General features: G+C 73.5%; 47 protein-coding genes and 1 tRNA gene (2 of these 48 cut by a window edge). 20 read left to right on the top strand and 28 right to left on the bottom strand.

Annotation, left to right across the window (positions count from 1 at the left end):
* Positions 1 to 26: the 5' portion of an SDR family NAD(P)-dependent oxidoreductase gene (locus WMF44_RS01960; protein WP_437297424.1), read on the bottom strand. The gene continues 814 nt to the left of window position 1, outside the view; only the first 26 of its 840 coding nucleotides appear in the window; it begins with the start codon at positions 24 to 26; its stop codon lies beyond the left edge, outside the window.
* A gap of 507 nt (positions 27 to 533) precedes the next feature.
* Here WMF44_RS01960 and WMF44_RS01955 point away from each other — a divergent pair.
* The 3 genes from WMF44_RS01955 (at position 534) to WMF44_RS01945 (ending at position 8998) form a co-directional block, all read left to right on the top strand.
* On the top strand, positions 534 to 1652 hold the full coding sequence (locus WMF44_RS01955; RefSeq protein ID WP_437297423.1) for a cytochrome-c peroxidase: 1119 nt from the start codon (positions 534 to 536) through the stop codon (positions 1650 to 1652).
* A gap of 81 nt (positions 1653 to 1733) precedes the next feature.
* A complete protein-coding gene (locus tag WMF44_RS01950; protein WP_437297422.1) occupies positions 1734 to 5318 on the top strand; it encodes an AAA family ATPase in 3585 nt (1194 codons plus the stop codon).
* Positions 5319 to 5344: 26 nt separating this feature from the next.
* Positions 5345 to 8998: an AAA family ATPase gene (locus tag WMF44_RS01945; RefSeq protein ID WP_437297421.1), complete on the top strand. Its 3654-nt coding sequence runs from the start codon at positions 5345 to 5347 to the stop codon at positions 8996 to 8998.
* 54 nt (positions 8999 to 9052) lie between these two features.
* Here WMF44_RS01945 and WMF44_RS01940 read toward each other — a convergent pair whose 3' ends face one another.
* Together WMF44_RS01940 and WMF44_RS01935 are read right to left on the bottom strand one after the other, a co-directional pair.
* A complete protein-coding gene (locus WMF44_RS01940) occupies positions 9053 to 9520 on the bottom strand; it encodes a hypothetical protein (RefSeq protein ID WP_437297420.1) in 468 nt (155 codons plus the stop codon).
* Positions 9517 to 9879, bottom strand: a complete 363-nt coding sequence (locus tag WMF44_RS01935; protein WP_437297419.1) for a c-type cytochrome — start codon at positions 9877 to 9879, stop codon at positions 9517 to 9519. Before WMF44_RS01935 ends, WMF44_RS01940 begins: the two co-directional genes overlap by 4 nt.
* A gap of 442 nt (positions 9880 to 10321) precedes the next feature.
* Between WMF44_RS01935 and WMF44_RS01930 the strand changes: the two genes are divergently transcribed.
* Complete coding sequence (locus WMF44_RS01930; RefSeq protein ID WP_437297418.1) at positions 10322 to 10732, top strand: SET domain-containing protein; 411 nt, start codon at positions 10322 to 10324, stop codon at positions 10730 to 10732.
* Positions 10733 to 10904: 172 nt separating this feature from the next.
* Here the strand turns inward: WMF44_RS01930 and WMF44_RS01925 are convergent.
* From WMF44_RS01925 to acpS, 11 genes are all read right to left on the bottom strand, one after another.
* Positions 10905 to 10976, bottom strand: a tRNA-Cys gene (locus WMF44_RS01925).
* Positions 10977 to 11265: 289 nt separating this feature from the next.
* Positions 11266 to 12066, bottom strand: a complete 801-nt coding sequence (locus tag WMF44_RS01920) for a hypothetical protein (RefSeq protein WP_437297417.1) — start codon at positions 12064 to 12066, stop codon at positions 11266 to 11268.
* A gap of 265 nt (positions 12067 to 12331) precedes the next feature.
* Complete coding sequence (gene cysW, locus WMF44_RS01915) at positions 12332 to 13237, bottom strand: sulfate ABC transporter permease subunit CysW (RefSeq protein ID WP_437297416.1); 906 nt, start codon at positions 13235 to 13237, stop codon at positions 12332 to 12334.
* Positions 13237 to 14139: a sulfate ABC transporter permease subunit CysT gene (gene cysT, locus WMF44_RS01910; protein WP_437297415.1), complete on the bottom strand. Its 903-nt coding sequence runs from the start codon at positions 14137 to 14139 to the stop codon at positions 13237 to 13239. Before cysT ends, cysW begins: the two co-directional genes overlap by 1 nt.
* A 9-nt stretch (positions 14140 to 14148) precedes the next feature.
* The gene (locus tag WMF44_RS01905) at positions 14149 to 15183 is read right to left on the bottom strand and encodes a sulfate ABC transporter substrate-binding protein (protein WP_437297414.1); all 1035 of its coding nucleotides are present in this window, start codon (positions 15181 to 15183) and stop codon (positions 14149 to 14151) included.
* Between the two features lie 17 nt (positions 15184 to 15200).
* Positions 15201 to 15524: a DUF2325 domain-containing protein gene (locus tag WMF44_RS01900; protein WP_437297413.1), complete on the bottom strand. Its 324-nt coding sequence runs from the start codon at positions 15522 to 15524 to the stop codon at positions 15201 to 15203.
* A 159-nt stretch (positions 15525 to 15683) separates the two neighbouring features.
* Entirely contained in the window at positions 15684 to 16358 is a 675-nt protein-coding gene (locus WMF44_RS01895) for a helix-turn-helix domain-containing protein (RefSeq protein WP_437297412.1), read from the bottom strand.
* 59 nt (positions 16359 to 16417) lie between these two features.
* Positions 16418 to 17761, bottom strand: coding sequence for an NAD(P)/FAD-dependent oxidoreductase (locus WMF44_RS01890; protein ID WP_437297411.1), 1344 nt, complete (start codon positions 17759 to 17761; stop codon positions 16418 to 16420).
* A 104-nt stretch (positions 17762 to 17865) separates the two neighbouring features.
* Complete coding sequence (locus WMF44_RS01885; protein WP_437297410.1) at positions 17866 to 18549, bottom strand: RNA polymerase sigma factor; 684 nt, start codon at positions 18547 to 18549, stop codon at positions 17866 to 17868.
* 258 nt (positions 18550 to 18807) lie between these two features.
* A complete protein-coding gene (locus WMF44_RS01880; RefSeq protein WP_437297409.1) occupies positions 18808 to 20604 on the bottom strand; it encodes an NAD(P)H-hydrate dehydratase in 1797 nt (598 codons plus the stop codon).
* Complete coding sequence (gene acpS, locus WMF44_RS01875) at positions 20601 to 21089, bottom strand: holo-ACP synthase (protein ID WP_437297408.1); 489 nt, start codon at positions 21087 to 21089, stop codon at positions 20601 to 20603. The genes WMF44_RS01880 and acpS overlap by 4 nt, the downstream gene beginning before the upstream one ends.
* 384 nt (positions 21090 to 21473) lie before the next feature.
* Here acpS and WMF44_RS01870 point away from each other — a divergent pair, with 384 nt between their 5' ends.
* The 8 genes from WMF44_RS01870 to WMF44_RS01835 all read left to right on the top strand — a co-directional run bounded on the left by WMF44_RS01870 (position 21474) and on the right by WMF44_RS01835 (position 34228).
* On the top strand, positions 21474 to 23213 hold the full coding sequence (locus WMF44_RS01870) for an Eco57I restriction-modification methylase domain-containing protein (RefSeq protein ID WP_437297407.1): 1740 nt from the start codon (positions 21474 to 21476) through the stop codon (positions 23211 to 23213).
* Positions 23214 to 23287: 74 nt separating this feature from the next.
* On the top strand, positions 23288 to 25528 hold the full coding sequence (locus tag WMF44_RS01865) for a DUF4139 domain-containing protein (protein WP_437297406.1): 2241 nt from the start codon (positions 23288 to 23290) through the stop codon (positions 25526 to 25528).
* A 19-nt stretch (positions 25529 to 25547) separates the two neighbouring features.
* Entirely contained in the window at positions 25548 to 27257 is a 1710-nt protein-coding gene (locus WMF44_RS01860) for a DUF4139 domain-containing protein (protein ID WP_437297405.1), read from the top strand.
* A 175-nt stretch (positions 27258 to 27432) separates the two neighbouring features.
* The gene (locus WMF44_RS01855; RefSeq protein ID WP_012232951.1) at positions 27433 to 27789 is read left to right on the top strand and encodes a cupin domain-containing protein; all 357 of its coding nucleotides are present in this window, start codon (positions 27433 to 27435) and stop codon (positions 27787 to 27789) included.
* A gap of 16 nt (positions 27790 to 27805) precedes the next feature.
* Complete coding sequence (locus tag WMF44_RS01850) at positions 27806 to 28834, top strand: phosphatase PAP2 family protein (protein ID WP_437297404.1); 1029 nt, start codon at positions 27806 to 27808, stop codon at positions 28832 to 28834.
* 2 nt (positions 28835 to 28836) lie between these two features.
* Positions 28837 to 29730, top strand: coding sequence for a hypothetical protein (locus tag WMF44_RS01845; protein WP_437297403.1), 894 nt, complete (start codon positions 28837 to 28839; stop codon positions 29728 to 29730).
* A gap of 38 nt (positions 29731 to 29768) precedes the next feature.
* The gene (locus WMF44_RS01840; RefSeq protein WP_437297402.1) at positions 29769 to 30467 is read left to right on the top strand and encodes a thioredoxin family protein; all 699 of its coding nucleotides are present in this window, start codon (positions 29769 to 29771) and stop codon (positions 30465 to 30467) included.
* A gap of 440 nt (positions 30468 to 30907) precedes the next feature.
* Positions 30908 to 34228, top strand: a complete 3321-nt coding sequence (locus WMF44_RS01835; protein WP_437297401.1) for a protein kinase domain-containing protein — start codon at positions 30908 to 30910, stop codon at positions 34226 to 34228.
* A gap of 21 nt (positions 34229 to 34249) precedes the next feature.
* On the opposite strand, the gene WMF44_RS01830 is transcribed toward WMF44_RS01835, so the two are convergent.
* The 3 genes from WMF44_RS01830 to WMF44_RS01820 are packed head-to-tail and all read right to left on the bottom strand — an operon-like array spanning position 34250 to position 37199.
* Positions 34250 to 34771 (bottom strand): J domain-containing protein, encoded by a 522-nt coding sequence (locus WMF44_RS01830; RefSeq protein ID WP_437297400.1) that lies wholly within the window; start codon positions 34769 to 34771, stop codon positions 34250 to 34252.
* Positions 34772 to 34784: 13 nt separating this feature from the next.
* A complete protein-coding gene (locus tag WMF44_RS01825; protein ID WP_437297399.1) occupies positions 34785 to 36005 on the bottom strand; it encodes a GNAT family N-acetyltransferase in 1221 nt (406 codons plus the stop codon).
* 42 nt (positions 36006 to 36047) lie between these two features.
* Positions 36048 to 37199 carry an alpha/beta fold hydrolase gene (locus WMF44_RS01820; protein ID WP_437297398.1) on the bottom strand — a complete coding sequence of 384 codons (1152 nt, stop codon included), beginning with the start codon at positions 37197 to 37199 and terminating at the stop codon, positions 36048 to 36050.
* Positions 37200 to 37520: 321 nt separating this feature from the next.
* Here WMF44_RS01820 and WMF44_RS01815 point away from each other — a divergent pair, with 321 nt between their 5' ends.
* Together WMF44_RS01815 and WMF44_RS01810 are read left to right on the top strand one after the other, a co-directional pair.
* Positions 37521 to 38450: a hypothetical protein gene (locus WMF44_RS01815; protein WP_437297397.1), complete on the top strand. Its 930-nt coding sequence runs from the start codon at positions 37521 to 37523 to the stop codon at positions 38448 to 38450.
* A 12-nt stretch (positions 38451 to 38462) separates the two neighbouring features.
* Positions 38463 to 43202, top strand: coding sequence for a sigma 54-interacting transcriptional regulator (locus WMF44_RS01810; RefSeq protein WP_437297396.1), 4740 nt, complete (start codon positions 38463 to 38465; stop codon positions 43200 to 43202).
* Positions 43203 to 43582: 380 nt separating this feature from the next.
* On the opposite strand, the gene WMF44_RS01805 is transcribed toward WMF44_RS01810, so the two are convergent.
* A complete protein-coding gene (locus WMF44_RS01805; protein ID WP_437297395.1) occupies positions 43583 to 43852 on the bottom strand; it encodes a hypothetical protein in 270 nt (89 codons plus the stop codon).
* Positions 43853 to 44055: 203 nt separating this feature from the next.
* On the opposite strand from WMF44_RS01805, the gene WMF44_RS01800 reads away from it, so the two are divergent.
* Positions 44056 to 44484 carry a hypothetical protein gene (locus tag WMF44_RS01800; RefSeq protein WP_437297394.1) on the top strand — a complete coding sequence of 143 codons (429 nt, stop codon included), beginning with the start codon at positions 44056 to 44058 and terminating at the stop codon, positions 44482 to 44484.
* A 32-nt stretch (positions 44485 to 44516) separates the two neighbouring features.
* Here WMF44_RS01800 and WMF44_RS01795 read toward each other — a convergent pair whose 3' ends face one another.
* Together WMF44_RS01795 and WMF44_RS01790 are read right to left on the bottom strand one after the other, a co-directional pair.
* Entirely contained in the window at positions 44517 to 44786 is a 270-nt protein-coding gene (locus tag WMF44_RS01795; protein WP_437297393.1) for a hypothetical protein, read from the bottom strand.
* Between the two features lie 77 nt (positions 44787 to 44863).
* Positions 44864 to 45454, bottom strand: coding sequence for a Uma2 family endonuclease (locus WMF44_RS01790; protein ID WP_437297392.1), 591 nt, complete (start codon positions 45452 to 45454; stop codon positions 44864 to 44866).
* Positions 45455 to 45612: 158 nt separating this feature from the next.
* Here WMF44_RS01790 and WMF44_RS01785 point away from each other — a divergent pair, with 158 nt between their 5' ends.
* On the top strand, positions 45613 to 46023 hold the full coding sequence (locus WMF44_RS01785) for a tyrosine-type recombinase/integrase (protein WP_437301520.1): 411 nt from the start codon (positions 45613 to 45615) through the stop codon (positions 46021 to 46023).
* A 191-nt stretch (positions 46024 to 46214) separates the two neighbouring features.
* On the opposite strand, the gene WMF44_RS01780 is transcribed toward WMF44_RS01785, so the two are convergent.
* Positions 46215 to 46805 (bottom strand): Uma2 family endonuclease, encoded by a 591-nt coding sequence (locus WMF44_RS01780; RefSeq protein ID WP_437297391.1) that lies wholly within the window; start codon positions 46803 to 46805, stop codon positions 46215 to 46217.
* 120 nt (positions 46806 to 46925) lie between these two features.
* Here WMF44_RS01780 and WMF44_RS01775 point away from each other — a divergent pair, with 120 nt between their 5' ends.
* Entirely contained in the window at positions 46926 to 47336 is a 411-nt protein-coding gene (locus tag WMF44_RS01775) for a hypothetical protein (RefSeq protein ID WP_437297390.1), read from the top strand.
* Positions 47337 to 47408: 72 nt separating this feature from the next.
* Here WMF44_RS01775 and WMF44_RS01770 read toward each other — a convergent pair whose 3' ends face one another.
* The 7 genes from WMF44_RS01770 to WMF44_RS01740 all read right to left on the bottom strand — a co-directional run bounded on the left by WMF44_RS01770 (position 47409) and on the right by WMF44_RS01740 (position 55113).
* Complete coding sequence (locus tag WMF44_RS01770; protein ID WP_437301519.1) at positions 47409 to 48236, bottom strand: hypothetical protein; 828 nt, start codon at positions 48234 to 48236, stop codon at positions 47409 to 47411.
* A 227-nt stretch (positions 48237 to 48463) separates the two neighbouring features.
* Positions 48464 to 48916: a hypothetical protein gene (locus WMF44_RS01765; protein ID WP_437297389.1), complete on the bottom strand. Its 453-nt coding sequence runs from the start codon at positions 48914 to 48916 to the stop codon at positions 48464 to 48466.
* A gap of 400 nt (positions 48917 to 49316) precedes the next feature.
* Positions 49317 to 50558, bottom strand: a complete 1242-nt coding sequence (locus WMF44_RS01760; protein WP_437297388.1) for a matrixin family metalloprotease — start codon at positions 50556 to 50558, stop codon at positions 49317 to 49319.
* A 1-nt stretch (position 50559) separates the two neighbouring features.
* Positions 50560 to 51132, bottom strand: coding sequence for a hypothetical protein (locus WMF44_RS01755; RefSeq protein WP_437297387.1), 573 nt, complete (start codon positions 51130 to 51132; stop codon positions 50560 to 50562).
* A gap of 463 nt (positions 51133 to 51595) precedes the next feature.
* Positions 51596 to 53236, bottom strand: a complete 1641-nt coding sequence (locus tag WMF44_RS01750) for a tetratricopeptide repeat protein (RefSeq protein ID WP_437297386.1) — start codon at positions 53234 to 53236, stop codon at positions 51596 to 51598.
* A gap of 141 nt (positions 53237 to 53377) precedes the next feature.
* A complete protein-coding gene (locus WMF44_RS01745) occupies positions 53378 to 54709 on the bottom strand; it encodes a LysM peptidoglycan-binding domain-containing protein (protein WP_437297385.1) in 1332 nt (443 codons plus the stop codon).
* Positions 54706 to 55113, bottom strand: coding sequence for a hypothetical protein (locus WMF44_RS01740; protein WP_437297384.1), 408 nt, complete (start codon positions 55111 to 55113; stop codon positions 54706 to 54708). The genes WMF44_RS01745 and WMF44_RS01740 overlap by 4 nt, the downstream gene beginning before the upstream one ends.
* Before the next feature lie 219 nt (positions 55114 to 55332).
* Here WMF44_RS01740 and WMF44_RS01735 point away from each other — a divergent pair, with 219 nt between their 5' ends.
* The 3 genes from WMF44_RS01735 to WMF44_RS01725 form a co-directional block, all read left to right on the top strand.
* The gene (locus WMF44_RS01735) at positions 55333 to 55848 is read left to right on the top strand and encodes a hypothetical protein (protein WP_437297383.1); all 516 of its coding nucleotides are present in this window, start codon (positions 55333 to 55335) and stop codon (positions 55846 to 55848) included.
* Positions 55818 to 56471 (top strand): Holliday junction branch migration protein RuvA, encoded by a 654-nt coding sequence (gene ruvA, locus WMF44_RS01730; RefSeq protein WP_437297382.1) that lies wholly within the window; start codon positions 55818 to 55820, stop codon positions 56469 to 56471. Before WMF44_RS01735 ends, ruvA begins: the two co-directional genes overlap by 31 nt.
* Positions 56472 to 56770: 299 nt before the next feature.
* On the top strand, positions 56771 to 57671 hold the 5' portion of the coding sequence (locus WMF44_RS01725; RefSeq protein ID WP_437297381.1) for an FHA domain-containing protein. It continues 200 nt past the right edge of the window; the window shows 901 of its 1101 coding nt (coding positions 1–901); the start codon lies at positions 56771 to 56773; its stop codon lies off the right edge, out of view.

The raw sequence follows: 57671 nt of genomic DNA, 5'->3' as shown, positions 1-57671 counted from the left end.
ACCCCGCTGTCGATCGGCGATTGCACGGCCGAAAGGGTTGCCCGGCGCCCCCCGGGCGCGCAAGGGCCCCTCGCCGGTCGGCCTCGCATCGTCCCCGCTCCCGCCTCCCGCGCTTCCGCCCTCCGGCGTTTCCGCGCTCCCGCGCTTCCGCCCTCCGGCGTTTCCGCGCCCCCACGCTTCCGCCCTCCGGCGTTTCCGCGCTCCCACGCTTCCGCTCTACCGCAGCTCGCCCGCTACACCCCGCAGGCCGCGCGAGCGCGCCGCGCACCACCTCGGAGAAATCGGGCGAAACGGAGAAGCGCACCTCGGAGGAGATAGGCGCGCAGGAGGCACCTCGACATCCATTGCGCTACCTTCGAGACCGCGAGTCGCAACCGGCCGGTAACACCCATCACCCGGGGGCGCCCCCCGCGACCGCCGCCAGCACCGCGCCTTGGCCGGCGAGCGGGCCGGCGGCGCGGCCGCGCCGCGCGTTGACGTCCACGGCGGCTCTCTCATACCGTGGACGGCGTCCTCACGAGCCAGGAGACCTCATGCGTTGGCCCTCATCTCTCATCAGTGTGCTCTTCATCGCCGCCGGGCTGGGCGCCTGCGAACGATCCGCGGACTACGAGCACAAGGCCCCCCCGGCCTCGAACACGGCGAAGCCCGGCGCGACCGCCGCGGCGACAAGCGACGTGAAGCCGCTCGTCTTCGATCCGAAGGACGTCAAGTCCTTCCAGGTCCTGCCCGCAAAATTCGAGACGGACAAGAACACGATCACCGATGACAAGGTGACCCTGGGAAGGATGCTGTGGTACGAGACGCGCCTCTCGAAGAACCACGATATCTCCTGCAACTCGTGTCATGGCCTCTCGACCTACGGCGTCGACAACAAGCAGTTCTCCTCCGGGCACAAGGGCCAGCTCGGCGGCCGCAACTCGCCCTCTGCGTACAACGCGGGCCCCCACATCGCCCAGTTCTGGGACGGCCGGGCGGCCACCCTCGAGGATCAGGCCAAAGGGCCTATCCTGAACCCCGTCGAGATGGCCATGCCGGACGAGAAGCGGGTCATCACGACGCTCAAGTCGATCCCCGACTACGTGAAGCTCTTCAAGGCGGCCTTCCCCGACGACAAGGAGCCGATCACCTACGACAACATGGCCAAGGCGATCGGCGCGTTCGAGCGCGGCCTTGTCACGCCGTCGCGCTTCGACAAGTTCCTGGGCGGCGACGACAAGGCCCTTACCGCCGAGGAGAAGGCCGGGTTCCACAAGTTCATCTCCCTCGGGTGCCCGACCTGCCACACGGGCGTCGCCGTCGGCGGCTCGACGTTCCAGAAGCTCGGCCTCGTGAAGGAGTTCCCCGGCCTCAAGGACAACGGGCGCTTCGACCACACGAAGGACGAGAAGGACAAGTTCTTCTTCCGCGTCCCGAGCCTCAGGAACGTCGAGAAGACCTTCCCGTACTTCCACGACGGCTCGATCGCGACGCTCGACGAGACGGTGACCAAGATGGCGTGGCACCAGCTCGGCGTGGAGGCCAAGCCCGAAGAGGTGAAGGCGATCGTCGCGTTCCTCAAGGCGCTCACCGGCGATCTCCCGACCGACTACATCAAGCAGCCCGAGCTGCCCAAGAGCGGGCCGACCACGCCCAAGGCCGACCCGACGTGAGCGAATCACGCGGATCACGCTGATTACGCTGATCACCAGATTGCGCCGGGAGGGCGGATCGGCTCTGATCCGCCCTCTCGGATGAGCACGAGCTCCAGCGACGACGGGCGATCCGCGCCCGCTCCAGAGGACGGAGCGGGCGCGTCCGCGGAAGGGGCCCGCGACGCGAGCGAGGGGCGCACCGCGAGGGCGCTCGTCTTCGTGCGCGAGCGCTTCGACGGCGCGTGCCTCGCCTTCCCCGTCGCGGCGCCGGGCGTCGCGAGCTTCGGCCGCGACGAGGACGTCCTCGTCGAGCAGCAGCTCTTCCTGCGCGAGCACGCCGCGCGCGCCCGGCCCGAGGCGGTCTCCCGACTCTCGTTCCCGCGAGGGACAGGGCTCCTCTCCGTGAGCGTCCCCGTCCCGCGCGACGACTTGCCGCGCAAGCTGCGGAACGAGGTGCCGGTGAGCTTCCCCTGCGTCGTCGTGCCGGCCGGCGAGCTGGACGCGCGCGGGCAGACGGAGGCGCCGGCGGAGCGAGGGGATCGCGACGCGTGGGTGCTCGTGCCGAGCCTCGGGCACGCGTTCTACGTGGAGGCGGGGGAGCCGATCGAGGCGGCGATCCGGCACGAGGTGCGCCGGCTGCTCGCGTCGCAGGTCCTGTCGACGTGGGAGCACCTGGGGCTCCTGCCCGGGAGCGCGCACCGCCTGGAGGTGCTCCACGCGCCGCTGCCCGAGCCCGAGCGCGCGGGCGGGCACGGGCCGCGCGGCGCCTCGATCGTGGAGCGCGCGCGGCGGAAGAAGGCCGTGGAGACGCTCGTCGCGGTGGCGACGCCGCTCCACGTGGCGGCGCAGCGGAGCCCGCTCGCGACGCCGCCGCTCGCCTGCCGCGACGCGGAGCTCGCGCGCCTCGCGGCGCTGCTCGACGGCGAGGAGCGCCTCGGCGTGCTGCTCGTGGGCCCGGAGCACGCCGGGAAGACCGCGCTCGCGCTTTCGTATGTCGCCCGCCAGACGCGGCTCGTCTACGCGACGTCGGGCGCGCAGCTCATCGCGGGCATGAGCGGGCTCGGGCAGTGGCAGGAGCGCATCCACGGCGTGATGGAGGCCGCCGCCGCGCTCGACGCGGTGCTCTACTTCGAGAACCTCGACGACCTCCTGGCCGAGCGCGTCGACGGGGGGCACGTGGACCTGGCCGGCGCGATGCGGCCCTACCTCGACGAGGGGCGGGTGCGCGTCCTGTGCGAGCTCCGGGACGACCGGCTCGACGCGCTCGAGGGGCGGCACTGGGCGTTCTTCGCGGGCCTGAGCCGCGTCCGGATCGATCCGCTCTCGGCCGCCGATACGCGGAAGGCGCTCGCCGCGCGCGCCGAGCGCGACGGCCGCGTCGAGCCGCACCGCCCCGCTGTCGCGGGCGACGCGCTGACGGCGCTCGTCGATCTCGCGGAGCGCTACCTGCCGTACAGCGCCTTCCCGGGCAAGGCGGTCCGCCTCTACGAGGACCTGCGCGCCGTGCACGAGCGGGAGCGGACCGCGCAGGGGGAGCCGGTCACGCTCGGGCGGAGCGATCTCTACGAGCTGTTCTCGATGCGCACGGGGATGCCGGCGTTCCTGCTGCGCGACGATCTCCCGCTCCGCGTCGACCGCGTGGCGCGCGACCTCGGCGCGAGCGTGGTCGGGCAGGAGCGCGCGGTGCGCGCGCTCGCCGAGACGATCGCCGTGGTGAAGGCGGGGCTCTCGCCGCCGGACAAGCCGCTCGCGGCGTTCCTCTTCGTGGGGCCGACGGGCGTCGGCAAGACCGAGCTCGCCCGCGCGCTCGCCGGGCTGCTCTTCGGCTCGCCCGATCGGCTCTCGCGGTTCGACATGAGCGAGTTCTCGAGCGAGGGCGCGGCCGATCGCCTGATCCGCGGGACCGACGGCGCGGGCGGGCTGCTCACGCAGCGCGTGCGCGAGCAGCCGTTCTGCGTGCTCCTGCTCGACGAGATCGAGAAGGCCCACCGGGCCGTGTTCGATCTCCTGCTGCAGGTGCTCGGCGAGGGGCGCCTGTCCGACGCGCGCGGCAGGACGGCGTACTTCCACAACGCGATCGTGATCATGACGTCGAACCTCGGCGCGGCGGAGCGGCGCGCGCGGGCGGGGTTCGCCGGCGAGCGAGGCGCCGAGGCCCCGGAGGAGCAGGCCGCGCTGGACGAGGCGCACTACCAGCGCGTCGTCGCGGGCGCGTTCCGGCAGGAGTTCGTGAACCGCATCGATCGCGTGGTGCCGTTCCGGGCGCTGACCCGGGCGGAGCTCGCCGAGGTCGCGCGCCTCACGGCGCAGCGCCTCGCCCAGCGCCGCGGGCTGTCCGAGGCGGGCGTCGCGCTCGAGGTGTCGGAGCGCGCGCTCGCGCGGCTCGCCGAGGACGGCCACGCGCCGGCGTACGGGGCGCGGGCGCTGCGGCGCCACGTCGAGGAGCACCTCGCGGCGCCGCTCGCGCGGCTGCTCGCGAAGCTCGGGGGCGACGCGCGGGATCTCACGGTGTGGGTGACCGAGGCGGGCGAGCCGGAAGCGGCGGCGCCCGCCGACGGCGCCGTCGTCGCCCGCGCCGAGACGCCAGCGCTCCGCCTCGCGGCGCGGCGGCGGCGCGCGGCGAAGGCCGCGCAGCAGGCGTTCGGCGTCGAGCAGGTCGGCGAGCTCCGGCGCGAGGTGGACCGGTGGATGGGCCTCGGGCCGCTCGAGCAGCTCAGGGAGCAGCTCGACTTCCTGCTGACGCAGCTGAGCCTCGCGAGCGGGCCGTCGCGCGATCGGCGCAAGGAGATCGACGCCGCGGCGCTGCAGGCCGAGCACCACCGGCTGAGCGAGCTCTGGGGGCAGCTCGAGCGCGCGCAGGAGGAGATGCACGGCGTCGAGGAGCTCGCCCTGATGGCGCTGCTCGAGGGCGAGGAGGTGCGCGGGCTCGCGGGCGAGGCGCGCGCGGCGTGGGAGGGCGTGCGCAAGGTGCTGCCCCGCGCGCTCGTCGCGACCGAGTCGCGGCGCGACGCGATCACGCTGATCCTGGAGGAGCTCGACGCGGGGGCGTTCGAGCGGTGGCTCGCGCCGCTCCTCAAGGAGCTCCCGCGGCGCGGGTGGGGCGCGACGCTGCACATCGACGGCGACCGGGCCGGGCCCGGCGACGGCGCGTGGCCCGCGAGCCGGCGGTGGGGCCCGCCGCGCGCTCCGGGCGACGTGCTGGACGCGCTCGACGAGCCGAAGCGCGGGTTCCGGAGCGTGCTCCTCCGCTGCACCGGCGCGTACGCCGGGGCGTTCCTCTCGCTGGAGCGGGGGCTCCACCGGGTGGTCGCGCGCAAGCGGGACGCGGGCGAGGCGCCTGGCGATGATCGGCTGCACGTGTTCGTGCACTTCGTCGCGCACGCGGCCGACATCGCCGAGGACCAGTGGGAGCACAGGTCGCTCGCCCCGCCGCCCGCGGGCTCGGCCGCGGCGCGGCGGCGCGGGGCGGCCGCGCGCGAGCTCGACGAGGTCGAGGGCGCGGCGCTGATCGCGGGGCGCAGGGCGCGGCTCGCGATGGATCCGGCGTGGTACTGGGAGCGGCTCGACGAGGTCGCGCTGACGCACCTGCTCCTGTTCGAGGACGAGGGGAGCGGGCTGGATCGGAGCGAGTACTTCAGCGCGGGCGGGGACGGCCCGGCGCTGGATGATTTGCCCGACGCCTGACCTGGCAGAGCCACTACCCTGAGGCCGTGCACTTCACGATCCCGCTCTTCGAACGGCGGACAACGAACGTCGAGTGCGTGACGCTCGGCCTCGGCCCGAGCACGCGCTCGCGGGAGGGGCGGCACGCGGAGCGCGTCCGGCGCCTGCTCACCGAGGAGCTCAGGCCCGTCTTCGAGAAGGCGCGCGCGGCCGAGCTCGCGCGCCTCGAGTTCCCCCGCGGCATCCGGCTCGAGAAGGTGCGCCTCGAGCTCACGCTCTCCGGCGCCGCCGAGCGGCGCAAGGTGAGCGGGCTCTGCCCCGTCGTGCTCGAGCCGCGCTGGGCCTCGGAGCACGAGCGCGTCGTCTTCGCCTACCACCCCGCCCGCCAGGGCGAGGCCGCGCCGATCCGCGAGGATCTCCCGCTGGACGAGCAGCTCCGCGCGCTGTTCCAGGTCGCGTGGGCCGCGCTCGACGACGACGAGATCGCGCGGCTCTGGAGCCGGGGCAAGGAGCGCATCACGGCGCTGTCGTTCTCGTGCGCCCCGCGCTCGGCGCTCGCGGACCTGCCGGAGCGCCCGGGCGACGACGACACCGGCGCCGATCCGGCGTTCCGCTGGAAGAAGCGCCGGGGCCTCAAGGTCCTGCCGAGCCTCGGCGTGAGCCTCACGCAGCGCGCGGCCCAGGGCAACCTCGACGCAGGCGTACCGCGATCGCCGCAGCGCGAGCAGCTCGCCTTGCTGCTCGGCGCGGGCAGGGCGCAGCCCGTCGTCGTCGTCGGCCCGCCGGGGTGCGGCAAGACGACCTTGATCCACCGGGCGGTGCTCGATCTCCTCGCGGCCGACGGGTACGGCGCGCACAAGAACCTCGACCGCGTCCGCGACGTTTTCGCCGTGAGCGGCCGCAGGCTCATCGCCGGGATGAGCCACCTCGGCGACTGGGAGAAGCGGTGCGTCGAGCTCGTCGAGGACGCGCGCAGCCGCGGCGCGATCCTCGTCATCGACGACCTCCACCACTTCGGCCGGATCGGCAGGTCGCGCGAGAGCGAGCGCTCGCTCGCCGACTTCTTCCGCGGCCCGCTCTCCCGCCGCGAGATCGTGATGGTCGGCGAGTGTTCCCCCGAGGCGTTCCGCCTCCTCGAGCAGGAGTCCCCGTCGTTCGCGGCCCTGTTCACGCCGCTCTTCCTCCCCGAGGCGACGCCCTCCGAGACGTTCCGCCTCATGGTGCGGGAGGTCCGCGCGCTCGAGCAACGCCACGCCGCCCGCGTGAGCCCGTACGTGCTGCGGACGATCCTCGACCTCGGCGGCTCGCTCCTCTCGTCGCAGGCGCTGCCGGGCAAGGCCATCGACCTCTTGCGCGAGGTCGTCCGCGCGGGCGCGACGCCCTCGCCCTCCGGGGAGCCGGGGCCGGCGCGCGGCCACGCGCCGCGGCCGATCGGCTCGCAGGACGTGCTGCGGCTCCTGTCGCAGAAGACAGGCGTACCGCGGCTCCTCCTCGGTGGCGACGAGCCGCTCGACGCCGGCGCGCTGGAGGAGGAGCTCGGCCGGCGGGTGATCGGCCAGCCGGAGGCCGTGCGCGCGGCGGCGGACCTCGTTGCGCGCATCAAGGCGGGCCTCGTGGATCCGCGGCGCCCGTACGGCGTGTACCTCTTCACCGGGCCGACGGGGACCGGCAAGACCGAGCTCGCCAGGTGCATGGCGGAGCTCATCTACGGCAGCGCGTCGCGCCTGCTCCGCTTCGACATGAGCGAGCAGAGCGGCCCGGACGCGCCGGCGCGGCTCGTCGGCGATCGCTACGCGCCCGACGGGCTCCTGACGCAGCGGGTGCGGGAGCAGCCGTTCTCGCTGGTGCTGCTCGACGAGATCGAGAAGGCGCACCCGTCGGTGCACGGCCTCTTGCTCCAGCTCTTCGAGGACGGGCGGCTCACGGACGCCGCGGCGAGGCCCGCGCACTTCCACCACGCGGTCGTGGTGATGACGTCCAACCTGGGCGCGCGGTCGCGGGCGCTGGTCGGCTTCGGCGGCGCGGGGCTCTCGGAGGCGCGGGCGCTCGCGATCGCGGAGGAGTCGGCCCAGGAGGTCGCGCGGGCGGTGCGCGATTTCTTCCCGCCGGAGCTGTTCAACCGGATCGATCGCGTCGTGCCGTTCCGGCCGCTGACGCCCGAGGTGGCGGTGCGGGTGGCCGAGAAGGAGCTCGATCGGCTGCTCGGCCGGCGCGGCCTCGCCGAGCGGAGCGTCTTCGTGCGCCGGGGCGCCGGCGTGGCCGAGCGGATCGCGCGCGAGGCGTTCGTGGCCGAGGACGGCGCCCGCTCGGTGAAGCGGTTCATCGAGGACGAGATCGGATCGCTGCTGAGCGACGCGCTCACCCGCGGCGCGCCCGCCGCGATGCAGGTGATCCGCATCTTCACGACCGCGCGCGGCGACGGCGCCGCCGCGGCGGGCGACGGCGCCGCGCCCCGCGGGTCGCCCGCGCCACCCGCGTCACCCGGGTCACTCGCGTCACCCGCGTTTGCGCTGCACCGCGAGGCGCTCGCGGAGGCCGAGCCCGCGGCCGCGGCGTGGGCCCTCGCGCCGCTCATGGCGAGGCCGCTCGGCGCGCTCACGGCGGAGCTCTCGCCGCTGCTCGAGTTCGTCGACGCGCTCGATCGGAGCGACGGCCTCGCGCGCCTCTCCGAGCGGATCTGCTACCACCTCGCGGAGCACGGCCGGACCGCCGCCGAGGGGCCCGAGGCGCACGGGCACGCGGAGGCGGTCTACAACCTCGACGCCATGCGCGGCGCGATCCAGGCGTTCCGCGAGCGGATCGACCTCGTCCGGCGGCGGAGCGGCGACGACGACGAGCAGCAGCACCTCGACCTGGAGGTGCGGCGGTTCGGCTACGTGACGGTCGAGGACGAGTGGAGCCGCTCCCGGGTGCGCCTGTTCCACCGGCGCCAGCTGCCGGGCCCGCTGCGCCGGCCGGCGAAGCAGGAGGTCCTGGAGTGCATCGCGGAGGGCCACGCGCTCCGGCGCGCCCTCCGCAAGGTGGACGAGCCGGGCCAGCACGCGGTCCTCATCGAGCTGCTCCGCGCGGCGCGCTTCGACGAGGGGCCGGCCGGCGCGCGCGACGAGCCCGAGGAGGGGCTCTTCGAGGCGCTCGCGCGCGCCTACGGCGAGGCAGGGGGCGAGGTGGAGGGGTGGGCGTGCGCGCCCCTCGGCAGCGCGTCCGACGGTGACGGGCGCGCCCGCGTTGTCGAGCAGGGCCGCGGGGCGGCGGGGCTCGAGGCGATGCTCGCCGCCCCCGGGCGCGGGGCGGAGCTCCTCGTCCTGAGCGTCGTGGGCCTGTGCGTGATGGACTTCTTCGAGCTCGAGACGGGCGCCCACGTCTGGACGTCGCTCTCGCGCGGCCCCGAGGTGGTGCGGGTGCGCGTCCTGCCGGCCCGGCCGGGCCTCTCGCCGGCGGGCGCGGTCCGGGAGCACATCGAGCGGCAGGCGGCGTTCGACGAGGCGGCGCGGCTCGGGCGCGCGCTCCCGCCGAACCCGGCCGAGCTCCTTCCGGTGGTGCGGCGGGTCCGGTTCGACCCGCCGCGCCGCCCGGGCGCGACCGCGCCGATCGAGATCGAGGACTACGTGATGGGATATGCCGAGTCGTCGCTGGTGCGGAGCCTGTCGCAGGCGCTGGCCCCGCTGTGGCTGCTCCGGATGAGCCGGGAGGACGTGGCGTGAGCCGGCGCCCCGGGCTGCTGCTCCGGGGATGCGCGGGCGACGGCGGACGGCCTCTCAGGGCAGCCGGAAGAGCGGGCGGCCGTACGTCATGAAGGGCCACGGGATGACGGCGAGGATGACGAGCAGCGTGATGAGGACGCCGATCGCCAGGCGCCGGTGCTGCGCGGTGGGGTCCGGGGCTCGCTTCGCCCGGGCCCAGGCGACGTGGGCGACCGCCACCGCCACGAGCATGGCGACGATGTGCTCGACGACGAAGAAGCGCAGCGCCGCGATGGGCATGGCGGCCTTCAGCGCGGCCAGCGACGTGGGCCTGAGCGGGCTGAGCGCGGTGTAGAGCAGGACGCCGAGGACGAACTGGGCGTTGAGCGAGCCGACGAACGCCGCGCCGACCTTGCGATCCGCCGCCGTCCACGGCCCCCGCTGGGCCCAGCCGCGGACCGACCGCGCGAGCGCCAGGAGCCCGAGCAGCAGGACGACCCAGCGCAGCCACGAGTGCGCGACGAGGACGAACGAATAGATCATGGACCTTGCTTTCCGGCCGCGGTGCCGGCCTCGATGATGTACTGCGCGATGTCGGCGAGATCCGACTCCCGGACGCCGCGGAAGCTGGGCATCGGGGGGACGTCGGTGCGCTTTCGCCCCGGGGTCACGGCCCAGCGGACGATGCCCGCGGGATCGGTCCTGTAAAGCCCTGCGATCTCGCTGAGCGGAGGGCCGACCAGCTTGGCGCTGGGGGCGTGGCACGCCGCGCAGAGGGTGGAGAACATGGCCTTGCCCTTCGCGGCCTGCGGCGAGAGCGCGACCGCCTCCTCGGCGGGGTCGGGCCTCTTGCACGCGGCCGCGAGCAGGAGCAGGGCGGCGAGGATGGGCGACCACTTCATGCGGGCGGGCCGGAACATAGCGCGCGCCGGCGCCGCGTGGGGCCGGCGTCGCGCCGCGGGGATCACCAGGGCGCCGCGGGCCCGGCCAGCCCGAGCTGGAGGCCGCGGCGCGGGGCGCCGAAGGAGCCGGGTCGCCTCGCGACGATCACTGCATCTTGAAGAGGTCCAGGATCCCCTGCTCGATCGCGGCCCGGTCCGGCACCGGCCGATCGCGACGAACGTCATGCGAGGCACGCTGTCCTGGAGCCAGCGGCCGGGCCCTTCGATCGTGATGGGCCGCGCTGCCGATAGGCACTCGACCACCGCCGCGCTCGCGGAACACCCACGCGCCTCACCGCTGCGGTCGAGCGTGATGTCCCGACGGCAGGTGGAGCAGCGCCCCCTGATGGGCGTGGCGATGTCCCACGATGGTGGGGCGTGATAGCGTCGGCGGCGCCCCGCCATGATCGACCAGGAAATCGACGCCCTCATCGCCGAGAACCAGTTCCATCCGAACGTCGTGTGGCGCCGCATCCCCGGGAAGGGCCGGGGCGTCTTCGCTCGCCGGTTCCTGCCGAAGGGCGCCGTCGTCGAGTGGGCCGCTGTCAGCTGCTTCCCGGCCTCGGATCTGAAGACCGAGGAGCACCGCGGCTGCCAGGCGCTCCATCACGTGTTCACGTGGGGAGAGGATCCCGGGCGGGAGAAGGCGTATGCGTGGGGGTTGCTCGCGCTCTACAACCACTCGACGACACCCAACGTCGAGATGGATGACGGTCCGGTGCCGGACTCGATGGCTGCCATCGCGCTCCGCGACATCCAGGCGGGCGAGGAGCTCTGCTTCGACTACGGCTATACCTGGTTCGATCCTCGCTGAGGCGAGGGCGCCAGCGCCGCGGCGACGGCCGTATCGCTCCGGCTCACCTCGGCGACACCGTCGCGCTGGCGACCGCCAGGCAGCCGCACCGGCGCTCCGCGCCCGCCTCTTGCGGCAGCGGCATCCAGGTCGACGCCTGGGCATCACACAGGCCGGACTGTCGTCGTTGCGGAGGTGAGGACGGGATTCGAACCCGCGTATAACGGTTTTGCAAACCGTTGCCTAACCACTTGGCTACCTCACCGACTGTTCGAAGCGGCGGGAGGTCATGCCTCATCTCTGCCCGGCTGTCAACGCCTTTGAGACCGCCGTCTACATTTACGCGGCCGAGCCGCCCCATCAGCCGCTTCAGCCGCGCGCTCCGCCGCGCTCGTTCTGTCGTCGTTCTGTCGTCGTTCTGTCGTCGTTCTGGCGTCGTTCTGGCGTCGTTCTGGCGTCGTTCCGGCTTCCAGCTCCCTCCGTCCCGATCCCGGAGCCGGCGGAGGGGGGCTCCGGCGCGTCCCCGCCGCAGCCCTCCAGAACACCCGCGCTGCTTACTGTTCGCGCCCGCTGCGCCGTGCCCTTCCCGCGCGCGGCACCCTCTCCCGCCCCCCAAGGGCTCGCCCGATGTAGCTGGCCGTGTAGACCGCCCGCCGCGTCGCCTGGAGCAGCCCGCGCGGCACGATCCCCTTCCCCGTCTGGAACGGGTTGAAGCGGAGGGCGCGCTGGTCGATGTCCACCGGCTCGTACAGCTCCATATCGGCCACTGCCATCCACCGCGCGCGCGAGCCCCCTCGCCTCACCTCGAGGCGCAGCAGCGCGAGCCCCGCCGCAGCGGCGCGCTCCAGCTTCTCCACGCGGTTGCCTTTCACCACCGCCGCGCGCAGCGGCACCAGGCGGAACTCCGCGCGACCGAAGCCGGCCACGTCGAACCGCGCCAGCGCGTAGTAGTCGTTGTCCAGGAAGTCGTGCCTCTTCGTCGTGAACAGGGCGAACGGGAGCAGCAAGAGTCGGCGCGCGCTCACGAAAATGAGGTCCTGATCGCCGGTGCTCGCGGCCGGCGTCACCTCTTCGCTGGTCCGGAAGCGCACCGCGACCCCCAGCACGTCCGGACGGCGCTCGCCCTTGCCGCCACGCCACCGCCACATCGCGCCCGAGAGCCGCACGAGCGCCGGCCCCGCCAGCCGCTGCGCCAGCGCGCCGACCTCGCCCTCCACCGCGAGCGCCTTCACCCCCGCGCAGTAGACCACGCCGTCGGGATGGAACAGCCTCGCTCTCCGGATGAAGCTGCCCCCCACGGCGATGGGAGACAGCGCTCCCCCGATCACACGCCCAACCGCTTCGAAGAACCGCATGGTGACCCCTCCCTCGAACCTGGAGCGCCTGGGGCCAATCGCAAGTTGGGCGCGACCCGACAGCGCCCCTCCCGCGGCGCTCACCCGCGTCGAAGCGTCGAGATCTGCTGTTCTCCGCGCGCCATCCGTCCTCCCGCGCAACGGCGATTCCAGGGAAGCGCCGTGTCCCCGGCGCTCCCTCTCGTGCCGCTCGTACCGAGTCCTCCAGCGGCCTTCTCCGTCGCACACTCCGTCCCGCGCGCGCGTCACCCCGCGAGCGCGCGCGTCACCCCGCGCCGGCCTTCGCCGCCGGGTCGATCGCCGGAGCGGCGTCTCGCTCCGCCCGGGACTCGATAAGGCGCTTCGCCACGAGCGTCAGGAGCGCGAGCAGGACGAGCAACGAGGCGACCGCGAACGCCGCCGAGAAGTGGAACTCGTTGTAGAGCACCTCGACGTGCAGCGGCATGGTGTTGGTCTGCCCCCGGATGTGCCCCGAGACGACCGACACCGCGCCGAACTCGCCCATCGCCCGCGCGTTGCAGAGCACCACGCCGTAGAGCAGGCCCCACTTCGCGTTGGGGAGGGTGATGCGGAAGAACATGCTCCACCCGCTCGCGCCGAGCGACAGCGCCGCGTGCTCCTCGTCGGCCCCCTGGCTCTCCAGGAAAGGGATGAGCTCGCGCGCGACGAACGGGAACGTCACGAACGTCGTCGCGAGGATGATCCCCGGACGGTCGAAGATGACCCGGAGGTCGTGCTCGATGAGCCAGGGGCCGAACACCCCTTGCGCCCCGAAGAGCAGGACGAAGATCATGCCGGAGATCACCGGCGAGACCGCGAACGGCAGATCGATGAGCGTGACGAGCAGGCTCTTTCCCGTGAACTCGAAGCGCGCGATCGCCCAGGCCGCGGCCACGCCGAAGACGAGGTTGAGCGGCACGGCGATGACCGCTGTCGTGAGCGTCAGCTCGATGGCGGCGATGGCGTCCGGCGCGGTGATCGCCCGCCAGTACCCCCCGAGGCCGTCCTTCAATGCCTCGATGAACACCGCCACGACCGGCAGGAAGAGGAAGAACCCGAGGAACGCGAGCGCCGCCGCCGTGAGCGCCCAACGCACCAGCGGGGGCTCGGACGTCGCGCCGCGCACCGCCCCGCGCGACCTGACCCGCAGCTTGCCGGCCGCGCCAGCCACTACGACGCGACCCCGGGCGTGGCCCCCGCGGGCCGATCGGACGCGGGCTTAGGCGCCTCGACAGGGCTCCGCGACGACACGCGCGCGCCGCTCCAGGACTGGAGTCGGTTGATCAGGAAGAGGAGCACGAAGGAGCAGAGAAGCATCACCATCGCGAGCGCCGTCGCGCCCGCGTAGTCGTACTGCTCGAGCTTGGTCATGATGACGAGCGGCGTGATCTCCGTCTTGAGGGGCATGTTCCCGGAGATGAACACGACCGACCCGTACTCGCCGAACGCCCTCGCGAACGACATCGCGAACCCGGTGAGGATCGATGGCCAGAGCGCGGGCAGGAGGATGCGACGGAAGATCTCGAAGCGGCCCGCGCCGAGCGACGCCGCCGCCTCTTCCTGGTCGACCTCGAGCTCCTCCATCACCGGCTGGACGGTCCGCACGACGAACGGGAGCCCCACGAAGGTGAGCGCGATGACGACGCCCAGGCGGCTGAACGCGCTCTGGATCCCGAGCGGGTACAGGAACCGACCGACCCACCCCTGCTGCGCATAGATGGCCGTGAGCGCGATGCCGCCGACCGCCGTCGGGAGCGCGAAGGGCAGGTCGACGAGCGCGTCGACGATCGACTTGCCCGGGAAGCTGTAACGGACGAGCACCCACGCCACGAGGACGCCGAAGACCGCGTTGATGCCCGCCGCGATGAGCGACGCGGCAAAGCTCATCTTCAACGAGGCGATGGCGCGCGGCGAGGTCACCACCGCCCAGATCTCGGCGGGCTGGAGCGTCGCCGTCTTGAGGAAGATCATCGACAGCGGGACGAGCACCAGCAGCGACAGGTACGTTACCGTAATCCCCATCGCCAGCCCGAAGCCGGGCAGAACGCTCTGTCGCCGCCAGAGGAGAGCCACGAAGTCTACTTACTTACCGGCCTGGTAGATCTGGTCGAAGACGCCGCCGTCGGAGAAGTGCGCCTTCTGGGCTTTTTGCCACCCCCCGAACACCTCGTCAATCGAGAAGAGCGCGACCTTCTGGAAGACACCCTCCGACTCGGCCGCCGCGAGGATCGCCGGGTTGCGCGGGCGGTAGAAGTGCTTCACCGCGATGCGCTGGCCGTCCTCCGTGGAGAGGAAGGCGAGGTACGCCTCCGCCGCCGCCCTCGTCCCGCGCCTGTCGACCACCTTGTCGACCACCGCGACAGGCGGCTCGGCGAGGATGCTGATCGACGGCACGATCACCTCGAATTTGTCCTTACCGCTCTGCTTCACCGCGAGCAGCGCCTCGTTCTCCCAGGCGATCAGCACGTCGCCGAGCCCACGCTCGACGAACGTCGTGGTCGAGCCGCGCGCCCCCGTGTCGAGGACGGGCACGTTCTTGAAGAGGCGGCCGACGAAATCCTTCGCCTTCGCCTCGTCGCCGCCCGCTCGCTTCAGCTCGTACCCCCACGCAGCGAGGTAGTTCCACCGCGCCCCGCCGGAGGTCTTCGGGTTCGGGGTGATGACCGCCACGCCCTCCTTCACGAGATCGTCCCAGTCCTTGATGCCCTTGGGGTTGCCCTTGCGCACCAGGAAGACGATGGTCGACGTGTAAGGAGCGCTGTTGTCCTTGAGGCGCGCCTGCCATCCCTCCTTGATCAGCCCGGCGGACACGACCGCATCGACGTCGTAGGCGAGCGCGAGCGTGACCACGTCCGCCTCGAGCCCGTCGATCACCGACCGGGCCTGCTTGCCCGAGCCGCCGTGCGATTGCTTGACGGTGACGTCCTGTCCGCTCTGCTCCTTCCAGCGCTTCGCGAAGGCGGCGTTCACCTCTTCATAGAGCTCGCGCGTGGGGTCGTACGAGACGTTCAGTATCTGCACCGACCCCGACTTCGAGGCGCCGGCCGCGTCGCCCTTCGAGCACGCCGAGAGCGCCAGCGCCAGCACACAACAAAGCATCGTCATCAAGCGTCGCATCGATCGTTCCTACTCCCTTAGCCAGTCGCGAGATAACGCGCTTCCCGCTGCGCGAGCGCGTCGAGCAGCTGCTGGAAGCGCGAGGCGCCGATGCGCCGGGCCATGAACGCCGCGCGGCCGAGCTTCTGGCAGAGCTTCTTGGCGAGGAGCACGCCGCCGTGGCTGTTCACGTCGGTCAGCACGATCACGAGATCGGCCCGCTCGATGGCCGCCCGCAGCTCCGCCGCCCCGCGGCCGCCCGTGTTGCCCGTGTGAAACTCCAGATGGTGCCCCGCCTGCAGCGCCATCCGCTCCAGCTGAGCCTGGTTGCGATCCAACCCACCAATCCAGGTGATCCGCATCGCTCCGCCTCCTTGCGTCTAGCAGCGGGTGGCCGCCGCTATAACGGACATATCTCACGCTAAAGCAGAGGGCGCAAGGGAGATCTGCCAAAATAACGGAGGACATGTCTTGGATACCGGAGGGACACGAGGCTGGCGAGGACCGGAAATGGGGCGGGGCTACCCGCGCGAACCGTAGGTCATGACGAGGTACATGACGGCCTCGGCGCTGCCCGGGTTGCGGTAGCTGTGCGGGCTGTCGGCCTCGAACAGGATGGCGTCGCCGGTCTCGAGCAGGCGCCGCTCGCCGGCCACGGTGATCTCCACCGAGCCCTCGGTGACGATCAGGTTCTCCGCGGTGCCCGGGGCGTGCGCGTCGGCGTGCTCGACCGAGCGCGGCGCGAGGCGGAGCTCGTAGAACTCCACGTTGCGCGGCCGGTCCATCGGGAAGAGCGCCCGGGAAGAGAAGTCGCCGTTGCGAGACCGCAGGATGCGCGCGTGCGAGGCCTGCATGACGGTCGTGACGGGCGAGGTCGCCTGGCTCATCAGCGCCGAGAAGGGGACCCCGAGGGCGCGCGCGATCTTCCAGAGGACGTTGATGGTCGGCGTGCTCTGGCCCAGCTCGATCTGCCCCAGCATCGCCCGGCTCACCCCGGACGCCTTCGCCAGGCGCTCGAGCGACAGGCCCCGCTCGGCCCGGAACCGCTTCAGGTTGGAGGCGACGACCGGCGTGAGATCCGACGCGTCGTCGAACGCCGGGTCGTCCCCGCCAGGCTCGCTCGCCGGGGGCGGGGGTGGGGACGGCGGCTCGGCGGCCGCCGATCGCGCGGGGGTCTGGGCTCTGCGTGCCTTCACTGGACGCGTATCCGCCATGGTGGAGGGCGCGCGTCAAGCGAGCGGGGGGAAGGGCGCGCTCAGGGGCCGCCGGAGACCGCCTCCGCGACCGGGCTCGCGGGCGACGGGCGACGCACCGAAGGCACGGGCGCCGCCAGGAGCACCGGCGAGGTATGGCCGGTGATGAGGCGGGCGCCGCGCTTGAAGGTGATGTACTGCCACATCCACGCGAAGATGACGGTGAAGCGGTTCCTGAAGCCGATAAGGAACAGCACGTGGACGGCCAGCCAGGCGAGCCACGCGAGCGTGCCCGACATCTGCAGGCGCCCGACCTTCGCGATGGCGCGCGAGCGGCCGATGGTCGCCATCGTCCCCTTGTCGAGGTAGGCGAACTGCCCGCGCGGGCGGCCCTCGAGATCATCGAGGATGCAGCGCGCGACGAAGCGCCCCTCCTGGATCGCGGCCGGGCTGAGGCCGGGCACGTCGACGCCGTTGCGGTCGCGGAGCGTGGCCATGTCGCCGATCGCGAAGACGTTCGGGTGCCCGGGGAGGGAGCAGTCCGGCCCGACCTTCACGCGGCCGACGCGATCGAGCTCGACGCCGAGCGCGCGCGCGAGCGGGGTGCCGCGGACCCCCGCGGCCCAGATGACGGTCGCGGCGGGGAGGCGCTCGCCGTCCTCGAACTGCACGCCGTACTCGTCGATGCTGCGGAAGCGGCGCCCCTTGATGACCTCGACCCCGAGGGACGTGAGCTGCTCCTCGGCGCTCGCCGAGAGGCCCTCCGGGAAGGCCTGGAGGATGCGGGCGCCGATCTCGACGAGCAGCACCCGCGAGAGCGAAGGGTCGAGGGAGCGGAAGTCGCGCGCGAGGATGTACCGCGCGAGCTCGGCGAAGGCGCCGGCCATCTCGACGCCCGTGGCGCCGCCGCCGATGACGACGAACGTGAGCAGCCGCCGCCGCGCCGCGGGGTCCTCCTCGCGCTCGGCGGCCTCGAAGGCGAGCAGCATGCGCTCGCGGATGGTGAGCGCCTCGTCGAGGTTCTTGAGCGCAGGCGCGAACCGGGCCCACTCCTCGTGGCCAAAGTAGTTGTTCGTCGCGCCGACCGCGAGGATCAGGAAGTCGTAGTCGAGCGGGTCGCCGTCGACGGTGACGCGCCGCCCGGCGAGGTCCACGCCCGTCACCTCGCCGAGCAGGACCCGGACGTTGCGCTGGCGCGACAGGACAGATCGGATCGGGACCGCGATGTCGGCCGGCGAGAGGCTGGCCGTCGCCACCTGATAGAGCAGCGGCTGGAACAGGTGGTGATTGGTCCTGTCGACGAGGGTGACCCGGACGGGCGCGTCGCGGAGCGCCTTTGCCGCGTTCAGGCCGCCGAACCCTCCGCCGACGATCACGACGTGAGGCTCTCTCGCGGTCGTTGCCATGGTGCCTCCTGGCGAGGAACGCTTCCTCGGTGGCACGACGATGGTAGGGGGCGCGGATCACCGCGGCAAGCAGGCGCAGCGCGCGGGCGCGGCGCCGCGATCGCTCATGCCGCCGCGGCCTTCACGTCGCTGCTCGCCTCGGCCTTGCCGTCCGGCGCTTCGCCGCGCAGCACCTCGGCGAGCAGCTTCCGGCCGCGGTGCAGGCGGCTCATGACGGTGCCGACCGGGACGCCCAGCCGCGTCGCTGCGTCCTTGTAAGACATCTCCTCGAGGTCCACGAGCACCAGGGTGTCACGGAAGGTCGGCGGGAGCGTCGCGAGCGCGCGCCGCACGCCGGGCGAGAGCGCGTGCATGTCGGCGCAGCGCTCCGGCGCCGTCCACGCGCACGGGTCGGTCGCGAGCACGTCGAGGGCGTTGCGCTCGCGACGGCTGCGCCGGCAGCGGGTGATGAAGACGCTGAAGAGGATCTGGTGCACCCACGCCCGCAGGTTGGTCCCGGGCTCGTAGCTCCCCGCGAACCGGAGCGCGCGCTCCACCGTGTCCTGCACGAGGTCCTCGGCCGTCGCGGGCGTCCGGGAGAGCCGCAGCGCGCGGCCGAAGAGCTCCGGTGTCATTTCGACAAGGCCCCGGAGCAGCTCGTCGACCGCTCCCCGCGAGCCCTCTCCCGGCGCCGTCCGCGCCGCGCGCGCCACACCGAAGGACGGCCCGCGCCCGAGCGCGCGCGTCGCGCCGGGCGGCGGCGCTGGGTTCGAGGACCGGGTGGGGGCATGTGCGGCGTGGACGAGCATGGCGGGACCTCCTGCGTCACCGGCACTGGCAAGGCAGGTGCCACCGCGCGGACCTCGCGAAGGCCGCGAAACACGCTGAATGGCGCGGGCGGAGACACGCGGGCGCGTGTCAAATCGACAGCAGGGAGAGCGGGCGCGCCAGGGTGGCGAGCCACCCCGCGGCGCGCCCGGCCCGGCGGCCCCACCCGCGCGAGCGCCGGGCGAGGCGTCCAGCCGAGCGGGCGCCGGGCGGGGCGTCGGGCGGAGCAGGCGCTCGCGTCACGTCGAGAGCGGGTCGCTCCCGGCGGCCAGCGCGGCGATCAGGCCCGGGACCAGCTCGGCGATCTCGCCCGCCAGCAACCCCCGATCGCTGCCCGTCTGCGCGCGCCACACATCACCGGCGAGCGCGTGGATCAGCACCCCGGCGCTCGCCGCGGCGGTGGGATCCATCGAGCACAGGAGGGCCGCGATCATCCCGGTCAGGACGTCGCCCGAGCCGGCGGTGGCGAGCGCGGGGTTGCCCGCCATGCAGATGAACATGCGGCCGTCCGGGAGCGCGATGATCGTGCGCGCCCCCTTGAGCACGACGATCGCCCGGGTGAGCGCCACGGCCTCGCGCACGGCGCCGAAGCGGTCCTCCTCGACGGCCCGCGCGCTCCGGCCGAGGAGCCGCCCGAGCTCGCCGGAGTGCGGCGTCATGATGAGGCTCCCGCGCGCGGTCGCGAGCGCCTCCGGGCGACCCACGAAGTGCGTCAGGGCGTCCGCGTCGACGACCTTCAGGCCGTCCCAGCCGAGCACGACGTGATCCACCGCGGCCCGCGCCCGCTCGTCGAGGCCGAGGCCCGGGCCGATGGCGACCGCCCGCCGCCCGGCGAGCGCGCCGTCGAGCGACGCCGCGATGCGGGCCGGATCGATCGAGGTCGTCATCAGCTCCACGACGCGCGACTCCATCGCGCGCGCGGTGTCGGCCCAGGTGCAGATCGTCACGAGGCCCGCGCCCGTCCGCATCGCCGCGCGCGCGGTCAGCAGCGCGGCGCCGAGCTTGCCCGGCGAGCCGGCGATGACGAGCACGTTGCCCGCCTGGTGCTTGTAGACGCTCGCCTCGCGCGGGCGCAGCGACGAGCCGATCGTCTCCTTGCGGAGGACCTCCGCGACGTGGCCCACCTGGGCGAGGATCGGCCGGTCCGGGACCCCGAGATCGACGACGTGCACGTTGCCCGCGAGCCGCGCGCCCTCGGGCGTGAGCAGGCCGATCTTGAGGTGGCCGAAGGTGACCGTCTCGTCGGCCTGCACCGCGGCGCCGAGCGGCGCGCCGCTGTCGGCGTCGAGGCCCGAGGGCACGTCGAGCGCGATGCAGAGGCAGGTCGCCGTGTTGAGGACGCCGATGACGTCGGCGAGGTGGCCCTCGATGGGGCGGTCGAGGCCCGTGCCGAAGATCGCGTCGACGAGGAGGTCGGCCTCCGCGAGCGCGACCTCGAGCGGGGCGAGGGACGCGCCCGGGGGGAGCTCGGTCAGCGCGCCGCCGAGATCCACGTACGCGTCGTGGTTGATGCGGCTGTCGCCGGTGACCTTCTCGGACCGGGCGGCCAGGAAGACCTGGACCTCCGCGCCGCGGGCGAGGAGGTGGCGCGCCACGACGAAGCCGTCGCCGCCGTTGTTGCCGGCCCCGCAGACGACGACGACGCGGGCGTGGAGGGGGTACGTCGCGGGCTGCCCCGGGCTCGGGACGTGCCGGACCGGGAACGATCGGATGCGCGCGGCGCGGGCCTCCTCGGCGGCGCGGCGGCCGTTCGGCGGCGGCGGGACGCTCCCGGGGCGGCCCCGGAGCCCCGCCCCGGAGGGCAACGTCGCCGGCCAGAACGCCCGCGCGGGCGAGAGGCCGGACGCGAGCGGGTGCGGCGCGCGGTGCGCGGCGTCGCCGGGCTGCCCGGCGCTGCGCCCCTCGATGATCGCCGAGATCACGTCGGCGGCGCCGCGGCCGGCGTTCTCCATGAGGACGACGCCGGGGACGTGGCACTGGTGGATCGCGTGTTTGTCGAAGGCGCGCATCTGCGCGCGCGATAGGACCGGAATCACGAGCGCTCTTTCCCTTCGTCCAGGCTGGATCGGCTCTCGCCGTCCTCGTCCTCTTCGCTCCGAGATCGGCTCTCGCCGTCCTCGTCCTCCACGGTCGGGGATCGGCTCTCGCCGTCCCCTTCCAGGATAGCCACCGCCGCCGCCACGCCTGCATCATGCGTGATCGACAGGTGGACCCGCTGGACGCCCATGCGCTCGGCGAGCGCGCGCGCCGGGCCGTGGAGCGCCATCGTCGGCGGCATGCGCGGCGCGCCGCGCACCTCCAGGTGGTGCCAGCTGACGCCGGGCGCGCCGGCCATCGCCTTCACCACGGCCTCCTTCGCGGCGAAGCGGCCCGCGAGCGCCGTCGCCCGGTCCACGCGGTGCGCGAGCGAGCGGCGCTCCGGCTCGGACAGCACCCGCTCCCAGAACCGCTCCCCCCACCGCGCGAGCGCCTCCTCCATGCGTCCGATGCCGCAGACGTCGATGCCGATGCCGAGGATCACGCGCCCCCCTCGCTCGACCGAGCGTCCGGGCCGGCGGCCGGCGGTTGCACGGCGCCTCCGCAGGCGACGCTCGCCGCGATGCGATTGGCGGGACGGACAGACACGGGGAAGGCCATGTGGCGACTCTACCCTATTCGATGGCGACGCCTCCTGAAACGCGATCCGCGCCTCGCCCCGAGCGCGGAAGCGGAAGCAGACGCAGACGCAGACGCGGAAGCAGGCGCAGAAAGCGCCTCAACGGCGGCACGCGAGCGGGGAAGAGGCCCGGCGCGAGGCGGCCGGCCGCGGCCTCAAGCGTCGCGAGCGCGCCGCGACCGCGCGGCGAGCCCGGCCGTGGAGCGTCGCCCGCGCGCGCCGATCGCGGCTACCATGCTCGCGGCGCCCATGCAGACAGCCCTCGATCTGACGGTCATGCTCCCGCAGAGCGCCTACGATTACGGCGAGCGCTCGTCGGGCGAGGCCCACGGCGTGGTGCTGACCAAACCCCACGTCGTGAATCTCATCCTCGATCTCGCGGGCTACACCGCGGACCGGGATCTCGCGTCGCTGTCGCTGCTCGAGCCAGCCTGCGGCCACGGCGCGTTCCTGGTCCCCGCCGCCGAGCGGCTGATCCAGTCGGCGCGCCGCCACGATCGCGACCTCCTCGATATCGAGCCGGCGATCCGCTCGTACGACGTCGAGCGAGACCACGTCGACCGCGCGCGCCTCGCGGTCGCCGGCGCCCTCGCGCGGCTCGGGCTGCCGCACGGCGACGCGACGCGCCTCTCCGAGGCCTGGATCGCCCACGGCGACTTCCTGCTCACCAGCCAGGGACGCCGGTTCGACGCGGTGGTCGGCAACCCGCCCTATGTCAGGATCGAGCAGCTCTCGCCCGAGCTCCAGGAGGAGTATCGACACCGGTACAGGTCGCTCTACGACCGCGCCGATCTCTACGTGGCGTTCATCGAGCGCGGCCTCGAGCTCCTCGCGCCCGGCGGCGTCCTCTCCTTCATCTGCGCCGACCGGTGGACCCTCAACCGGTACGGCGCGCCGCTCCGCCGGCTGCTGTCGAGGTGGTTCCGGGTGCGGTGCTACGTCGATCTGCGCGGCGCGTCTCCCTTCGAGTCCGAGGTCGTCGCCTACCCGTCGATATTCGCCGTGTCGCCCGGCAAGACGGGGAGCGTCCCTGTCGCGACGCTGCGCACCGCCTCGCCGGAGGAGTGCGAGGCCGCCTCCGCCGCTCTTCGACACGCGGAGGGACACGCGGAGGGACGCGCGGAAGGACGCGCGGAAGGACGCGCGGCGGAGCGCGGCTCCGGCGTCGCCGTGTCGGAGTACGCTTCCTGGTTCGAGGGCGACGACCCGTGGGTGCTCGGCTCGCCAGAGCACCTCGAGGCCCTGCGCGCGCTCGAGGCGCGGTTCGCGCCGATCGAGGAGGTCGGCGGGACGCGCGTCGGCATCGGCGTCGCCACCGGGAGCGACAGGATCTACATCGTCGGCGAAGAGGTGGATATCGAGCGTGATCGCCTCGTGCCGCTCGTCATGCGAGACGATATCGAGGACGGCCGCATCCGCGACGCCAGGCGGTTCGTCATCAATCCCTTCGGATCCGACGGCAAGGTGGTCAATCTCGAGGAGTACCCCAGGCTCTCCGGGTACCTGCACGCGCACGAGGCCGAGATCAGGAGGCGCTACATCGCGCGGCGGGGCGGCGCCGGCTGGTTCCGCACCATCGATCGCGTGGTTCCGGGGCTGACCACCGCCCCGAAGCTGCTCGTCCCCGACATCGCCGGCTCCAACGAGGTGGTCTATGACGAGGGCAGGTTCTATCCGCACCACAATCTCTATTTCATCACCTCGGAGGGCTGGGACATGGAGGCCCTCGGCGGGCTGCTCGGCTCCAAGGTCGCCCTCTTCTTCGTGTGGTCCTACGCGGTCAAGATGCGCGGAGGCTACCTGCGCTTCCAGGCCCAGTACCTGCGGCGGATCCGCCTGCCCCCGCCGGAGAGCGTCACGGAGGAGCTGATGAGCGATCTCCAGAGCTCCTTCCGGCGGCGCGACTTCGACAGGCTCGACGAGCTCGCGCTGCGCGCCTACGGCATCGACGCGCTCCCCGGGTTCGGCTTCCTCGACACGAGGAGATAGCCCGCTATCCGGGCCCACGCGCGGCGTGGTACCGTCGCGCTCTCACGGGGCGTTCGCGGGCGAGGGGACGAGCGATGACGGCCGAGAAGATCGAGTGCGCCAGCCGTATCGAGGGGGTCGTCGTGTACGCGCGCGGGGCGATCGTCACCCGCCGCGTCGAGCTCGCGGCGCCGCTCCCCCGGGGGGCGGTCGAGATCTCGGTGCCGGGGATCACGCCGCTCGCCGAGCCGGGGAGCTTCCGCGCGCTCATCGACGCCGCGGGCGGCGCCGCCGCAGGCGCCCCGGCGGGCGCGGCGGCCTCCGGGCCCGCGCGCGACGTGCGCGACGTGATCGGCGTGCGCGCGCGGCTCGTCGTGCCCCCGGCGCCCGTCTCGAGGACGGCGCTCTCCGCCGAGCTCCGCGAGCTCGAGCTCGCCATCGCGCGCCTGTCGGCGGAGCGCGACCACCTCCGCCTCTGGCGCGACCAGCTCGGCGCCGTCTCGCTCGATCCGGAGCTCGCGCGGCGCTTCCGGCCGGGCGACCCGGCGGCCCGCATCCGCGACGCGCTCGCGGTGAGCCGCCTGCTCTCGGACGAGCTCGCCGCGCTCGACGCCCGCGCCGCCGCGCTCGACGCGGAGCTCGAGCGCGCCCGGAAGGATCTCCTGGCCGCCCAGCTCGACGCCGCCCAGGCCACGAGCGGCGAGGTCGAGGAGCGCGACCCGGCGCGCCTCGACGTCGTCGTGCGGCTCGCGCCGGAGCGCGGCGGCGCGGCCGGGGAGCCGGCGCTCCGGCTCGAGTACGCCGTGTCCGCCGCGCGCTGGTGGCCCGCCTACGCGGCGCGGTTCTCGCGCGGCGCGACCGAGGTCGCCTTGCAGCTCGACGCCCTCGTCGCGCAGGCCTCCGGCGAGGACTGGAAGGACGTGCGCCTCGCGCTCGCCACCGCCGATCTCGTGCAGGACACGCGGCTCCCGGAGCTCGCCTCGCTGCGGCTCAGCCGCGCGCAGCGCCCCCCGCGCCGCGGCTACCGCCCCGCGCCGGAGGGGCTCGACGCCATGTTCGAGGGGTTCGACAGCTTCGTCGCCGCCCTCCCCGAGCCGGCCGCGCCGACCACCGCGGCGCCTGGAAAGTTCCCGCGCGCGCGGGAAGGCGACGAGGCCACGCGGAACCGGGCCAGCCCGGAGCCCTTCGCGGCGATGAAGAGGCCGGCGGCGCCTGCGCCGTCCGGCCCGGCCGCCCCGCCACCCCCGGTGCAGGCCGCCGCGCCGATGGCGTTCGCCCCGCCGATGCCGCTCGCCGCGCCGGCGCGCAAGTCGCGCGGGCTGTCGCTCCCGTCGTTCGGCGGCGGCCACGGGGCGCCGCCCCCGCCGGCTCCCCAGGCGAGCGCGCCCCCGGTCCCCCGCAGCGCCCTGGGCTCCGCGGCGAGCGCCGAGGCCGCGGCCAGCCTCGAGGAGGAATGGCTCGCCCCCGAGCAGGCGCAGGAGGGCGCCGGGGCCGCCCCGGCGCTCGAGCCCGCGCAGGTCGAGGAGTGGCTCGACTTCGACGCGCTGCACCTCCCCGGCGCGGGCAAACAGCGCGGCCGGCTCGCGCGCGACGAGCCCGGGCCCTCGCGGCGCGACGCGCGTCGGGCGGAGCAGGACATCGCGGACCTCGGCGCCCCGCCCCGGGCCGTGGATCCGCGCGACTCGCGCGGGCAGTTCGACCACCTCTACGTCGGCGAGAGCGCCGCCGACGTGCCGTCGAACGGCAGGCTCCACCGCGTCGCGCTGGGCGCCGCGCGCGCCCCCGCCGCGCCCCGGTTCGTGACCGCGCCCCGCGAGGCCGCCGAGGTCTACCGCGAGGCGCGCGTCGAGAACCCGTTCGACGCCCCGCTGCTCGCGGGGCCGGTCGACATCTTCGTCGACGGCGCCCTCGCGGCGCAGTCCGCGCTCGGCCGCGTGGACCGGGGCGGCCTCCTCCGCGCCGGCCTCGGCGTCGAGGAGCGGATCCGGGTCGCCAGGAACGCGCGCGTGGACGAGTCGAGCGCCGGCCTGCTCGGCGGCTCGCTCGCCGTCGAGCACGCGGTCGTCATCGACCTCTCCTCGTCGCTCGGGACGGGCGTCGAGGTCGAGGTCCTCGACCGCATCCCGGTGACGGACGACAAGGACGTCGAGATCAAGCTCCTCTCGTCGCAGCCGAAGGCCGAGCCGTACACCCAGGAGGAGCTCGGCGAGCCGGTGCGCGGCGGGCTGCGCTGGCGCGTCCCGATCGCGCCGGGCGGCAAGGCCTCCGTCGCCTTCACCTACCGCGTGGTGTTCTCGTCCAAGAACGAGATCGTCGGCGGTAACCGTCGAGAATAACAAAGGAAACGAGCGCACCATGGCAACGGATGCGAGCGGTTCGGACCGGGCTGGGCGGAGCGCCAGCGGGGGCGGAGGGAGCGACGGGAGCGGCGACCACGAAGGCGCCCGCGCGCCGCACCCGAGCGTGGCGCGCGCGGTGACGCTGTTCGAGGATCGCGCCGAGGTCGTGCGCGCCGCGCGCGTCGAGGTCCAGGCGGGGGCGCAGTGGATCGCGATCGGCGGCGTCTCGGTGTTCGTCGACGAGCGCACCGTGCAGGCGCGCATCGCGGGCGCGGGCGCGGACGCGGTGCGCGTGACGGCGGCGCGCGTCCGGTGGAGGGCGCACAGGGAGGCGGCGCTCGGCCGCGAGGCGATCGACGCGCTCGAGCGCGAGGAGCGCGAGGCGTCGCTGCGGGCCGGCGCCGCGGAGCGCGCGCGGGACCGGGCGTCGCGGCGCGAGGCCCACCTCGACCAGCTGCTCGCGAAGTGGGCGCGGGCGATGAGCGAGGTCCCGAAGGACGCCGGCGAGCCCGCGCGCCTCGCCTCGTGGCGCGGCGGCGCCGAGGCGCTGCACGCGGCGCTCGCCGAGGCGCTCGGCGCGTCGGCGGACGCGCGCGCGGCGCGGGCGCGCGCCGAGGAGGACGCCCGGCGCGCCGCGGCGCGGCTGCGCGAGGGATCGGTCGAGCAACCGCGCTACGAAGCGGTGATCGAGGTCGAGGTGCACGCCCCCGCGCCGCAGCCCGTCGATATCGAGCTGACGTACCGCGTCGCGTGCGCGATCTGGCGCCCCGAGCACCTGGCGCGGCTCGCCGCCGGCGCCGCGGTCACGAGCGCGGGCGGCGCGGCGGCGCAGGGGCCTGGCGGCTCGATCGAGCTCACCACCTGGGCGGCCGCGTGGCAGGCGACGGGCGAGGTCTGGGAGAACGTCGCCGCGCGCTTCTCGACCGCGCGGCCGTCGAGGAGCGCCGAGGCGCCGCTGCTCGAGGACGACGTGCTCCGCGCGCGGCGCAAGACGGAGATCGAGCGCCGCCGCGTGATCGTCGAGGCGCGCGACCAGGCGATCGCCGCGGCCGGGCTCGACCGCGGGGCGCGGGCCGTCGACGAGATGCCGGGGGTGGACGACGGCGGCGAGCCGCTGATCTTCGAGGCGGCGGAGCCGGTGACCCTCCCCTCCGACGGCCGCCCGACGCGCATCGAGATCGCGCGGCGCTCGCTCCCCACCGAGCTCGCGCTGGTGCTGTACCCCGAGGTCCACCCCGCGGCCCACCTGCGCGCCACGGTGACGCTGGACGGCGGCGGCGCCGGCGGACGGCCGCGCCCGCTGCTGGCAGGCCCGGTGCGCGTCGCCCGGGGCGGCAGCCTCATCGGCCGCGCCCGGCTCGATTTCGTGGGCGCCGGCGAGCCGTTCGAGCTCGGCTTCGGCGTGGACGACGCCGTGCGCGTGCGGCGCACCGTCGACGAGGAGCAGGACACCGCCGCGATCACGGGGAGCCGCAAGATCCGCCGGCGTGTGAAGCTGTCCGTGTCCAACCTCTCCAGCAACGTGAAGCGGGTGCTGGTCACCGAGCGGATCCCTGTCAGCGAGGTGGCCGAGGTCGAGGTCGCGCTCGGCGAGGCCCCCGGCTGGATGCTGGACGAAAAAGACGGATTTCTCCGTGGCCACGTCGAGCTCCCTCCGAAGGGGTTGAAGACGATGTCGTTCAGCTACGAGCTCCGCGCCGCAGCGAGCGTGGTGTTGCCTTTTTGAAGCCAGGAAACGCAGAGAGCGGGAACGTGGAAGGAGAGAAGGAGAGAAGCACGGAAGCCGCGACGCCGACGGCCGCCGTCGCACGGTTCGCGCGGAGCGCCGTTGACAGGACGCAGTGCGCTTCTGTAACGAATCGATCTTCCAGCGGCTTCACTCGTGAAGGAGGAGGATCGCCATGAGGCAGCAGATCGACGGGGCCGTGGTGCTGACCGCAGCCGACGAAGACGTGATGGAGTATTTGCCCAACCGAGGCGTCTTCATGGCGCAGCTGCTGGGAAGAGACCGCGGGAACGCCTTCGGCTTCTACAGGGGCACGATGGGCCCCGGCTGTGAGATCTCGCGCGAGCTCCACACGGAGACCACCGAGACCATCTACATCCTGGCCGGGCAGGCGCTCGGCATCGTCGGCGATCGCGAGGTGCCCCTCGGCCCCGGCCAGATGATGCACGTCGAGACGAACGTACACCACGGGCTGCGCAACACGGGCGCCGGGCCGCTCGAGTTCCTCGTCATCGGCCACCCCGATTTCTGATCGCGCGGTCCGCTCCTTGAGGTGCGCCGCGCCCCTCCGGTTCGCCTCCAGCGCGCTCGCCGTGACGGCGCTGCTCGGCGCTGCAGCGGCGCGCGCCGAGCCGCCTGCAGCGGCGGGAGCCGAGCCGCTCGCGGCGCCGTCCGGCGCGGCGATACGCGGAGCCGGCGACACAACCGCCCTCCGTTCCGGGGCGGCGCTGCCGGGCGCGCCGCGCCGGGCCGCGCCGGAGGCTCTCTCTCGCGCGCGGCCCGAGGTCGCGTGGGATCCGGCCTGGCCGCGCTTCCGCGTGAGCGAGTATGTGGCCACGGGGCTCCTGGCCGCGACCGCGTTTGGCACGCTCGCCATCCCGCCGTCGGAGGGCCGGTGGACGACCGTGAACGGCTTCGACGGCTCGGCGCGCGACGCCCTGCGCATCCGCAGCGATCGCCAGCGCGAGATGGCGCGGGACGCGAGCGATCTCCTGCTCACGCTGATGACCAACCACCTCGCGGTGGACGCGCTGCTCGTGACCTGGTGGGGGCACGGCCGCGGCAGCGTCGCCTGGGAGATCGCGATGATCGACGTCGAGGCGCTCGCGCTGAACGCGGCCCTGAACGGCGTCGTCGCGGGGCTCACGAGCCGCGAGCGCCCCTACCGCGCCGGGTGCGCCGTGCCGGAGGAGCAGCAGGACCGCGACTGCCGGGGGAGCAAGCGGTACAGGAGCTTCTTCAGCGGCCACAGCTCGACCGCCTTCACGGCGGCGGGGCTCGTGTGCTCGCACCACGCGCGCCTGCCCCTGTACGGCGGCGGCGCCCCCGACGCGCTCGCGTGCGCCGCGTCGCTCGGGACGGCGGCGGCCGTGGCGACGCTCCGGGTCGTCTCCGACCAGCACTTCGCGACCGACGCGCTCACGGGCGCGGCGGTCGGCGCCCTGACCGGCCTCGGGCTCCCGTGGCTCCTGCACTACCGCGGCGGCGCCCCCGCCTCGGACGCGCCGCGCGGGGACGGCATCACGCTCGGCTTCGCGCCCGCGCCGCTCGGCGGGTACCTGGTGGGCAGGTTCTAGCGATGGCGCTCCGCCGCGCGCTGGCCGCCGCCGCGACGCTCGCCGCCCTCACCCTGCTGCCCGCCGGGGCCGGCGCCCAGGATCCGGCCGACCTGCCGTCGCCCGCCGGCGAGCCGCCGCCGGTGCCCTCGGGCATCGACCTCCTGCAGAAGCGCTCTTACTGGGCGCGGAGCGCCGCCGCGCGCCCGTTCGTCTCCGCGCTGATGGATCTCGGCGTGATCTACTTCAGGCCGAGCCTCGCGCTCGGCGTGGGCAAGCCGCACTGGTCCTGGCTCGGGATCGAGGCCTACGCGAGCGTTTCGCCGAGCGGCGGCGCGGAGTACCTGGGCCTCCGCGCCGCGCTGCCCAGCGTCGAGATCCGCGGCGGCGCGCGGTACGCCTTCTCGACGACCCAGTACTTCCTCGAGCCTCGGGCGTCGTACACGCGCAGGGACACCGAGCTCATGCAGGGCCCCCCGTCGCGGTACGTCGCGGCGGAGCTCGAGGTGTCGGGCTCGATACCCTTGCTCGGAGGCAGCCTGTTCGGCGTCGCGACCGGCTATGCGGTGCTGGGGACGCCGGAGGGGTTCTTCCTTTACGAGGAGGCGCTCCACGCGGTGATGAAGCCGCCGTACCTCTACCGGGCCCGGCTCGGCTACATGGCGGAGATGGACCGGTTCGGCGAGCTCCGCCTGGGCGCCGCCGCCGAGGTGCTCGGCAACCCTGGCCGCGACAGCGTCGTCATGCGGCTCGGCCCCGTGCTGGCCGTGTCGTTGACGCACCACCTGGACGCGGTGGGGACGGTGATGGTGGTGGCCGCGACGCCCGATCGGCTCGGCCTGCTGGGCGCGGATCTCGGCCAGCTCGGCCTTCGATACCGGTGGGCGACCGGCGATCGCTGGCCGGAGTTCCCGTGACGCATGCGCCTGCCGCGACGCGTGGTAAGCGTCTCCGTATGAACAAGCTCATCTCCCTGACGTTCCTCGCCGCGGCCCTCGCGGCGTGCACCCAGCCCGGCGAGGCGAGCGCGCCCGCGGCCGCCGGCGCCGCCGCGCCGCAGCCCGCCAAGGCCGACGCCCCGAAGGCGAAGGCCGCGGGCGCGCCGGCGGCTCAGGCGGCCCAGGCCAAGATCGGCCAGCCCGCGCCCGATTTCACGCTGCCGGACCTCGACGGCAAGCCCGTCAAGCTGGCCGATCACAAGGGCAAGACGGTCGTCCTCGAGTGGTTCAACCCCGGTTGCCCGTTCGTGCAGCTCGCGCACCGAAAGGGCGGCCTGAAGGACGTGCCGGCGCAGCAGGCCCAGAAGGGGGTCGTGTGGCTCGCCATCAACTCCGGCGCTCCGGGCAAGCAGGGCGCCGCCAAGGAAGAGAACGTGAAGGCAAAGGGCGAGTTCGGGATGAGCTACCCGGTCCTCATCGACGAGAAGGGCGATGTGGGGCGCGCGTACGGCGCCCAGCGCACACCGCACATGGTCGTCATCGATCCCCAGGGCACGGTCGTCTACGCGGGCGCCATCGACAGCACGAAGGGCGGTGAGCCCGAGCCGGGCGAGCAGGTCACGAACTACGTCGATGTCGCGCTGACCGAGCTCGCCGCCGGCAAGGCGATCTCCACGAAAGAGACCGAGGCGTTCGGCTGCACCGTCAAGTACTGACCAGCCCGCCAGCGGGCCCATGAGCAGCGGAGCAGCTGAACCCACCTCGGCATCATGTCGCGCGCCCCACAAATAGCGTCGCGGACGGCGTCCCGCACCTCGCTGCTCTCTCGTTGGATCGTTCAATGGCGCTGTCGTCGGCGCGGCGCTGAACGTCGCTGACCGTCGCTCACCGTCGCGCCCGCCGTCCTTCCCGCCCCACGCCCATCGCCGCGTCGAGCGCATCGCACCCTGGCCCCCTCACGGCGACAGGCCCAGTCCGGGGTGTTGACATGGACGTAAACTCAGGTTTACCGTTGGGTGACAGTTCTGGCATATCGCTCGTAGCTCACGCCTGAAGCGAGGCGCTCACTGGCACGCGGCCGGGCGGTCCGGGATGATGGCGATTCGAGGCCATGCGCTGGGGGGCTCCACCTTCGCTGTTGAAAAGGGTCCGAGTCATGAGCCGAATGGGAGGAGCGGGCCCGGAGAGTGTGAACGCCGCGTGGTCGGCGAGCGAGGAGCCCACGTCCCGCCCCGTCTCGATCGCGCCCCAGAGCAGGCCGCCCCGCTCCGCCCCGCCGGGGAGCTCGGGCGCCGCGCAGGAGACGGTGTTCCAGTGCGTCGAGCCGCCCTCGTCGCGCGTGCCGAGCAGGTTTCCCATCCGCAACTGGGATCGGTATGAGTGCGAGTCGCTCATCGGGAAAGGGGGAATGGGCACGGTCTACAAGGCCAGGGACCCGCGACTCCACAGGTACGTGGCGCTCAAGCTGATACGGGGCAACGATCCGGAGCTCGCCCAGCGCTTCATCTGGGAAGCGCGGGCCCAGGCCCGGGTCGAGCACCCGAACATCTGCAAGGTGTACGAGGTGGGCGAGGCGCAGGGCCAGCCGTTCATCGCCATGCAGTACATCGACGGCCAGCCGCTCCACCGGGTGGCGCAGCAGCTGTCCCTCGAGCAGCGGGTGAAGATCGTGGCCGACGTCGCGGACGGCCTGCACGCCGCCCACCGGCTCGGGCTGATCCACCGCGACATCAAGCCGGCGAACATCCTGGTGGAGCGGACCGCCGAGGGCGCCTTCCGCCCCTACCTCCTCGATTTCGGGCTCGCGAGGGACACCGCGGCGGACGCCCGGGCGACGGCGAGCGGCGAGGGGACGCCGGCGTACATGGCGCCCGAGCAGGTGTCCGGGGGCCAGCGCCAGCTCGACCGCCGCACGGACGTCTACTGCCTCGGCTCCACGCTCTACGAGGTCCTCGCCGGGCGCCCGCCGTTCGTCGACCCCTCGGTGACGAGCCTCATCGCCCGCGTGGCGCGCGAGCTGCCGGCGCCGGTGCGCAAGATCGACAAGCGGATCCCCGTCGATCTCGAGACCATCGTGATGAAGTGCCTCGAGAAGGAGCCGCAGCGGCGGTACGACTCCGCGAAGATGCTCGCGCTCGATCTCGAGCGCTACCTCGAGGGGGAGCCGATCGACGCGCGGCCGATGGGCATCGGCTACCGCGCCCTGAAGCGCGCCAGGAAGCACAGGCTCGCGGTCGCGGCGGCCGCCGTCGCGCTCGTCGTGCTCGCGCTCTCGGGCGCCGTCGCCCTCCGCGCGAAGCTCGCCGCCGCGCGTCAGGCCGAGCTCGCCGCGCGCGTGGCGTCCCTGGCCGAGGGCTTCGGTCAGGACGTCAAGGAGATGGAGCTGTTCATGCGCTACGCCTACGCGCTCCCCCTCCACGAGGTGTCGCGGGAGAAGGACGTCATCCGGGCGCGCCTGGGCGAGATCGACCGGAAGATGCAGGGCATGCGCGAGACGACGGGCGATCTCGTCGAGGGCCCTGGCCGCTACGCGCTCGGGCGCGGGCACCTCGCGCTGCACGAGCCCGAGGAGGCGCTCGCGCACCTCGAGGCGGCGCTCGCGAGCGGGTACGCCGCGCGGGACGCGAAATTCGCGGCGGGCCTCGTGCACGGCATGCTCTACCTGAAGGGGCTCGATCGGGCGCGGCGCCTCGCCGACAAGGGGGAGCGGTCCGCGCACCAGCTCGAGCTCGAGGAGCGGCACAAGCAGCCGGCGCTCAGGTACCTGAGGGACAGCGTGAGATCGGCCGCGGAGCCGCCGTCGTACGCCGTGGCGCTCATCGCGCTCTACGAGGGGCGGTTCGACGAGGCGCTCGCCGACGCGCGGCTGGCGTTCGCGCGATCGCCCTGGGAATACGAGGCGAAGAAGCTCGAGGGCGACATCCTGCTCGCGAAGGGCACGGCGGCGCGCGACCTCGGGGAGCACGCGGCGGCGCTCGTCGAGTTCTGGGGCGCCGTCGCCTCGTACGAGGCCGCGGCGGAGATGGCCGAGAGCGATCCCGACGTCCACGAGGCGGCCGCGCGCGCCCTGAGCGAGATCATGCTGATCGAGGCGCAGCGCGGCGGAGACGCGGAGGAGGTCGTCGCGCAGATCATCGCCCGGTGCGACAAGGCGCTCCGGGCGAGCCCGGGGGCGAGCGGCGCGCTCGCCAAGAAGGCCTGGGCGCTCGTGCACCGCGGAAGGCGCGCCCTGTCGCGCGGCTCGGACCCGAGGTCGGACCTCGTCGAGGCGGTCGCGGCCAGCGAGCAAGCGGCCCAGGGCGACCCGTCGGACGCGACCGCGCACGGCGCGATGGGGGCGAGCTTCTTCCTCCTCGCGTCGCACGAGAGCGCCGTGGGGCTCGACGCGTGGCCCTCGCTCGGCCGCGCGGTCGACAGCGCGCAGCGGTCGCTCGCGCTCGACCCGAACTCCTTCTGGGCGTGGAACGACGCCGCCATCGCCTACGGCATGATGGCCGAGTACGCCGCGTCCCGCGGCGCCGATCCCCTCCCCCTCTTCGAGATCGGCGCGTCGTACGCCGAGCGGGCGATCGAGATCGCGCCGAACGACATGCCGCCGCTCCTCAACCAGGGCTGGCTCTACGCGCGGCGCGCGCAGTACGAGCTCGACCACGGGGCGTCGCCCGAGGAGTCGCTCGACGTGGCCAAGGACAGCCTCGAGGCGGCCCTGCGGCGGCGCCCAGACAGCTACCGCGCCTACAACAACCTGGCCCTGACCTACCTGATCCAGGGCCGGCACGAGCGGCTCACCGGCGGGAGCGCGGAGCTCTCGCTCGCGCGGTCGATCGAGGCGTACGGCGCGGCGGCGCGCCTCAACCCGGACGATCTCGAGGCGAAGCAGGGTGCGGGCCTCGCGCGCATCGAGGCGGCGCACGGGGCGCTGCTCCGGGGGGAAGATCCGACGGCCGCGCTCCGCGCGGCGAGGGGCGCGATCGAGCCCATCGTGGCCGCGAGGGCGCAGCACGCGGGGGCGCTCCTCGCGCTCGGGAACATCGAGCTGCTCTCGGCGCGGTGGGCCGCGTCGCGCGGCGGGAGCCCTGCGGCGGCGCTCGACGCCGCGGAGCGCTCGCTGCTCCGCGCCCTCGAGGCGAACGGGGACAATCCGAGGATCTTCGGCAGCCTGGCCGAGGTCCACCGGCAGCGCGCCGCCCTGACCGGGCCGGGGCTCCTCGACGTGCGCTCGGAGGTCGAGGCGGGGCTCGCGCTGATCGAGCGCACGCTGGCCATCGACCCGGGCTTCCCGCTTGGGCGCGCCAGGAAGGGCGCGCTGCTCCTCCTGAGGGCGAAGGCGGAGCGCGAGCGCGCGGCGCGCCTGGATCTGGCCCAGCGCGCCGGGGCCTCGCTCGACGAGGCGCTCCGCGGCAACCCGCTGCTCGCGCGCGAGTACGCGCCGCTCCTCGACGAGGCGCGGAAGGTCGCCGCGGCGAGCCACCCTTAGCCCCGGATCCCCGCAGCGGCGCTACCTGCGTCTAGGCCGCGACAGCCTGGCCATCGCCTCGTCGTGGGCCCACTTGACGCGCATGAACTCGCCGGCGTCGCCGCCGCGATCGGGGTGCGTGACGAGCGCGAGCCGGCGGAACGCCTGGCGGATCTCGTCCGCGCTCGCGGCCTCCGCCACGCCGAGCACCGCGAACGGCGACGCGCCACGCGCGGACGCAGGCCGCGACGGCGCGCGGCGCGACGGTCCGGGTGGCGGCGGCGGGGGCGCCTCCCGCCGCGCGCGCGGCTTGGGCCACGGGGGCTCGCCGCGCAGGACGCGCGTCCAGGCCGTCGCCCACGCCGGCGCGATCTCGACGAGCGGGCGCCCGGCCGCGCGCTCGGCCTGCGCCCGCGCCTCCTCGACGGTCCGCGCGCCGCCCTGGCTCGCGTCCGGAGGGCGGAACGGATCGCGCGCCGGCTCGGCCGTCCACCAGGCGGCCCACAGGAAGCGGCGGCGGCGGGTCGGGGTCACCGCGTAGACGCCGCGTAGCGGGAGCGTCATCGGGGCCTGGCCTTCAGAAGATCTCGGGGCACCACGGGGCGCGCGCCGCGCGGAACAGGCTGTCCGCGCGCTCGATGGCGCCTCCGGAGAGCGCCTCGACCTGGCCCGCGTCGGCCATGCAACGGAACGAGACGCCGCCGAGGTACGCCGAGCCGAGCGCCGTGATGTCGAGGCGGAGGTCCGGCGCCGCCGTGGTCCGCGCCGCGCGCCGCTCGCCCCCGTCGAGCCGGAACCGGCCCGCGTTCGAGGGGCAATCGCGGTCGGTGATCTCGAGCGTGAGCGCCTCGCCGCTGCCGTAGGCGCGCGCCGCGAGCGCGGCCTCGACGTCCACGATGCGCACCCACAGCCCGTCGCTCGCCGTGAGGCGCAGCCGCCGCGGCTCGACGAGGAGCATGCCGAGGGGATGATCGGGCGGCAGCAGGCTCGCCTCGATCCGCTGCGCCAGGTCGATGTCGAAGAGGTACCGCCAGACGAGCCTCGTCCCGAGCGGCGAGGCGCCGATCGCCTCGATGACGCGGACGGAGCCGATCGGGATCGAGGACGCGTCAAACCGGTGATGCACGCAGTACAGCGCGTAGGCCTCGGCGCGCCCGTCGACCTCGATCACGACGCGCTGGAGCGGGCCGCCCCCGTGGCGGATGAAGTCGTTGTCGCAGAGCCGCCGGCCCCGCCACCACGCCTCCGAGCGCGCCAGCATCCCGGGGACGAGCGGGCGGGCGCGCTCCCAGACCGGCGCGAACGCCTCGAGCGCCTCGGCTTCGCCGAGCAGCCGCGCCCGGCCCTCCGCGCTCGCCTCCCCGCGGAACGCGCTGCGATCGCGCTCGATCGAGATCGAGCACGCCTGCGACGCGAGGCCGTAGCCGAAGCGGCCGTAGATGGAGCCCTCCGTGGCCCAGAGAGCGGAGATCGGCTGCCCCGCGGCCCGCGCCTCGTCGAGGTGCCGCCGGATGAGGCGCGTGAGGATGCCGCGGCGGCGGTGCGTCGGCATGACCGCGACCGCCGTGAGCCCGGCGACCGGGAGGGCGCCGCCCGGCGTGGTCATCGTGAGCGAGAACGTGCCTGCGGCCCCGACGAGCGACTCGCCGTCATACGCGCCGAGCCGCAACGTGAGCTCCTGGAGCCGCTTCATCGCCTCCTGGCGCTCGGGGTTCACGAGCGCGCCGAAGGCGGTGAGGATCGGATGGGCGAACTCGTCGTACCGCTCGATGCCCAGCTGCCGCAGCTCGATGGTCATCCGCCTACGATAGCAGCCGCGCCGGCGCCCTCGCGCGGCGTCCTACGCGCTCAGCTGGTCGCGCTCCCTCGCCGCCGCCCGCCGGATGCGCGTCTTCAGCCAGGCCTCGATGAGCGGCCACACCGTGAGCGGCGCGTCCCGGCCGACGACGATGTCGAGGTGGCCGCGCGGGAACGCGCGGTACGTCTTGTCCGAGGAGCGGCTGAAATCGTACGCGGGCTTCACCGACGCCGGCGGCGCGAGGTCGTCGTGCGTGCCCGCGATGACCAGGAGCGGCAGGTCGAGCTGCTCGAAGCGCTCGGCGTAGCCGAAGAGGCTCCCCATGTGGTGGCCGCTCTTCCTGGACGCCGCCGCGTCCAGGAACATGTTCCGGAGCACCGTGATGCTGCCGCTGTCCATCGCCAGCGACATGTGCTGCGTGAGCACCCGCGTCTCCATCGAGCCGGGCACGAACCCCCGGATCGGCAGCGGAAAGATCGGGCTCTCGACGAACGCCCGCACGAACCGGAACGGCTCGCCCCACGCCGACAGCGGGAGCGCCCCCTGCCCGAGGGGGACGCGCCGGTCGACCGTCAGCATCAGCCGGCCGAGCAGCGCGAGCGACCGCGACCCGTGCGTGAACAGGTACGGGCTCCCGAGCGTGACGATCCCGCCGACCGCGTCCCCCATCGTCGGCGCCGTCGCGTAGCCGACGAGCCCCCCGAGCGAGTGGCCGATCAGGTACACGGGCCGCGGCCCCGAGATGCGCCGGATCTCCTCGATCGCCGCCGGCACGTCCTCGCGGACGAAATCGGTCACGTGGGCCGGCCGCCGCGCCCCGAGGTGCCGCGACCGGCCGTGCCCCCGCAGGTCCAGGTTGAAGACGTCGAAGCCCGCGCGCGCCAGGTAGTTCGAGAAGCTGCGCGACGGCAGGTGCCAGATGTACCGGTTCTGGCCGTACCCGTGGACCAGCAGCACGCTCGCCACCGTGCCCCGGAGCCGCGCGCTCCGCTTGCGGATCATCGCCAGCGGCACGTCCCGCTCCACCGACTCCGCGTCCTCCACCCCCGGCGCGCGCGCCCCCTCGATCCCGCGGCTCGCCGGCGGGGACTCGTGCGCGGTGCTGCGGACCCGCACCACCACGAGCTCCTTGATGAACCTGTCCCGCTCGTCGCGGTCGATCGTCTGCTCGACCTGGGCCTGATGCAGGATCATCCTTTCCGTCTATTGCGGATTATTTTGCTGTGTGCAACCTCGTTTGGTCCGCCAGCAATGCCGCCGCCGGGGGGCCCTGCCGCGCCAACAACGCACGGTCACCGACGGCGATCACGGGCAGGCGCGCTCTGGCGCGCGGTCGTGGAAAAAGCTCCGCCGTGGGCGGTCCGCGGGCGTCACACGGCGCTGCGTCTCGTGTACCCTCCCCTCGCTGGAGCCCGGTCCACCGGGGCGCGCGGAGAGCCCGATGCAGGCCTCGGCGCGCCCGTTCCGTGGGCGCGGAGCCCGGCCCTGAACTTACGCATCGCTAGGTGACCTACAATGTACCACGTGAAGATGGGTCGGCAGCTCGCGGTCGGGGTGCACGCAAGGGCCGCCGCGCTCGCCGCATTGCTCGGCGCCGTGTGCTTCTCGTCGAGCGCCGGCGCGCAGCCCAAGGACGACGCCGAAGGCAAGCTGGACGACTCCCCCGCCGCCGAGAAGCAGGCCACGGACGAGAAGGCGCAGGACGACAAGGCGCCTGGCGAGAAGGGCGAGCCGCAGGAAGCGCCGCCCGAGGCCGCGGATGAGAACGCCCCGTTCGAGCGGGAGGGCAAGACCTATCGGTTCGCCGGGCTCCGGTTCCGGAACCTCATCGTGCCGAAGGCGATGATCAACCTCTTCGCGGACGGCGGGTCGAGCGTGAACGTGTTCACCTTCGGCCCGGAGCTCTCGACGCGCAGGGATGGGCTCGAGATCGATCTGGCGATCTCCTACGCGGACTACTCGATGGATCCCTTCCTCTTCAAGGGGAAGAACGACGGCGACGACGCCTGGGAGATGGTGTCGAGCACCATGAAGCTCGTCTACTTCACGACCGATCTCCTCTACGAGATCCCGCTCGACAAGGAGAAGGGCCGCTTCTCCCTGCTGATCGGCGGCGGCGTCGGGCTCGGCGTCGTCTTCGGCGACCTCTACCGCGCGCAGGCGTACCCGAACAACCCGTCGCGCCTCGACCCCGACGACGTGGGCTCGTGGAGCAAGTGCCCCGGCCCGATCGGCGGCTTCTGCGACGGCTCCAACGAGCATTTCGGCGACTACGACGAGCCGAGCTGGATCAACGGAGGCTCCAAGCCGTCGGTGTTCCCGTGGATCTCGTTCCCGCAGCTCAGCTTCCGGTACAAGCCGATCAAGCAGCTCCAGACGCGGCTCGACGCCGGCTTCTCCATCACAGGGTTGTTCTTCGGGCTGTCCGCGGGATATGGCCTCTGATCGAGGGATGAGGTGACGTCGCGTCCGCTGTTTCCGCCGCGTTATGAGCCGATCGGGGCCCTCGGAAAGGGCGGTGGTGGCGAGGTGTGGGCGGTGCGAGACCGCCTCACCGGCAAGACGGCCGCGCTGAAGACGCTCGGCGAGGAGGCGGACGAGCCCGAGGTGCTCGCGCTCGTCCGCGAGGCGGCGGCGCTGTCGGGCGTCGAGGGCCTCGGCGTGCCGCGCGTGCTGCGCTTCGGCCGGCTGCCCGCGTCAGGGCGGCCCTTCATGGTGCGCGAGCTCGTCGAGGGGGCGAGCCTCGCCGATCTGCTCGCGCGCAAGCACGATCTGGCCAGGAACCTCGCGGCCATCGCCGACGCGGCCGATCAGCTGACGCGGCTGCACCGCGCGCTCCTGCTGCACGGCGACGTGAAGCCCGCGAACATCATCGTCGGCGAGGGCGGCCGCGCCACCCTCGTCGACCTCGGCCTCGCCGCGCCGTTCCGGGACGACGGCTCGCGGCCCGTGGGCCTCACGCCCCGCTACGCCGCGCCGGAGCTCTTCAAGGGCGACCCGCTCACCGTCCGCGCCGAGGTGTTCGCGCTCGGCGCGACGCTCGCCGAGGCCCTCCGCGACAGCGGGGGCGAGCGCGACCCGAAGGTCGTCGAGGCGCTCCAGGGGGTCGTCGACCGGGCGACCGCCAAGGACCCGAACGCGCGCTACCCGAGCGCCGACGAGCTCTCGAACGCGCTCCGGCGCGCGGCGCGGCTCCCCTCCGGGCCGGGCGAGGAGGCCGCGAGGCCGGGCGAGGCGGGCGCGCGGCCCGACGCGGACGCGGGCGCCGTGGTCTGGCCCATCGTCGGGCTGGACGCGCCCTCCACGCGGCTGCTGGCGCAGATCATGGCGCTGCCCGCGGGCGGCGGGCTCTCGATCGAGGGCCCGCGCGCCTCCGGGCGGAGCGCGCTGCTCCGGCGCATCGCGTGGTCGCTCGAGGTGGGCGGCTACGCCGTCGCGTGGGTCGAGGCGGCCCGCGTGGCAGACCCGCGCGAGGCGCTCTCGATCGAGCTGTCGGAGCACGATCTCGGCCGGGTGACGGCGCTCGTCGACGACGCCGATCGGCTCGGCGACGCGGCGATCGAGCGGCTCGACGAGGTGCGGAAGGCCGGCGGCAAGCTCGTGCTCGTGCTCGGGGATCCATCGGAGAGCGGCGCGAACCGGGGGCCAGGCGCACCGCGCGGCGCGCGCGGTGCGCGCGGTGTGCCTGCTGACGACGCGCCTTCACCCGCGCGCCTGGGCCGCGGGTTCGAGCGCTTCGAGATGGCGCCGCTCGACGAGCAGGTCGCCCGCGAGCTCGTGCAGCGCACCATCCCGTCGCTGAGCGACGCGGTGGCGGCGCACGTCGTCTCGCGCGCGGGGCGGTGGCCCGGGCGCATCCGCGAGATCGTCGCGTGCATCGCGCGCGCGCCCGTCGCGTCGACCGAGGACGTCGATCGGCTGCTCGACGCGCCCCCGACGAGCGCGGTGGCGTCCGGGCCGGGCGGCGCGGGCGCCGAGGGGGCGGCGCTGCCGCCGGCGGAGATCCACCGGCTGCTCGACCGCGGCCACTTCGACGCGGCCGCGGAGGCGCTCGGGCGGCACGAGGGCGACGGCTCGGCCGCCGCGGTGCCCGCCTTGACGCTCGCGCGCGCGCGGCTCGCCATGAACCGCGGCGACACGGCGCGGGCGCTCGCCGAGCTCGGGCGCGTGAAGGACCAGGTCGAGGCCTCGGACGATCACGCGCTGGCGGCGTTCTGGTCGCTGCAGATGGCCCGCGCGCTCGTGCGCGCCGGCGACTACGGCGAGGCGGAGCGCCGCGCGGGCGAGGCCGTGGAGCGGGTGGGCCCGCTCAAGATCGAGGCGCAGCTGACCGGCGCGTCGCGCCCCGAGCTCGCGACGGCCGCCGCGTTCGGCGCCTCGCCCGAGGCGATCGTCGCCGAGGCGGTGGCGACGCGCGGGCTCGCGCAGAGCTTCGCCTCGCGGCACGAGGACGCGAAGCGCACGCTGGAGCACGCGGTCCGGCTCGCGCGGCTCACGGGAGAGCCGCGGATCCTGTCGGTCGCGCTCGTGTCGCTCGCCTTCGCGCTCCAGCGGGACGACCGCCTCAGCGAGGCGAAGGCGGTCTACGAGGAGGCGCTCACGGCCGCCGAGCAGGCCGGCGACGCGGGCACGCTCGCGACGACCCGCCTGAACCTCGCCGCGCTCACGAAGCTCCAGGGCGACCTCGGCGCGGCCATCCGCCACCTCGAGGCCGCCGTCGATCTGGGCCGGCGCTCCGGCCGCGTGGCGACGATCCGCCAGGCGCTCCTCAACCTCGCGAACCTCGACCTCTACCTCGGGCGCCTCGCGCGGGCCCGGGTGTCGCTCGACGCGCTCGCCGCCCAGCGCGCGGATCTCGCGCCGCAGCAGCAGGCGCAGCTGCTCGCGCTCGAGGCGGAGCACGCGGCGCGCTCGGGCGATCTCGAGCAGGCCGAGCGGCTCTGCCTCGAGTGCGCCGAGGCGTACGAGGCCATGGGCCGGCGCATCGACGGGGTCGAGGCGCGGCTCGAGCGCGTGCTCTTCGCGGTGGCGCGCGCCGGCGCGGATCCGCGCGCCCTCGGCGAGGAGATCGACGTGGCGTCGGAGCGCCTCGGGACGACCGGCGCCCACCGCGCCCTGCTCGCGCTCGCGCGCGGCCGCGTCGCGGCGGTCGCGCGCGACGAGTGGCGGGCCCGGGCGGCGTACGACGAGGCGCTCGACGCGGCGCGCGCCGCGGGCCAGCGCGACTGGATCTGGCGCGCGCTGGAGGCGCGGGCGCAGCTCGAGACGGAGCGGGGGCACCTCATCCGGGCGCGCCACGACCGCGAGGAGGCGCTGATCACGCTGGAGGAGATCGCCTCGAAGCTGCCGCGCGACCTCCGGGAGGTGTTCTGGAACGACTCCCGGCGCAAGGAGATCCGGGCGGCCGCGATGCTCGAGCTGATGAGCAGCCGCACGGTGCCGTTCACCCAGCAGAGCGCGACGGCTCAGGCGGGCGCGGCGCCCCCGCAGGGCGAGGACCGGCTGGCGCGGGTCCTCGAGATCAACCGCGAGATCGCCGGCGAGCACGATCTCACGCGCCTGCTGGCGAAGGTGACCGATCATGCGATCGCGCTCCTCCAGGCGGAGCGCGGGTTCATCATCCTGCAGCGCCCGCCGCGCGACGAGCTGCAGCAGGTCGCGGGCGAAGGCGCGGTCGATCTCTCGATCCACGCCTCGCGCGACCAGGCCGGGGACGACCCGCACGCGCGCTTCTCCAGCTCGATCGCCGAGCGGGTGATCTCCACGGGCGAGCCGGTCGTGACCGCGAGCGCGCGGGACGACGCGCGCATGAGCGATTACGTCTCGGTGCACCAGCTCATGCTGCAGTCGGTCGCGTGTGTGCCGATCCGGCAGCGGAGCGGGCAGGTGATCGGCGCGCTGTACCTGGAGACCCGGCTGAGCGCGGCGGCGAAGTTCGAGGTGGAGCTCCCGACGCTGAGCGCGCTGGCCGATCAGGTCGCGATCGCGATCGAGACGGCGCGCCTCGTGAGCGAGAACGAGCGCCGCGCCCGCGAGCTCGAGCGCGCGAACGAGGAGCTGCGCGCGGCGCGCGCCAAGCTGGAGGAGCTCCTCGGCCACCGCACCGCGCAGCTGGCCGCGACGCGGCGGGATCTGCGCTCGGCGCGCGCGGTGATCCGCGGCCATTTCGGCTACGAGGGCCTGGTCGGCACGAGCGAGGCGATGCGCCGCGTGTACGCGCTCATCGACCGGGTGAAGGACACGGACATCCCGATCCTGATCACGGGCGAGAGCGGGACGGGCAAGGAGGTCGTCGCGCGGACGATCCACAACGCGAGCCCGCGGGCGAAGAAGCCGTTCGTCGGCGTCAACTGCGGCGCGATCCCGGAGCACCTGCTGGAGAGCGAGCTCTTCGGGCACGTCCGCGGCGCGTTCACGGGCGCCGATCGCGACCGGAAGGGGCTCTTCCGGGAGGTGACCGGCGGCACCATCCTGCTCGACGAGATCGGGGAGATGCCGCAGAAGATGCAGGCGGGGCTCTTGCGTGTGCTGCAGGAGAAGGTCGTCCGTCCGGTCGGCGGCGCGCGGGAGGAGCCGGTCGACGCGCGGGTCATCGCGGCGACGCACCGGGATCTCGCCGACATGGTCTCGAGGGGCACGTTCCGCGAGGATCTCTATTACCGGCTGCACGTCGTCGAGGTGCGGGTGCCGTCGCTGCGCCAGCGGATCGAGGACATCCCGCTGCTCATCGACTACTTCCTCGGGATCTTCGCCGCGCGCTACGGCCGCGATCGCCGCAGCGTGTCCCGCGCCGCGCTGAAGCGGCTGTCGGCGTACACCTGGCCCGGGAACGTGCGGCAGCTCGAGAACGTGCTGCTCAACGCGTGGGTCCTGTCGGATCGCCCCGAGCTGGAGAGCGAGGACTTCGAGCTCCCCGACGCGGCGCCTCGGTCGCTGCGGGGCTCGCTCGACGGCGGCGCCGCGCCCCCGCTGCGGGCGCCCGCTGGCGGCGGGGCGCCCGCGAGCGCGGGCCGGGCTCCGCCGTCGAGCGACCCGCACCGCGTCGAGACGTCGCTGGATGCGCACAAGGCGAGCGAGCGGGAGCGGATCCTTGTCGCGCTCTCGAGCTGTAACTGGAACCGGGTGAAGGCGGCGCAGGTCGTGGGCCTGCCGCGCCGGACGTTCTACCGGCGCCTCAAGGAGTACGGGATCCAGTGATGCGGGGGCCGCGCTCGGCGTGGGGCGCGGGACCGGCAACGGCGCCGTCGGGCGCGTCGGGGACAAGCTCGCCCCGTGCGGGCCTGCTGGGGCAGCTGACCGAGCTGGTCCGGGTGGCGCTCGCCGCCGACGGCGTCGAGGCCGCGCGCGTGGCAAACGAGGCGCTCGGCAAGCTCTTGGCGGCACCCGAGCAGCCTTCCCGAGACACGGCCGATGTCGTTCGCCTTTCGACCGAGCGCGCCCGGCGGAGACGATGAGCGCCCGTGGTAGCGCACAGCTCACCGCGCTCGCGGGGCTGTTCGCTGCGGCGTAGGCTCAACGAGCTCAGTGTGAAACTCGTAAAACTCGCACACGAAGCCGGATCGCCTAGCGCCTACGACCTACCAAGGGAGCCGCAGATAACGGTGCATGAGATCCTGTGGGCGATGCACGCAGCGCTCGACAAGGGTGACGATATTGTACTCAAACATATGCACAAGCATGCTGTCGAGTACCTGAAAGCCAACAGCGACAGGAACTTCGACGGCGCAACGACGGACGTCGCGCAACGAGGCGAGTTCGCCTGTTGGCTTGTTCAGGCGCTCGGTCGCATCCACGAGCCGATCGACAGGCACCCGGTTCCCGATCCGGTGTTCGAGGTCGAGCCCCACGTGCGCATAGGGTGGGCGGTGCTCAGGGGCGCGCGTGTCTTCCCCGAGATATTCGACCTTGGGGACGATGGCGTGATGGACGCAATGGAGGGCGAGTTCGGCTCTGCTCCTGGCGATCTCCAGGACGCGAAGGAGCTCGCGATGCGCGCCCTGCGCGCCGTTGGTGTCCCCGCCAAGGTCGTTTGGAAAGGATCGCTCTCCCGATGCGCACCGTGCTGGCCGACATCCACGCGGGCAAGCTCGCCGCGCAGAAGGCCGGTAAGTACTACGACGTCGAGCCGGACGAGCTCGATCGGTACTACGCCGCGCGGGCGCAAGAGAAGCCAGCGCCGGAAGGCGACGAGTTCGAGGCCGCCATGCAGCGCGCCGATCAACACCGCCACCAGGGGAACAGCATGAGCGCGCCGCCCTTCGACGCACCGACCGGCGGGGACGAGCTCGCCGCCGCCACGCACGGCATGCCGCTGCCCGCCCCGGGCATCGGGAGCGACAGCCCTCCGGCCGAGGCACGAGCGGGAGCAGAGCGGGAGGCGCGGCCCTCGACACGCACGCGAGCCCCGAAGCGCAGCCGCACTGACGGCCCGCGGGGCGACGGGCGCCCGCGCGAGCTCTGCCGCCACGTCACGAGCTGAACGCCGACGTCACCGACGCGCCGGCCGGGCGCTCATCGACGCAGGGCCACGACGGCAACCGCCAGTGCGAGCCCGAGCGCATGCACGTGCGGATGCGGCGGCTCGATGACGGCCACGTCGGGGCTCGGGTCGGAGACGGTCATCTCGACGCCGTCGCGCGGATGGGTGGGACTCGCGGTGACGTTGGGGTTCGGCGGATTGACGATGATGCAGGCGACGCCGGGATCCGGCGGCTCGATGCTCGCGGTCACGCCGGGGTAGGGAGGATCGACGATCTCGGCATCCTGGGGCGGGAGGATCATGCGGCGAAGCTACCACGACGCAGCGCCGCTCCTCACCCTCGCCGCGAGCGGAGCGCCCGGGTCAGCGCGGCTGCAGGTCACGTCGCCCAGAGCACCGAGAGATCGAGCTCGATGGCCTGAAATGGCGCGACACGAACCCGCGCCGCCCCGCGGTGCGTCCCAACAGCGGCCCAGCCCCGATGCGGGACGAGCGAGTAGACCTCGAGCGTCCTCTCGATGGGGTCGACGAGCCACGCCGTCTGCACGCCCTCGCGCGCGTAGATCAGCATCTTGTCGTTCCGATCGACCTTCTCCGTGGACGGGCTCAGCACCTCGCAGACCCAGTCGGGCGAGAGGGAGAAGTAGGCCGTCTCAGGGAGCTCCGGCATCCGTTCGCGGCGCCAGCCAGCGACATCCGGAACGAGCACGTCGACCTCGCCTGGCGCCGCTGGGTCCGGGAAGTGCAGCTCGGGCTCGTTCAGGATCCACCACCCCCCAGGGCCGCCGCGGCCGCCTTGGAACGGGCCGCGGACCTCCCCGATCAGGCCAGAACTGGCGTTCGCGTGGCGCGGCGCTGGCCGCGGCATCACGTGCAGCACGCCCCCGATGAGCTCCGCCACCTTGTTCTGCGGGACGGCTTCCAGGTCGGCGTACGTCGCGCGGCGCTGCTTCTCGGCGGGCTGGCCCATGGCGGAAGCCTGCACGGGGGCGGGCAGCGGGGCAAGATGGCGACCGCCCGCCCAGGGCGAAGCCTCGGCGCGGTGTCAGGCCGAAAGGGCGCGCCCGAGCGACGCCCTCGCCGTGGCCAGCGCTCGGCACGTCGCTCCAGACGCGACGCGGTAGACGCATAGACCGCCCGCCGAAGGGGACGGCGAAGCTCTTCGCCTATCTCCTGCCGGCGGAGGTGCTCGCGCTCCTCGCGTCCGTGGAGATCGCGATCGGACGCCGCGTGCTGTACGCGCTCGCCGTCTACACGGGCCTGCGGAAGTCGAGCCTGATGGCGCTGAAGTGGAAGGACGTCGACATCACCCACGCCATGCTCGCCGCCCTCATCACTAAGAACGGCGTGCCGCAGCTCTTCGAGATCCCCGCTGGTCTGGTCAACGTGCTGCGCGCCTGGCGCGCGCGGTGCGGCGCCCCGGCCGATGGCGAGCGCGTCGTGCAGGACGTCGAGTGCGGATCGAGCCCTTCCCCGACATCACCGGCGCGATCCCCGAGCTCGCGCCGGCGCCGGCGGATGGGCCGGGCGGCCCCTTGACGGAGGGGGGCGGGACGCCCGAAGGTGGACGCGCAGGACAGACCCACGGGCACCTAGCTGCCGTGATCGGCGGGCTCCGATCCTCGAAAAGACCCGGGAAATGCAGCACTTCGCACCCCCACAATCCGGATACGGGATCCAGTGATCCGGGGGCCGCGCGCGGGGCGGGGCGCGGCGGCGAAGCTGGCCGGCTACCTCGCCCAGAGGACCGAGAGATCGAGCTCGATGGCCTCGAAGGGCTCGACGCGGACGCGTGCGGCGTCGCGGTGGACGACAGCGGACCCCCAGCGACGATCCTGGCCGAGCACATAGACCTCGAGCGTCCGCGCGATCGGGTCGACGAGCCATGCGTGCCGCACGCCCTCGCGCGCGTAGATGGGCATCTTCTCGCCGCGGTCGACGTCCTCGGTCGACGGGCTCAAGACTTCGCAGACCCAGTCCGGGGCGAGCGCGAAATAGGCCGTCTCGGGCAGCTCGGGCATGCGCTCGCGGCGCCAGCCGGCGAGGTCGGGCACGAGCGCGTCGATCTCGCCCGGCGCGTCCGGCTCGGGGAAGTGCAGCTCCGGCTCGACCAAGATGGTCCAGCCGCCGGGCCCGCCGCGGCCGCGGTCGAACGGGCCGAAGAGCTCCCCCTGCAGCGCGCTCTCCGCCCTTGAATGCCGCGGCGCCGGCCGGGGGAACACATGCAGGGTGCCGCGGACGAGCTCCGCCACCTTGTTCGGTGGGACAGCTTCGAGGTCGGCGTACGTCGCGCGGCGCGGCTTCTCGGCGGGCTGGCCCATGGGCGAAGCCTGCCCGGGGGCGGATGGCGCGGCAAGGCGGCGAGACGTGCGGCGTCGACCCGCCACTAACCCCTGGAAACGTCGCACTTCACGGCGCATCATCCCGGCCACGGGATCCACGTGAGCGATCGTTCGAACCTCGCCGCCTCCATCGACGGCGCGCCCCTCGCCGACGAGGAAGCGCGCGATCTCTGGACGCGGTTCAGCCGGTACATGGATGAGCACCGCGGCGACACGGCGGGCTTCGCGCGGGAGAACGGCTACGTGAGCGTGACGCCGACCTTCGAGCGCGGGCGGGCGCTGCTCGTCGTCCGGACGACGGAGGCGCCGCCGGAGAAGCCGGCCCAGCGCCCCGGTGGAGAGAAGCCGGCCCAGCGCCCCGGTGGAGAGAAGCCGGCCCAGCGCCCAGGTGGAGAGAAGCCGGCCCAGCGCCCAGGTGGAGAAAAGCCAGCGCCGCGCCCAGGTGGAGAAAAGCCAGCGCCGCGCCGCGGAGGCAGCGGCAAGCCAGCGCGCGGCAGGCGGCGGCGCTGAGCGCCCACGGTACGGGCGCGAATCGCGAGCAGCCTCGATCCCGGCGGAGAGGCGCCCCGATCGGCCGGAGCCTCACCGCGGCTTGCCGGCCCCTCCGGGGAAGTCCTTGCGCTTGATCTTGGCGCGCCGGCCGTCGGGGTGGTGGAACACGATTCCCTCCGCGAGGTGGCCCGGGGCGAAGCGGCTCTCCAGGTGCTGGAACAGGCCGCGGAGGCCGTCATAGGTCCTCGGGACGTCATCGTAGACGGGAATCTCGAGGTTGAACGGCACGACCATGTGCCTGGCGAGCCCGAGCGGGTTGCCCTGAATGCTCGGTCCGAGCGCCTCGGCCGAGTGCTCGCCGTCCGGCCAGCCCTGGAACTCCGTCCCGCGAACCGCCTCGAAGATCCACCTGTCTTCCGGACCGTGCTCGTCGGCGTCGACGTACCAGCCGTCGATGATCCCCTGCTGCTTCTGGAGCTTGCTCGGGTTCCTGCGCTTCTCGACCCGGACCACGTGGCCCGAGCGAAGGGTCAACCGCACGTTCGTACCGTCGAGCTTCTCGGTGGGACGGCCCTCGCCCGCGAAGACCCACTCGCACCCCTCCCGCGGCTTCGGGAGCACCTTGAAGTCGTCGCCGCGATCGAAAATCGTCGGAATCTTCTCCATGACCTGAATGCCCTTTCGTACCTGGCCGAGCAGCTCGTCAGGGGTGATGACGCCCCCAGCGAGCCCGCTCGCCAGGGCACGCACCAGCTCCGCGACGGAGGTGCTCGCCTCGAGCGCGACGCGCTTCAGCGCCATCCGCTCCTCCGGCGAGATCCACGCGACGAGGCGTGACCAGCCTTCGGGCGGGACCCATGTCGCGAGCTGCTGCGGATCCTTCCTCGGTCTGCCGCGCGGGCGGCCTGGCGCTGTCACGAGCTTCAAGGTAGCCCGATTTTCTATTGTGTCAATTGGCAAAACAAGAATTGGAGCGAGGCGGGAGAGGCAGGAGCAGGTAAGACGTCGCGCGCTGCCCTCGTGGAGATCGGGAGCCAGGGCGGGCGCCGCGAAGGCGCGCGTGGACGCGCGCCTCGGGACATCGGGGCTCGGTGCGCGGCGACGCCCTGGCCCTGCAACAGGGCTGCTGGTCTGCCGCCGCGGGTTCAGTCGAGGAGGGTCCAGGTGGCCTTGGCGGTGCAGCCGTAAGCGTCGAGCGCGCCGGGGTGCGTGAGGGGGACGAGCTTGGTCTGGCCCTTGGCGAGCGGCCCGGTGACCGAGCGGGTGGTGGGCCCCGGATCGCCGTAGTAGTGCGTGACGGTGAAGGTGATCTTCGCCGAGTCCGGAACGCCGAGGAGCGAGGTGTTCTTGATCGCGGCGTTCGGGTTGAAGATGCTGGGATAGGTGATCGAGCAGGAGAGGTTCACGGTCTTCGTGACCGGGCCGCCGCCGCCGTCGTCGCCGCCAGGACCGATGATCGCCTCTGCGCCCTCGCCCACGACCTCGGCGGCGTCGCTCGCGCCCTCATCGACGCTGTCGCCCTCGAGCGGCTCGGCGATGCAGCCGACGAGCGAGAAGGACGAGATGAGCGAGCAGAGGAGCAGGTTCTTGATGTTCATGGTGGTGTGTCCTTTGGTCGGGTGTTCGCGCTCGCGAGATCGCGTGTCGACGGCCTCTTGGCGAGCTCGAGCTCGCCTCGGCGTCCCTCGTCGCTGTCTCGCGGCGTCGCATCCGGATAGAGCAACCGGCGGGCCAGATCGTCGGAGCGCTTCCGGCCGCCGCCCGGCGCCCCAGCACCCGCGGGGAAGACAGCCTATCTCGGGGTTTTCGCGCTCCACCGCGCCGCGCCGGCGGGCGCCCGCGCGGCGCGGTGGAGGTCAGCGCCCCCACGCCGACGGCGCGGGCCTCCACCAGGTGTCGTCTCAGGTGCTCTCTGGCCCGGAAGATCGCGGCAGGCCCAGACGCGATCCGCGCCGCCGCGGGGGCCGGTGCTCCCCCTCACGCCCCGCGATCGAACGCTCAGCGCCGGCGCCGTCGCGACGCCAGCGCGCCGAGCACGCCGAGGAGCATGACGCCGCCGAGATCGGCCGATCGGCTGGTCGTCGAGCAGGAGCACCCGGCGTCGCTGCCAGACTCCTCTTCGCCGCTCTTCGGCGTGTCGCCCGGATCGGCGCCGCCCGCGCCGCCCACCCCGCCGCTCGAGGCGACCGACGAGCTCACTGTCGCGCCCACGGTCGATCCGCCGCCGGCCGAGGAGGAGGAGGAGGAGGAGGAGGAGGAGGTCGACACGCTGCTGCCGTCCGCTCCGCCATCACCCCCGCTGCCGCCGGCGCCGCCGGCGCCGCTGCCGCCGCCATCCAGGCCAACGCACTCGGTCGAGCACTCGGTCGAGCATTCCCCGCAGATGCACTCGAGGATGCGGATATACATGCCGGCCCCCTGGGCATGGTCATTCATGCATTGATCGACGCACGCGTCGTCCTCGCACGCGTTGACACAGCCGATGAATCTCCGGCACGCGTCCGACGCGCCGCACGCGTCATAGGGCGCCCTGCAGGTGTCCGCGAGCGAATCGTTCGAGCAGCTATCGCAGCTGCTGGCTCCGCCGGTGGCAGCGCTCGAGGCGCTCGCGGCCGTGGTCCCGCCGATGGGATACAGCGCGCACACGCCGTCGATGTCGTCCTGCTCGATGGTGCGCATCGACGAGCCCACGACATAGTAAGGGGTCATCGTCGCGGTCCGCTCGCCGGAGTGGCCGAGGCCCAGGAAATGCCCCTCTTCGTGCGTGGCGATCGACTGCGTGTCGACACAGCCGTTGTTGCCGGTGTCGTTCCAGCAAAACCCGACGTCGTTGAAGACCATGTCGGCGTCCACGATGGCGCCGTCGCGGCTCCAGACCGGCATCGTGACGCCGATGACCGAGTTGACGTCGCCGAGCATGTTCGGCCAGGAGGAGCTGATCCACTGAAACACGTTCTTGCCGTCGTTGTAGGTGTAACGATCGGTGGTGTCGCCGAGGAAGTCGACCTGCCACGCCGTACACCCCGCGTTCGACCACGCCTCGAACCCGGTCTCGACACGGTCGACGGCGAAGGCGGAGATCTCGCCCGGGATCGTCGAGCGGTTGATGTAGTAGGTGACGGGCAGCTTGCCCCAGCGGGGGACCACGTCATCGAGCGGCGTCCACGCGGCGGCCTCACGGGCCACGGCGAGGGACGAGGCGGCGCCGAGCAGGGCGGCGAGGGCGACGCGGCGCCTCACCTCACTTCCCTCCCGCGATGCGCACGACGTCCGTCATGAGGCTCTCGATGGGCTCGACCTCCTCGACGGGCGCCTCGATGGGCACGAGCGCGGCTCCGGTCCGCCGGACGAGGTGCAGCCCATCGAGGATGCGCCGCGCCATGCCCCTCTTGTCCACGTGATAGGCCGACAGCGCCAGCGCCGTGAGGTGCCACCGCCCCTTGTCGCCCGAGCGCAGGAAGACCACCGCGTCCTCGCCAGGCGAGAGCCTGGCGTCGCCGAGCAGCCGCTGTGTCTTGCCGTTGTAGGTCCCGCCCATCTGCTCCAGCACAATCATCGTCGAGCCCCCCTTGTCCGCCGCGCCGCCCTTGAGCGGCTGGGTGATCGTGAGCTCGGTGCGGGTCACGATCGATTTTCCGTCATCGGATTCCGTCGTGTACGATCGGCCGACGATCACGCGCGCGATCGTCGCCGACTGGCGCACGAGCTCCTCCCGCGAGAGCAGGACGGCCGTCGTCGCGTCCGCAGGCGCACCGATGCCTAGCAGAGCGAGCGCGGCGGACAGGGCGAGCACTGCTTTCAAGCCTCTCTTCATGTAGATGACTCCTTAAGACATTCATTTCTATCCCGAAGCGCACGCGCCGGCCAACCAGGAAACAGCGCTGCAACGTGCTCGCGATGCCGTGGAGTTGCCCGTCTGTCGTGACGGCGGATCATCCCACCGCGGCGCGATGCCATGCCGACATGTACGGAAGCGGGCATTACGACCCGCGCCGTGGTGCGCCTGGATTTGTGCCGTACACGTAGACGGCGCACTCCGGAGCTCTCGGGGAGGAGATACCCCTTATCGGGTCATCCCGGCTCTCGGCAGCATCGGTCGGAGTCAGGATGGTTGTCCGTCGATCGGGTCGACTCGCCATCAGCGCCATCAACGGCTGTCCTCGCTCGCCGGGAGCGGCGCGCGGGTCCCCGGCGCGGCGCCGCGCCGCCCGCGGAGGCCCAGGCGCGCGGAGGCTCGCCCGGGCGCCCTCCGCGCCCCGCGCGGCTCAGGGCCTCTCTCAGTCGAACCGCTTCAGGCCGTTCGGCGCCCTGGAGTCGCGCTTCGCGAAGGCCTCGTCCCGGGCCACGACGCGGCCGGCGAGGACCGCCTCCGCGAGCCCGCGGCACTCGGCGCTGGTCGCGCGATCGGCCCGCGCGAGCGCCTGCTCCGCCGCGGCGCGCGCCTCGGCCGCGCGGCCCGCGAGCGCGTGCGTCCGGGCGATCTCGGCGAGGGTCGCCGAGAGCTCCGCGGCGTTGCCCGACACGTCCAGGAGCCGCTTCGCGCCGAGGTAGAGCGACAGCGCCCCGGCGAGATCCCCCTGGATGCGCGCCAGGTCGCCCCGCGCCCGCAGCACGCCGGCCTGACCCGCGCCGTCCTCGAGCACCTCGAACAGGGCGAGCGCCTGCTCGTAGTCCGAGAGCGCCTCCTCCAGGTCCGACGCGTCGGCCGCCGCGACGCCCACGAGCTCGGCCACCAGCTCGAACTGCTTGCGGCGGAGATCACCCCGCACCTTGAGCGTCGCGGCCTGCCCGCGGCGCTCGAAGCCCGTGCGGAACAGCGCGAGCGCCCGGTCGTAGTCGCGCACCGCGTCCACGAGGTCCTCCTGCACGGAGCGCAGATCGCCCCGCGCCTTGAGCACCGCGGCCTGGCCCAGGACGTCGCGCGTCGCCGTGAACAGCTCGAGCCCCTGGTCGTAGTCCTTCTCGGCGCCCGCCAGATCCCCCTGCCGCACCCGGAGATCGCCGCGCGCCTTGAGCGCGCCGGCCTGCCCGAGGTGGTCCTCGGTCGCCTGGTAGAGCGTGAGCGCCCAGTCGTAGTCGCGCGCGGCGCCCGTCACGTTGTCCTGGCCGAACCGCATGTCGCCCCGCGCCTTCAGCACGCTGGCCTGCCCGCTCCGATCCCCCGTGTCCTGGAACAGCGCGAGCGCGGTGCTGTAGTCGCGCGCCGCGCCCGCCAGGTTGCGGAGCCGGACCCGCAGATCGCCGCGCGCCTTGAGCGCCCGCCCGTGCGCGGCGCCGTGAGGGCGGGCGCGCGGCGGCTCCGAGGGGCCCGGGACGTCCGCGTCGGCGCCCGCCCCGCGCGACCCGGCCCGGGGCTTGAGCGGCTCGCGATCGCCGAGCTGCAGGAAGAGCTGGATCGCCAGGTCGTAGTCGCACACAGCGCCGCCGAGATCACCCTCCTCGGCGCGCGCGAAGCCCCGCGCCCTCAGCGCGTCGCCCTCCGCCGCGCGATCGCCCGCGGCCTGGAACAGCGTGAGCGCCTCGTCGTAGTCGCGCACCGCCTGCACGGGCACGCCCTCCCGCAGGCGCAGCGCGCCCCGATCCATGAACACCTGGGCCTGCCCGAGCACGTCGCCCGTCGCCCGGAAGAGCGCGAGCGCCTCGTCGTAGTCGCGCGCGGCGCCCACGTAGTCGTTCCGCCGGAGGAGCAGGTTGCCGCGCTCCCGCAGCGCGTGGCCGCGCGCCTCCGGCGGGGTGCTGTTGAGGCTCGGAGGCGCCGCGCTCGAACGGGGCCCCCTCACCACCCCCTCGCCGAGCACCTCGGCCAGCGATCCGCTCCGCGGGGTGCAGCGATCCGTCACGCTGTCGAACGAGCGCTGCGTGGGAGGATCGCCGTCCACTCCCCTCAGCTCGGACTGGACTTCGGGAAGGCGACGCATGCCAGGCGGAACAGCATACCGCGCCGGCGCCCCGCTCGTGGAGACATTGTCGCTCACGCAACCGGGCGCGGGCCCGTGGGCTTCGCCCCGCACGCTTCGCCCCGCACACCCTGGCCGTGGAACGCCGCAGGCGGTCGATCCTCAGAGGCCCTTGCGCGAGACAAGCACCGCGTCCCGCTCGACCTCGTACATCGCGTGGGTCACGAGCGCCGCAGCCGTGCGCTCGCGCACATGCACGACCCGCAGCTCGGCGTAGGTCTCGTCCGGCAGCAGCTCCTCGTCGACGCCGAACTTCGGCTCGTCGACCTGCGCCGGACGCTCGTCCTGCACCCGCGGCCGGACCGTGGCCAGCCTGCCCGCGCTCCCGAGCTGCTGCAGCCAGCGGTCGCCCCGCCGGACCGCGAAGAAGCGCTGCCCCGGCTTCACGCCGTCCTTCTCGCCCTTGTCGATGAACACCACCTGGTGCTGCCCGACGAGCTGGTAGGGGTAGACGGCCGCGAGGATCTTCGCCTCGAGATCCGCCTCGGCGCCCACCGGCGGCACCACGTCGAGGCGCCGCAGCACCGCGCCGACCCTGTCCGTGCGCTCGACGACGTCGAGCGACTCGATGAGCCGCGCGCGCACCATGTGCGTCTTCGGGTTGTAACGATCCACGCGCGCCGTGCCGCGCACCGTCACGAGCTCGCCCTTCACGTCCCCGCTCTTCACCTTCTTGATCTCGCGGAAGATCGTCAGCTCCTGGCCGATCGAGACCTCGTGATCGTCCGAGAGGCGGAGGTAGACGTCGTCGCCCTCGCTGAGGAGCATCTGGTCGTCGGGGCTCGCGACGAGCTCCCCCCACGTGTCCTTCTTCACGTCGTCGACCCAGCCGAGCTCGCGCAGGAAGATCGTCTTCGTCGGCACCCGCCCCCCTCGACTCAGCTGGTTCGCGCCGAACCCGATGCTGCCGCGGGTCGGGCCCTCGCTCGGGTCGCGGAGCCGGATCCGGTCGCCCGGGTAGATCCAGTGCGGGTTCTGGAGCTGCGGGTTCAGCGCCCAGACCTGCGGCCACGCATACGGGTTCGTGTAGTACCTGCCCGAGATGTCCCAGAGCGTGTCGCCGCGCCGCACCGAGTGCGACTCGGGCACGAACTGCCCCTCGACGACGTAGCTGCCGTTCGCGCCGCCCTTCACCGAGGCGGGGCCCTCGCTGCGGCGGCCCAGATCGAAGCCGTCCGACGGGCGGGACGTGTCCGTCGTGCCCCGCGAGCTCGAGGGCAGGTGGGCGTTCGGATCGAACCCCGGCTGCGGGTAACCCGGCACCACGACCTGCGTCTCGACGGTCGGCTCGCCCCTCGGGAGCTGGACCACGGTGACGCCCGGCCCCGGGCCGGCGCCCTCCTCGCCGCCCTGGTCCTGAGCGCGCGCCAGCGGCGGCGCGGCGACGATCGCCAGGGAGACCAGGACCAGCGTTGCCTTCGCGGGGAACTTCATCGCTTGCGCCTCGACAGGGTGGAGGGGGGCGGGCTCGGCGGCGGCGACCCGCCCGGGGGCTCTTCGATCACGGCGCCGTTCGCTGTCGAGCGGAGCACCGGCGGCCGCGCGCCGTCGTCCTCCGGCGCGAGCCGCACCACCTCGAGGTCGGGCCTGTCCGGCTCCTCCGGGAGCACGGCGCGCGCCCCGGCCTCGTCAGGGCGCGCCGCGCCGCGGGCGCCGCCCCGCGAGCGCTCCAGCGAGCCCACACGATCCGCGAGCACCGCGTTCTCCGCGCGCACCCTGACGAGCTCCGCGCGCAGCTCGGAGAGCTGTCGTTCGACCGCGTCGTGCCCTCCGCCGCAACCGACGTTGAGCGCGGCGAGCGCGAGCGCCGTCGAGCCGATGCCCAGGCCAATCCTCATGGGACGCCCAGCCTACCCGCCGCCGCGCCGGCCGGCCAAACGCGCGGCGATCTCCGCGCCCCGCGGCGGGGCGCCGCGCCCCCGACGGGGCAACGCGCCGCGCGCGCCGCGCCGGAACAACCGCGCGCGACCCGAGGTGGGCGGCGCGACGTCACGCGTTACGGAGCGCGCGCAGTTCTGCTAGGGTCCCAGCCCGAGATCTGGGTGCGAGGGGTGAACGTGCGGAAACTCTTCCTGATTTTCCTTGTCGCGACGGCGTGCGCCGGCGCCGGCTGCGGTGACGACGGCCCCGGGCCCGCGGCGACGGCGTGCTTCGACTACAGCAAGTTCGACGGCGCCACGCCCGAGGTGAGCTTCGCGGGCGAGGTCCTCCCCATCTTCCAGCGGTCCTGCTCGTTCAGCTCGACGTGCCACGGCGCCGAGGCCGGCTCGGCCGGGTTCGCGTACCTCGGCCCGACGCTGAGCGAGCAGGCCACGCAGGCGCAGATCGACGCGATCGTGGCCCAGAACGTCGGCGCCGCGTCGAGGGCGCCCTCCGGGATGCCGCGCATCACGGCCGGCGACCCCGCGAACAGCTTCCTCATGCACAAGCTCGACGACACCCTGAGCTGCGGGGACCTCGAGTGCGCCCCCGACGGCTGCGGGGACCCGATGCCCTTTGGCGGCGACCTCCTGCCCTCGGCGGAGCGCGACGCCATCCGCAGGTGGATCCAGCAAGGGGCCAAGGTCAATTGATCGGCCGGCTCTCCGGCCACGTCGTGGAAGAAGGCGACGAGGGCACGGTCGTCCTCGACGTCAGCGGGGTCGGCTACGAGGTGACCGTCCCGCTCGGGGCCGTGGGGCGCGCGCGCGGCATCGCCGCGAACGCGAAGGCCGGCTCGGACGCGATCACCCTGTTCGTCCACACCCACGTGCGCGAGGACGCGCTCCTCCTGTACGGCTTCGCGACGCGCGAGGACCGGGCGGCCTTCCGCGTGCTCATCGGCATCTCCAGCATCGGCCCGAAGATCGCGATGGCCATCCTCAGCGCGCTCGGCGCGGGGGAGCTCGCCGCGGTGATCTCCCGCCGGGAGACCGCGCGCCTCACCGCCATCCCCGGCGTCGGCAAGAAGACCGCCGAGCGCCTCGTCCTCGAGCTGAAGGACAAGCTCGTCCACCTCCCCGCGGCCCCGCTCTCCCCCGCGGCCCCGCCGCCCGCGGCCACCGGCGCCAAGCAGGACCTCCTGCACGGCGCGCTCACCCGCATGGGCTACCGCCCGGCCGAGGCGGAGCGCGCCGTCACCGCCCTCGGCGCGCGCGTCGACAGCGCCCCGCTCGGCGACCTCGTGCGTGATGCGCTCGCGCTCCTCTCCAAGTGAGCCACGCCGCCGGCGCCCGACGAGCCCGGCCGCCCGCGCCCGACGAGCTCCGCAAGCCGGGCCACCCGCGCCCGACAAAACGCGGCCGCCCGCGCCGCGGAAAACCGCGGCCGCCCGCGCCCGGCGAGCTGCGATTTGCCGGGCGGAATCGCTTCGGCGAACGGGCGGGCGGCGGCGCGCGACCCCCGCTCGAGGGGCGGAGGAGCGACAGACAGTCGACAGAGGGCCGCCGCGGCGAATATGCTCCCGCCGCCGTTCGCCCTGGGACCCAGCCCGGTCGCTCGTTGTGAGGAGGCGTGGTGATCACCTGCCCGAAGTGCTCCAAGGAAAATCAGGACCATTACAAGTTCTGCCTCGGCTGCGGCGCCGAGCTGCCTCGCGACGTTTCGCCCAAGAAGTTCGCGGCAGGCACCCCGCCCCACGGCGTGCCCGCGGCTTCGCGGGCGAAGGACTACGGCGATGAGCCGACCGCCATCGGCACGGGCGCCCAGAAGGGCCCCGCGGTCGCGCCCCCGCCGCCCGCGCTCGTCGATCCCGCGGCGTTCATCGCCCCGGCCCGCGGGGAGGACACCGGCGCCAGCAAGAAGGCCGCGGCGGCCGCGCCCGCGACGCCGGCGGCGGCGGCCGGCGCAGGGACGGTCGTCTGTCCCCAGTGCCAGGAGCCCAACCCGCCGTCGAACAAGTTCTGCGCGCTGTGCGGCTTCAAGCTCGTCAAGCCGGCGGGCCAGGCCGCGCAGCCCTCCACGCCGGTCGTCTCCACGTCGGGCGCCGCGAACGTCGTGCTGACGGCGCTCCGTGCCGACGGCACCGAGGCCGGCTCGTACACGCTGCCCACGAACCCCACGCTGGTCGGGCGCGACTCGGGCACGATCTTCGGCGGCGACAGTTACCTCTCGCCGCGCCACGCGACGTTCTCGATCAAGGGCGGGCGGCTCTTCGTCAAGGACGAGGGCTCGCTGAACGGCGTCTACCGCAGGCTGCGCAGGGACACGCCGGTGCAGCTCGACAACGGCGACGTCTTCCGCATCGGCCAGGAGATCGTCCGCGTCGAGCCGCTCTCCCCGGCGCCCACGACCCCCGACGGCGTCGAGCGGCTCGGCAGCCCCTCGAAGGGCTACGTCGCGCGGCTCGCCCTCATCATCGGCAGGGACGCGACCGGCAACGCGTTCCCGGTCCCCGACACCGGCCTGCACCTCGGGC

The organism is Sorangium sp. So ce426 (assembly GCF_051475585.1).
Lineage (GTDB): Bacteria > Myxococcota_A > Polyangia > Polyangiales > Polyangiaceae > Sorangium > Sorangium cellulosum_B.
The sequence above is the reverse complement of the archived record's forward strand: the minus strand, read 5'-3'. Positions and strand labels throughout refer to the sequence as shown.

Bases quoted from the DNA above. Each gene is read 5' to 3' on its own strand.
- WMF44_RS01825 (WP_437297399.1), bottom strand. From the start codon at position 36,005: ATGACCATCGAGCTGCGGCAGCTGGGCATCGAGCGGTACGACGAGTTC.
- WMF44_RS01745 (WP_437297385.1), bottom strand. From the start codon at position 54,709: ATGAAGTTCCCCGCGAAGGCAACGCTGGTCCTGGTCTCCCTGGCGATC.
- WMF44_RS01795 (WP_437297393.1), bottom strand. From the start codon at position 44,786: ATGATCCTCCCGCCCCAGGATGCCGAGATCGTCGATCCTCCCTACCCC.
- WMF44_RS01815 (WP_437297397.1), top strand. From the start codon at position 37,521: ATGTACCACGTGAAGATGGGTCGGCAGCTCGCGGTCGGGGTGCACGCA.
- WMF44_RS01900 (WP_437297413.1), bottom strand. From the start codon at position 15,524: ATGCGGATCACCTGGATTGGTGGGTTGGATCGCAACCAGGCTCAGCTG.
- WMF44_RS01840 (WP_437297402.1), top strand. From the start codon at position 29,769: ATGAACAAGCTCATCTCCCTGACGTTCCTCGCCGCGGCCCTCGCGGCG.
- WMF44_RS01820 (WP_437297398.1), bottom strand. From the start codon at position 37,199: ATGATCCTGCATCAGGCCCAGGTCGAGCAGACGATCGACCGCGACGAG.
- WMF44_RS01930 (WP_437297418.1), top strand. From the start codon at position 10,322: ATGATCGACCAGGAAATCGACGCCCTCATCGCCGAGAACCAGTTCCAT.
- WMF44_RS01750 (WP_437297386.1), bottom strand. From the start codon at position 53,236: ATGCGTCGCCTTCCCGAAGTCCAGTCCGAGCTGAGGGGAGTGGACGGC.
- WMF44_RS01800 (WP_437297394.1), top strand. From the start codon at position 44,056: ATGCGCACCGTGCTGGCCGACATCCACGCGGGCAAGCTCGCCGCGCAG.
- WMF44_RS01935 (WP_437297419.1), bottom strand. From the start codon at position 9,879: ATGAAGTGGTCGCCCATCCTCGCCGCCCTGCTCCTGCTCGCGGCCGCG.
- WMF44_RS01955 (WP_437297423.1), top strand. From the start codon at position 534: ATGCGTTGGCCCTCATCTCTCATCAGTGTGCTCTTCATCGCCGCCGGG.
- WMF44_RS01920 (WP_437297417.1), bottom strand. From the start codon at position 12,066: ATGCGGTTCTTCGAAGCGGTTGGGCGTGTGATCGGGGGAGCGCTGTCT.
- WMF44_RS01885 (WP_437297410.1), bottom strand. From the start codon at position 18,549: ATGCTCGTCCACGCCGCACATGCCCCCACCCGGTCCTCGAACCCAGCG.
- WMF44_RS01790 (WP_437297392.1), bottom strand. From the start codon at position 45,454: ATGGGCCAGCCCGCCGAGAAGCAGCGCCGCGCGACGTACGCCGACCTG.
- WMF44_RS01940 (WP_437297420.1), bottom strand. From the start codon at position 9,520: ATGATCTATTCGTTCGTCCTCGTCGCGCACTCGTGGCTGCGCTGGGTC.
- WMF44_RS01890 (WP_437297411.1), bottom strand. From the start codon at position 17,761: ATGGCAACGACCGCGAGAGAGCCTCACGTCGTGATCGTCGGCGGAGGG.
- WMF44_RS01905 (WP_437297414.1), bottom strand. From the start codon at position 15,183: ATGCGACGCTTGATGACGATGCTTTGTTGTGTGCTGGCGCTGGCGCTC.
- WMF44_RS01950 (WP_437297422.1), top strand. From the start codon at position 1,734: ATGAGCACGAGCTCCAGCGACGACGGGCGATCCGCGCCCGCTCCAGAG.
- WMF44_RS01765 (WP_437297389.1), bottom strand. From the start codon at position 48,916: ATGAACATCAAGAACCTGCTCCTCTGCTCGCTCATCTCGTCCTTCTCG.
- WMF44_RS01860 (WP_437297405.1), top strand. From the start codon at position 25,548: ATGGCAACGGATGCGAGCGGTTCGGACCGGGCTGGGCGGAGCGCCAGC.
- WMF44_RS01845 (WP_437297403.1), top strand. From the start codon at position 28,837: ATGGCGCTCCGCCGCGCGCTGGCCGCCGCCGCGACGCTCGCCGCCCTC.
- WMF44_RS01740 (WP_437297384.1), bottom strand. From the start codon at position 55,113: ATGAGGATTGGCCTGGGCATCGGCTCGACGGCGCTCGCGCTCGCCGCG.
- WMF44_RS01855 (WP_012232951.1), top strand. From the start codon at position 27,433: ATGAGGCAGCAGATCGACGGGGCCGTGGTGCTGACCGCAGCCGACGAA.
- WMF44_RS01830 (WP_437297400.1), bottom strand. From the start codon at position 34,771: ATGACGCTCCCGCTACGCGGCGTCTACGCGGTGACCCCGACCCGCCGC.
- WMF44_RS01865 (WP_437297406.1), top strand. From the start codon at position 23,288: ATGACGGCCGAGAAGATCGAGTGCGCCAGCCGTATCGAGGGGGTCGTC.
- WMF44_RS01755 (WP_437297387.1), bottom strand. From the start codon at position 51,132: ATGAAGAGAGGCTTGAAAGCAGTGCTCGCCCTGTCCGCCGCGCTCGCT.
- WMF44_RS01780 (WP_437297391.1), bottom strand. From the start codon at position 46,805: ATGGGCCAGCCCGCCGAGAAGCCGCGCCGCGCGACGTACGCCGACCTC.
- WMF44_RS01870 (WP_437297407.1), top strand. From the start codon at position 21,474: ATGCAGACAGCCCTCGATCTGACGGTCATGCTCCCGCAGAGCGCCTAC.
- WMF44_RS01835 (WP_437297401.1), top strand. From the start codon at position 30,908: ATGAGCCGAATGGGAGGAGCGGGCCCGGAGAGTGTGAACGCCGCGTGG.